The 56,690-nt window shown below is 61.3% G+C and carries 62 protein-coding genes (1 of these 62 running past the window's edge); 22 read left to right on the top strand and 40 right to left on the bottom strand.

Going from position 1 to position 56,690, the window contains the following annotated elements; genetic code table 11:
* The 3 genes from CBB63_RS05115 to rpsD form a co-directional block, all read right to left on the bottom strand.
* Positions 1-344 carry the 5' portion of a prephenate/arogenate dehydrogenase family protein gene (locus tag CBB63_RS05115; protein WP_005849593.1) on the bottom strand. The gene continues 577 nt to the left of window position 1, outside the view, so only the first 344 of its 921 coding nucleotides appear in the window; its start codon is at positions 342-344; its stop codon lies beyond the left edge, outside the window.
* Between the two features lies 1 nt (position 345).
* Positions 346-1,428, bottom strand: coding sequence for a histidinol-phosphate transaminase (hisC, locus tag CBB63_RS05110; protein ID WP_278425512.1), 1,083 nt, complete (start codon positions 1,426-1,428; stop codon positions 346-348).
* A gap of 167 nt (positions 1,429-1,595) precedes the next feature.
* A complete protein-coding gene (gene rpsD, locus CBB63_RS05105) occupies positions 1,596-2,216 on the bottom strand; it encodes a 30S ribosomal protein S4 (RefSeq protein WP_005849596.1) in 621 nt (206 codons plus the stop codon).
* Positions 2,217-2,702: 486 nt separating this feature from the next.
* Here rpsD and CBB63_RS05100 point away from each other — a divergent pair, with 486 nt between their 5' ends.
* Positions 2,703-3,626 (top strand): response regulator, encoded by a 924-nt coding sequence (locus tag CBB63_RS05100; protein ID WP_286698380.1) that lies wholly within the window; start codon positions 2,703-2,705, stop codon positions 3,624-3,626.
* A 15-nt stretch (positions 3,627-3,641) separates the two neighbouring features.
* Here CBB63_RS05100 and CBB63_RS05095 read toward each other — a convergent pair whose 3' ends face one another.
* Positions 3,642-4,229 (bottom strand): DNA-3-methyladenine glycosylase I, encoded by a 588-nt coding sequence (locus CBB63_RS05095; RefSeq protein WP_286698379.1) that lies wholly within the window; start codon positions 4,227-4,229, stop codon positions 3,642-3,644.
* A gap of 126 nt (positions 4,230-4,355) precedes the next feature.
* Here CBB63_RS05095 and CBB63_RS05090 point away from each other — a divergent pair, with 126 nt between their 5' ends.
* The 3 genes from CBB63_RS05090 to phbB all read left to right on the top strand — a co-directional run bounded on the left by CBB63_RS05090 (position 4,356) and on the right by phbB (position 7,401).
* Positions 4,356-5,198 (top strand): EAL domain-containing protein, encoded by an 843-nt coding sequence (locus CBB63_RS05090; protein WP_286698460.1) that lies wholly within the window; start codon positions 4,356-4,358, stop codon positions 5,196-5,198.
* 121 nt (positions 5,199-5,319) lie between these two features.
* The gene (locus CBB63_RS05085; RefSeq protein WP_286698378.1) at positions 5,320-6,495 is read left to right on the top strand and encodes an acetyl-CoA C-acetyltransferase; all 1,176 of its coding nucleotides are present in this window, start codon (positions 5,320-5,322) and stop codon (positions 6,493-6,495) included.
* Between the two features lie 183 nt (positions 6,496-6,678).
* On the top strand, positions 6,679-7,401 hold the full coding sequence (phbB, locus tag CBB63_RS05080; RefSeq protein ID WP_005849603.1) for an acetoacetyl-CoA reductase: 723 nt from the start codon (positions 6,679-6,681) through the stop codon (positions 7,399-7,401).
* Positions 7,402-7,490: 89 nt separating this feature from the next.
* On the opposite strand, the gene CBB63_RS05075 is transcribed toward phbB, so the two are convergent.
* From CBB63_RS05075 to CBB63_RS05065, 3 genes are all read right to left on the bottom strand, one after another.
* Positions 7,491-7,655, bottom strand: coding sequence for a YdcH family protein (locus CBB63_RS05075; RefSeq protein WP_005849604.1), 165 nt, complete (start codon positions 7,653-7,655; stop codon positions 7,491-7,493).
* Positions 7,656-7,767: 112 nt separating this feature from the next.
* Positions 7,768-8,517: a tRNA1(Val) (adenine(37)-N6)-methyltransferase gene (locus tag CBB63_RS05070; protein ID WP_286698377.1), complete on the bottom strand. Its 750-nt coding sequence runs from the start codon at positions 8,515-8,517 to the stop codon at positions 7,768-7,770.
* 5 nt (positions 8,518-8,522) lie between these two features.
* Complete coding sequence (locus tag CBB63_RS05065) at positions 8,523-8,744, bottom strand: putative signal transducing protein (protein ID WP_009825221.1); 222 nt, start codon at positions 8,742-8,744, stop codon at positions 8,523-8,525.
* A gap of 59 nt (positions 8,745-8,803) precedes the next feature.
* On the opposite strand from CBB63_RS05065, the gene CBB63_RS05060 reads away from it, so the two are divergent.
* Positions 8,804-9,802 (top strand): polyprenyl synthetase family protein, encoded by a 999-nt coding sequence (locus tag CBB63_RS05060; protein WP_286698376.1) that lies wholly within the window; start codon positions 8,804-8,806, stop codon positions 9,800-9,802.
* A 27-nt stretch (positions 9,803-9,829) separates the two neighbouring features.
* On the opposite strand, the gene CBB63_RS05055 is transcribed toward CBB63_RS05060, so the two are convergent.
* From CBB63_RS05055 to soxR, 4 genes are all read right to left on the bottom strand, one after another.
* A complete protein-coding gene (locus tag CBB63_RS05055; RefSeq protein ID WP_286698375.1) occupies positions 9,830-10,687 on the bottom strand; it encodes a 4-(cytidine 5'-diphospho)-2-C-methyl-D-erythritol kinase in 858 nt (285 codons plus the stop codon).
* Complete coding sequence (locus CBB63_RS05050) at positions 10,684-12,402, bottom strand: tetratricopeptide repeat protein (RefSeq protein ID WP_286698374.1); 1,719 nt, start codon at positions 12,400-12,402, stop codon at positions 10,684-10,686. Before CBB63_RS05050 ends, CBB63_RS05055 begins: the two co-directional genes overlap by 4 nt.
* A 218-nt stretch (positions 12,403-12,620) precedes the next feature.
* Entirely contained in the window at positions 12,621-14,270 is a 1,650-nt protein-coding gene (locus tag CBB63_RS05045; RefSeq protein ID WP_286698373.1) for an electron transfer flavoprotein-ubiquinone oxidoreductase, read from the bottom strand.
* A 152-nt stretch (positions 14,271-14,422) separates the two neighbouring features.
* Positions 14,423-14,875 carry a redox-sensitive transcriptional activator SoxR gene (gene soxR / locus CBB63_RS05040; RefSeq protein WP_286698372.1) on the bottom strand — a complete coding sequence of 151 codons (453 nt, stop codon included), beginning with the start codon at positions 14,873-14,875 and terminating at the stop codon, positions 14,423-14,425.
* Between the two features lie 93 nt (positions 14,876-14,968).
* Here soxR and CBB63_RS05035 point away from each other — a divergent pair, with 93 nt between their 5' ends.
* The 3 genes from CBB63_RS05035 (at position 14,969) to CBB63_RS05025 (ending at position 17,011) form a co-directional block, all read left to right on the top strand.
* Entirely contained in the window at positions 14,969-15,352 is a 384-nt protein-coding gene (locus CBB63_RS05035; RefSeq protein WP_286698371.1) for a VOC family protein, read from the top strand.
* A 138-nt stretch (positions 15,353-15,490) separates the two neighbouring features.
* Positions 15,491-15,961, top strand: coding sequence for a transcription elongation factor GreA (gene greA / locus CBB63_RS05030; protein ID WP_286698370.1), 471 nt, complete (start codon positions 15,491-15,493; stop codon positions 15,959-15,961).
* 15 nt (positions 15,962-15,976) lie between these two features.
* Complete coding sequence (locus CBB63_RS05025) at positions 15,977-17,011, top strand: hypothetical protein (RefSeq protein WP_286698369.1); 1,035 nt, start codon at positions 15,977-15,979, stop codon at positions 17,009-17,011.
* Positions 17,012-17,014: 3 nt separating this feature from the next.
* On the opposite strand, the gene CBB63_RS05020 is transcribed toward CBB63_RS05025, so the two are convergent.
* From CBB63_RS05020 to CBB63_RS05005, 4 genes are read right to left on the bottom strand one after another with little or no spacing between them, the layout of a single operon-like run.
* Positions 17,015-19,090 carry a molybdopterin-binding protein gene (locus CBB63_RS05020; RefSeq protein WP_286698368.1) on the bottom strand — a complete coding sequence of 692 codons (2,076 nt, stop codon included), beginning with the start codon at positions 19,088-19,090 and terminating at the stop codon, positions 17,015-17,017.
* Positions 19,087-19,578: a molybdopterin-guanine dinucleotide biosynthesis protein B gene (gene mobB / locus CBB63_RS05015; RefSeq protein ID WP_278375149.1), complete on the bottom strand. Its 492-nt coding sequence runs from the start codon at positions 19,576-19,578 to the stop codon at positions 19,087-19,089. The genes CBB63_RS05020 and mobB overlap by 4 nt, the downstream gene beginning before the upstream one ends.
* A complete protein-coding gene (mobA, locus tag CBB63_RS05010; protein WP_286698367.1) occupies positions 19,575-20,177 on the bottom strand; it encodes a molybdenum cofactor guanylyltransferase MobA in 603 nt (200 codons plus the stop codon). Before mobA ends, mobB begins: the two co-directional genes overlap by 4 nt.
* On the bottom strand, positions 20,174-21,061 hold the full coding sequence (locus CBB63_RS05005; RefSeq protein WP_286698366.1) for a formate dehydrogenase accessory sulfurtransferase FdhD: 888 nt from the start codon (positions 21,059-21,061) through the stop codon (positions 20,174-20,176). The genes mobA and CBB63_RS05005 overlap by 4 nt, the downstream gene beginning before the upstream one ends.
* A gap of 48 nt (positions 21,062-21,109) precedes the next feature.
* Here CBB63_RS05005 and CBB63_RS05000 point away from each other — a divergent pair, with 48 nt between their 5' ends.
* Both CBB63_RS05000 and CBB63_RS04995 read left to right on the top strand, forming a co-directional pair.
* A complete protein-coding gene (locus CBB63_RS05000) occupies positions 21,110-21,844 on the top strand; it encodes an AzlC family ABC transporter permease (RefSeq protein WP_005849629.1) in 735 nt (244 codons plus the stop codon).
* Positions 21,844-22,176 (top strand): AzlD domain-containing protein, encoded by a 333-nt coding sequence (locus tag CBB63_RS04995; RefSeq protein ID WP_009825231.1) that lies wholly within the window; start codon positions 21,844-21,846, stop codon positions 22,174-22,176. Before CBB63_RS05000 ends, CBB63_RS04995 begins: the two co-directional genes overlap by 1 nt.
* Here CBB63_RS04995 and CBB63_RS04990 read toward each other — a convergent pair.
* The 5 genes from CBB63_RS04990 to CBB63_RS04970 all read right to left on the bottom strand — a co-directional run bounded on the left by CBB63_RS04990 (position 22,165) and on the right by CBB63_RS04970 (position 26,276).
* Positions 22,165-22,767 (bottom strand): hypothetical protein, encoded by a 603-nt coding sequence (locus CBB63_RS04990; protein ID WP_286698365.1) that lies wholly within the window; start codon positions 22,765-22,767, stop codon positions 22,165-22,167. The genes CBB63_RS04995 and CBB63_RS04990 overlap by 12 nt on opposite strands.
* A gap of 31 nt (positions 22,768-22,798) precedes the next feature.
* Complete coding sequence (locus tag CBB63_RS04985) at positions 22,799-22,933, bottom strand: aa3-type cytochrome c oxidase subunit IV (RefSeq protein WP_009825233.1); 135 nt, start codon at positions 22,931-22,933, stop codon at positions 22,799-22,801.
* Between the two features lie 89 nt (positions 22,934-23,022).
* Complete coding sequence (locus CBB63_RS04980) at positions 23,023-23,508, bottom strand: DUF6173 family protein (RefSeq protein ID WP_009825234.1); 486 nt, start codon at positions 23,506-23,508, stop codon at positions 23,023-23,025.
* Between the two features lie 3 nt (positions 23,509-23,511).
* Complete coding sequence (locus CBB63_RS04975) at positions 23,512-24,561, bottom strand: MBL fold metallo-hydrolase (protein WP_009825235.1); 1,050 nt, start codon at positions 24,559-24,561, stop codon at positions 23,512-23,514.
* On the bottom strand, positions 24,561-26,276 hold the full coding sequence (locus CBB63_RS04970) for an acyl-CoA dehydrogenase (RefSeq protein WP_286698364.1): 1,716 nt from the start codon (positions 26,274-26,276) through the stop codon (positions 24,561-24,563). The genes CBB63_RS04975 and CBB63_RS04970 overlap by 1 nt, the downstream gene beginning before the upstream one ends.
* A 152-nt stretch (positions 26,277-26,428) precedes the next feature.
* Between CBB63_RS04970 and CBB63_RS04965 the strand changes: the two genes are divergently transcribed.
* The gene (locus CBB63_RS04965) at positions 26,429-27,373 is read left to right on the top strand and encodes an L-threonylcarbamoyladenylate synthase (RefSeq protein ID WP_286698363.1); all 945 of its coding nucleotides are present in this window, start codon (positions 26,429-26,431) and stop codon (positions 27,371-27,373) included.
* Positions 27,374-27,400: 27 nt separating this feature from the next.
* Here CBB63_RS04965 and CBB63_RS04960 read toward each other — a convergent pair whose 3' ends face one another.
* Positions 27,401-27,982, bottom strand: coding sequence for a YqgE/AlgH family protein (locus CBB63_RS04960; protein ID WP_502695861.1), 582 nt, complete (start codon positions 27,980-27,982; stop codon positions 27,401-27,403).
* Between the two features lie 90 nt (positions 27,983-28,072).
* Between CBB63_RS04960 and CBB63_RS04955 the strand changes: the two genes are divergently transcribed.
* On the top strand, positions 28,073-28,888 hold the full coding sequence (locus tag CBB63_RS04955) for a protein-disulfide reductase DsbD domain-containing protein (RefSeq protein ID WP_502695860.1): 816 nt from the start codon (positions 28,073-28,075) through the stop codon (positions 28,886-28,888).
* Here CBB63_RS04955 and CBB63_RS04950 read toward each other — a convergent pair whose 3' ends face one another.
* The 5 genes from CBB63_RS04950 to CBB63_RS04930 all read right to left on the bottom strand — a co-directional run bounded on the left by CBB63_RS04950 (position 28,889) and on the right by CBB63_RS04930 (position 35,811).
* Positions 28,889-32,290 carry an efflux RND transporter permease subunit gene (locus tag CBB63_RS04950; RefSeq protein WP_286698360.1) on the bottom strand — a complete coding sequence of 1,134 codons (3,402 nt, stop codon included), beginning with the start codon at positions 32,288-32,290 and terminating at the stop codon, positions 28,889-28,891.
* 4 nt (positions 32,291-32,294) lie between these two features.
* Positions 32,295-33,755 (bottom strand): efflux RND transporter periplasmic adaptor subunit, encoded by a 1,461-nt coding sequence (locus tag CBB63_RS04945; RefSeq protein ID WP_286698359.1) that lies wholly within the window; start codon positions 33,753-33,755, stop codon positions 32,295-32,297.
* A gap of 142 nt (positions 33,756-33,897) precedes the next feature.
* Entirely contained in the window at positions 33,898-34,440 is a 543-nt protein-coding gene (gene moaB, locus CBB63_RS04940) for a molybdenum cofactor biosynthesis protein B (RefSeq protein WP_286698358.1), read from the bottom strand.
* Positions 34,437-35,045 (bottom strand): LysE family translocator, encoded by a 609-nt coding sequence (locus tag CBB63_RS04935; protein WP_286698357.1) that lies wholly within the window; start codon positions 35,043-35,045, stop codon positions 34,437-34,439. Before CBB63_RS04935 ends, moaB begins: the two co-directional genes overlap by 4 nt.
* The gene (locus CBB63_RS04930; RefSeq protein WP_286698356.1) at positions 35,038-35,811 is read right to left on the bottom strand and encodes a uracil-DNA glycosylase; all 774 of its coding nucleotides are present in this window, start codon (positions 35,809-35,811) and stop codon (positions 35,038-35,040) included. Before CBB63_RS04930 ends, CBB63_RS04935 begins: the two co-directional genes overlap by 8 nt.
* Positions 35,812-35,967: 156 nt before the next feature.
* Between CBB63_RS04930 and CBB63_RS04925 the strand changes: the two genes are divergently transcribed.
* The 7 genes from CBB63_RS04925 (at position 35,968) to CBB63_RS04895 (ending at position 40,727) form a co-directional block, all read left to right on the top strand.
* Entirely contained in the window at positions 35,968-36,915 is a 948-nt protein-coding gene (locus CBB63_RS04925) for an aspartate carbamoyltransferase catalytic subunit (RefSeq protein ID WP_286698355.1), read from the top strand.
* Entirely contained in the window at positions 36,912-37,352 is a 441-nt protein-coding gene (locus CBB63_RS04920) for a hypothetical protein (RefSeq protein WP_286698354.1), read from the top strand. The genes CBB63_RS04925 and CBB63_RS04920 overlap by 4 nt, the downstream gene beginning before the upstream one ends.
* Positions 37,349-37,864, top strand: a complete 516-nt coding sequence (locus CBB63_RS04915) for a hypothetical protein (protein ID WP_286698353.1) — start codon at positions 37,349-37,351, stop codon at positions 37,862-37,864. The genes CBB63_RS04920 and CBB63_RS04915 overlap by 4 nt, the downstream gene beginning before the upstream one ends.
* Positions 37,861-38,397 (top strand): hypothetical protein, encoded by a 537-nt coding sequence (locus tag CBB63_RS04910; RefSeq protein ID WP_286698352.1) that lies wholly within the window; start codon positions 37,861-37,863, stop codon positions 38,395-38,397. Before CBB63_RS04915 ends, CBB63_RS04910 begins: the two co-directional genes overlap by 4 nt.
* 155 nt (positions 38,398-38,552) lie before the next feature.
* Entirely contained in the window at positions 38,553-39,833 is a 1,281-nt protein-coding gene (pyrC, locus tag CBB63_RS04905; RefSeq protein WP_009825247.1) for a dihydroorotase, read from the top strand.
* A 2-nt stretch (positions 39,834-39,835) separates the two neighbouring features.
* Positions 39,836-40,447 carry a glycerol-3-phosphate 1-O-acyltransferase PlsY gene (plsY, locus tag CBB63_RS04900; RefSeq protein WP_005849669.1) on the top strand — a complete coding sequence of 204 codons (612 nt, stop codon included), beginning with the start codon at positions 39,836-39,838 and terminating at the stop codon, positions 40,445-40,447.
* Between the two features lie 4 nt (positions 40,448-40,451).
* Complete coding sequence (locus CBB63_RS04895; RefSeq protein WP_037953881.1) at positions 40,452-40,727, top strand: hypothetical protein; 276 nt, start codon at positions 40,452-40,454, stop codon at positions 40,725-40,727.
* Here CBB63_RS04895 and CBB63_RS04890 read toward each other — a convergent pair.
* From CBB63_RS04890 to CBB63_RS04880, 3 genes are all read right to left on the bottom strand, one after another.
* Positions 40,721-42,091: a glutamate--cysteine ligase gene (locus CBB63_RS04890; protein ID WP_286698351.1), complete on the bottom strand. Its 1,371-nt coding sequence runs from the start codon at positions 42,089-42,091 to the stop codon at positions 40,721-40,723. The two genes, CBB63_RS04895 and CBB63_RS04890, sit on opposite strands and share 7 nt — an antisense overlap.
* Before the next feature lie 60 nt (positions 42,092-42,151).
* The gene (locus CBB63_RS04885) at positions 42,152-42,679 is read right to left on the bottom strand and encodes a hypothetical protein (protein WP_286698350.1); all 528 of its coding nucleotides are present in this window, start codon (positions 42,677-42,679) and stop codon (positions 42,152-42,154) included.
* 97 nt (positions 42,680-42,776) lie between these two features.
* The gene (locus CBB63_RS04880; RefSeq protein WP_286698349.1) at positions 42,777-43,499 is read right to left on the bottom strand and encodes a 16S rRNA (uracil(1498)-N(3))-methyltransferase; all 723 of its coding nucleotides are present in this window, start codon (positions 43,497-43,499) and stop codon (positions 42,777-42,779) included.
* Between the two features lie 12 nt (positions 43,500-43,511).
* On the opposite strand from CBB63_RS04880, the gene ubiA reads away from it, so the two are divergent.
* The 3 genes from ubiA to CBB63_RS04865 all read left to right on the top strand — a co-directional run bounded on the left by ubiA (position 43,512) and on the right by CBB63_RS04865 (position 46,776).
* Positions 43,512-44,486: a 4-hydroxybenzoate octaprenyltransferase gene (ubiA, locus tag CBB63_RS04875; protein WP_286698348.1), complete on the top strand. Its 975-nt coding sequence runs from the start codon at positions 43,512-43,514 to the stop codon at positions 44,484-44,486.
* A 63-nt stretch (positions 44,487-44,549) separates the two neighbouring features.
* On the top strand, positions 44,550-46,448 hold the full coding sequence (locus CBB63_RS04870) for an OmpA family protein (RefSeq protein ID WP_286698347.1): 1,899 nt from the start codon (positions 44,550-44,552) through the stop codon (positions 46,446-46,448).
* A 1-nt stretch (position 46,449) separates the two neighbouring features.
* Complete coding sequence (locus tag CBB63_RS04865) at positions 46,450-46,776, top strand: hypothetical protein (protein WP_286698346.1); 327 nt, start codon at positions 46,450-46,452, stop codon at positions 46,774-46,776.
* 16 nt (positions 46,777-46,792) lie between these two features.
* Here CBB63_RS04865 and CBB63_RS04860 read toward each other — a convergent pair whose 3' ends face one another.
* From CBB63_RS04860 to CBB63_RS04810, 11 genes are all read right to left on the bottom strand, one after another.
* Entirely contained in the window at positions 46,793-47,236 is a 444-nt protein-coding gene (locus CBB63_RS04860; RefSeq protein WP_009825254.1) for a molybdenum cofactor biosynthesis protein MoaE, read from the bottom strand.
* Between the two features lies 1 nt (position 47,237).
* Positions 47,238-47,483, bottom strand: a complete 246-nt coding sequence (gene moaD, locus CBB63_RS04855; RefSeq protein ID WP_286698345.1) for a molybdopterin converting factor subunit 1 — start codon at positions 47,481-47,483, stop codon at positions 47,238-47,240.
* Positions 47,483-48,148, bottom strand: a complete 666-nt coding sequence (gene pgsA, locus CBB63_RS04850) for a CDP-diacylglycerol--glycerol-3-phosphate 3-phosphatidyltransferase (protein ID WP_286698344.1) — start codon at positions 48,146-48,148, stop codon at positions 47,483-47,485. Before pgsA ends, moaD begins: the two co-directional genes overlap by 1 nt.
* Positions 48,149-48,270: 122 nt before the next feature.
* On the bottom strand, positions 48,271-50,136 hold the full coding sequence (uvrC, locus tag CBB63_RS04845; protein ID WP_286698343.1) for an excinuclease ABC subunit UvrC: 1,866 nt from the start codon (positions 50,134-50,136) through the stop codon (positions 48,271-48,273).
* 284 nt (positions 50,137-50,420) lie between these two features.
* Positions 50,421-51,200: an SDR family oxidoreductase gene (locus CBB63_RS04840; protein ID WP_286698342.1), complete on the bottom strand. Its 780-nt coding sequence runs from the start codon at positions 51,198-51,200 to the stop codon at positions 50,421-50,423.
* Positions 51,201-51,212: 12 nt separating this feature from the next.
* Positions 51,213-52,166 carry a calcium/sodium antiporter gene (locus CBB63_RS04835; RefSeq protein WP_037953883.1) on the bottom strand — a complete coding sequence of 318 codons (954 nt, stop codon included), beginning with the start codon at positions 52,164-52,166 and terminating at the stop codon, positions 51,213-51,215.
* A 173-nt stretch (positions 52,167-52,339) separates the two neighbouring features.
* On the bottom strand, positions 52,340-53,137 hold the full coding sequence (locus tag CBB63_RS04830) for a S49 family peptidase (RefSeq protein WP_286698341.1): 798 nt from the start codon (positions 53,135-53,137) through the stop codon (positions 52,340-52,342).
* A 52-nt stretch (positions 53,138-53,189) separates the two neighbouring features.
* Complete coding sequence (locus CBB63_RS04825) at positions 53,190-53,951, bottom strand: ABC transporter permease (RefSeq protein ID WP_286698340.1); 762 nt, start codon at positions 53,949-53,951, stop codon at positions 53,190-53,192.
* Positions 53,948-54,877 carry an ABC transporter ATP-binding protein gene (locus CBB63_RS04820; RefSeq protein ID WP_009825261.1) on the bottom strand — a complete coding sequence of 310 codons (930 nt, stop codon included), beginning with the start codon at positions 54,875-54,877 and terminating at the stop codon, positions 53,948-53,950. The genes CBB63_RS04825 and CBB63_RS04820 overlap by 4 nt, the downstream gene beginning before the upstream one ends.
* 65 nt (positions 54,878-54,942) lie before the next feature.
* Entirely contained in the window at positions 54,943-55,467 is a 525-nt protein-coding gene (locus tag CBB63_RS04815; protein ID WP_009825262.1) for an SRPBCC family protein, read from the bottom strand.
* A gap of 139 nt (positions 55,468-55,606) precedes the next feature.
* Positions 55,607-56,569, bottom strand: a complete 963-nt coding sequence (locus CBB63_RS04810) for an NADPH:quinone oxidoreductase family protein (RefSeq protein WP_286698339.1) — start codon at positions 56,567-56,569, stop codon at positions 55,607-55,609.
* Positions 56,570-56,690: the final 121 nt, after the last annotated feature.

Raw genomic sequence — 56,690 nt, 5'->3', positions numbered from 1 at the left:
TCGGGCAGCAGTGGGCCCACTTGCGCGATCACATCCGCCTTGACCGACCCAACATCCGTCACCGTGCAGCCGGGTTTGAGATGCCCGGCCATCTCGGCCGCGACCGACCCCATGACGCCGACGGGTACACAAAGCACCACAAGATCCGCGTCTTTCACCGTCTTGGCAATGGAATCGCAGACCTCGTCGCACAGGCCAATCTCGCGGGCGGTGTCGCGGGTTTCGGCGCTGCGCGCAAAGCCCGACACATGGCCCGCAAGCCCGCCGCGCTTCATCGCCCAGAACATCGAAGAGGCGATCAGCCCCAAGCCGATCAGCGCGACTTTCTCATAAATTACGGGCATATCAGTCGCCTTTAAACTGTCGGATCGCATGCACCACGCGGCGGCATGCGCTTTCATCGCCCACGGTGATCCGCAAGCAGGTCGGCAGCTGGTAGCCCGCCACGCGCCGCACGATCAACCCTTGGGTCTTGAGGTATTCATCACAGGCCTCGGCCTCTTCCTGCGACTTGAACCGCGCGAGGATGAAGTTCGCGCAAGACACATCAGACGGCACGCCGATCTCTGCCAGCGCATCAGCCATCCAACTGCGCCATTTGGCGTTCTCGCTCCGGCAATGGGCGGCGTAGCCGGTATCCTTGATCGCCGCCGTCGCCGCATTCAGCGCGGCTTGCGACAGGTTGAACGGCCCGCGCACACGATTCAGCACATCGATAATATGCGCCGGTGCATAGCCCCAACCGATCCGCAGCCCGCCCAGACCGTACAGCTTCGAGAACGTCCGCGTCATCACGATATTATCGTGGCTATCGACCAAAGCCGCGCCGCCGTCATAGCCTTCGACATATTCGGCATAGGCCCCGTCGAGCACCAGAATTGCCTGTTTGGGGATACCGGCGGCAAGGCGTTCAATCTCGCTCAGCCCGATCATGGTGCCGGTGGGGTTGTTCGGGTTCGCAATGAACACCAGCCGCGTTTTGTCGGTGCACCCCGCGAGCAGCGCATCCACATCCGTGACCCGTTCGTTTTCGGGCACCTCGACCGGGGTCGCCCCGTTGGCCAGCGCGGAGATCCGGTACATGCCAAAACCGTGCACGGTGTGCAGCACCTCTGTCCCCTCGCCCGAGAACGCCTGGCACAAAAAGGCGATGATCTCGTCCGAGCCGGCCCCGCAAATGATGCGGTCAGCGTCCAGCCCGTGCACCTGCGCGATCGCCTGACGCAGCGCGGTATGATCAGAGGACGGATAGCGGTGCAGATCATAGGACGCATCGCGGAACGCTTTGACGGCCGCGTCGGACGGGCCAAGCGGGTTCTCGTTCGAGCTGAGCTTGATCACATTATCAAGTCCCGCCACATGGGACGCCCCGCCTTGATACAGCGCGATGTCCATAATGCCGGGTTGCGGGCGAATAGCGGTTGTCATCTGTCATGTCTCCTGTCGGGCGGACCATAAACGCGCGCCGTCGCCAGCGCCACTACGATCTTGTCCCAGCGTCATATGGCCCCGCGCTAAAGGCGCGTCACCAAACGCAAAAAGGGCCACGCCGGTCTTTCCAGCGTGGCCCCTTCGGCATTGATATGCGAGGAACCTTAGTTCTTCGCGTAGAATTCGACCACGAGGTTCGGTTCCATCATGACAGGGTATGGCACGTCGCCCAAAGCGGGGGTGCGCACGAATGTCGCTGTCATCTTGGAGTGATCCGCCTCGATGTAGTCAGGCACGTCACGCTCTGCCAGTTGTGTCGCTTCGAGCAGGGCAACCATTTGCTTGGAACGGTCACGCACTTCGATCACGTCGCCTTCTTTGACGCGGTAGGAAGGAATGTTAACCTTCTTGCCGTTCACTTTGACGTGGCCGTGGTTCACGAACTGGCGCGCAGCGAAAACGGTCGCGACGAATTTGGCGCGGTATACAACTGCGTCCAGACGACGCTCCAGCAGACCGATCAGGTTTTCACCTGTGTCACCTTTTACACGCTCGGCTTCACCGTAGATGCGGCGGAATTGCTTTTCGGTCAGATCGCCGTAGTAGCCTTTCAGCTTCTGCTTGGCGCGCAGCTGAATGCCGAAGTCGGACATTTTGCCCTTGCGGCGCTGACCGTGCTGGCCGGGGCCGTATTCACGACGGTTCACTGGGGACTTAGGACGGCCCCAGATGTTTTCGCCCATACGGCGGTCAATTTTGTGCTTGGCAGCTGTACGCTTAGTCACGGCTGTTCTCCTTTTTGAGGCCCCCGCAGGATTGCGACGGGCGGTAAAGGGCGTTGTCCTCTGGCCGAAGCCTGACAGGGTTCCCCTTGCGGGGTCCACCAACACCAATCAAGCGGCGCTTATACGGTGCTGCGGGTTGGAGTCAATGCACGAACTTGGGCCAATTAGCCTCAAATCGCAGCTTATTAGGCAGTAGCGGCCGGGAAGTCCGTGAAAATGCGCATTTCGATGAACGCTCCGCCGCCCTACGTCATGTGACCCGCCGAACGTTGCCTTAAAATCGCCAAAATCGTTAACAAAAAGTTAAAGCGGGCACTTTTAAGTTGAAATGTTAACGATTGTCACGCAGCATCAAGGTGTTGAACGGTTTGAGGGGGCTAGTGTGACGCATAACATGGGCTATCGCGGCGGGTACTGTTTGCATCCAATGCACTTCATCGGAACTCATAACGCAGTTGTGGTGCATCGCGTCGAAAGACCACGCGCATGAGTATCTTGGCCGTCGAGGACAATCAAGATCTGCGCAATTTGCTAGAAGAATATCTTCGGACGCAAGATCACGAATATGTCCGCACGGCCGCCTCCGGCAAGGAGGCGCTTGAAGTCATCCATAGCGCGCCGGTTATTTTCGACTGCCTACTGCTCGACATCCAGATGCCGGAAATGTCCGGCGTAGAACTGATCCCCCACATCCGACAAATCGACGGGTACGAATTCGTGCCCATCATCATGCTCACCGGGGTAAAGAACAGCGAAAGCATCGCGAAATCCTTCGTGGCGGGCGCGTGGGACTATATCATCAAACCGTTCGAGTTCTTCGACCTTGAGGCACGTATTCATGGTGCAGAAATGCGCAACGCCGAATTTGTCCGGCACCTGAAACGCCCGCATGAATCCCCCAACCAAGAGAATTTCGACGTTCTGAAAGAGCTCGCGCTCGACCGTCCGATGTCGCCCTCCGAGCTTTCCGAGAGCGGCCTTGTCCCGCAGGACGCCTTTGAAAACTGCATTATGCGCATGCAATCCGAGTTTGGTGGCGGCATGCAGATTGCTGTGATCGTGCTGCAGAACTTTGCGGATGTGCTTTCGCAGGTTCCGCAAGACCAGCGCGTCGAGTTTTCCGTCGGATTGGCACGCAGGTTGACCGATGCGCTCAGCAGCCTGAACCTTATCGTGACATATCGATCAAACGGCACCTTCGCCGCGCTCTCGCCCGCGCTTAAAACGCAATCCACGCTCAACATCGCTGACGTGGTAAAGAACGCGGTCCAGACCTCGCCAGAGGCAGCATGTCATCGCGATATCGTGGTCAACGTCGACTACTGCCGCACCAAGGCATTCTCGACCAGCGGCGACACGATTGTGATGCTTGACCAACTCGCAAAGCGCCTAAGTACCGTTACCGCCTAACACGGTCACAGTGGCCTAGCCAGCGTCCCAGTCATGTTTGGGCATTTGCGCGACAGCCTGATGACGGGGACAGCACGTCAAATGGTCATTCACCATGCCCACAGCCTCCATAAACGCATAGACGATTGTCGGGCCGCAGAACTTAAACCCCTGTTTTTTCAAGTCAGCCGATATCTGCTTTGAAAGCGGCGTCCATGCGGGAACATCCGACTGACGCTCAAACCGGTTTTGCAGTGGCTCGAACCCCACGTATTTCCATAAGTACCGATCAAATCCCTCCTTCTTTTCAATCTCTTGCCAAACGCGTGCATTTGTAATCGCCGCCTCTATCTTTCCGCGGTGGCGGATAATGCCGGGGTTGGCGAGCAAGCGTTCAACCTCGGCTTCGCCCCATGTGGCGATGACATTAGGGTCAAAACCGGCAAAAGCCTCGCGAAAATTCTCTCGCTTTTTAAGTATCGTGATCCAACTCAGCCCTGCCTGAAAGCCATCAAGGATCAGTTTTTCCCAAAGCGCGCGGCTGTCATACTCCGGCACACCCCAGTCAGTGTCATGATAATCCAGATAAATTTGCTCTGGCCCAGCCCAGTCACACCGCTGCATCCGCATCCCCTTCTCCGACGGATCTGGCCGGATGGCTAAAATTTGTACTGCATTGCCGCGTTAACCCGGCGTTACAAGTTTCCGCGCCAAGGTGACATGAGTACAGCGATAAATGGAAGCGCCACTTTGGAAGATATATCACCACACCCGCTCGCCGATCTGCCTGAGGGAACGAAAAACCCGCTCGACTACGCGCTGACCCAACGTGACGGCAGCATATTGGCCATGGTCAGGGCTGCTGTCGCGCATAATCAGACATTGATGGCATACCAGCCTGTCATGCGGGACGCGGACGACCCAAAAATCGCCTTTTACGAAGGTTTCATTCGCATTCTGGATCCCACCGGTCGCGTCATCCCCGCCCGCGAATTCATGCCCGTGGTCGAGAAGACCCAGCTTGGCCGCGAGATTGATGTGCTGTCGCTCAATGCGGGGCTTGCCGCGCTGAGCGAAAACAAAGGGTTGCGCCTTTCGATCAACATGTCCGCGCGCTCTATCGGGTATGCGGGATGGACGACCCTTTTGAATCGGTGGCTGTCGCGCGACGGTACCATTGGCGAACGTCTCATTCTGGAAATTAGCGAAAAATCGGCGATGCAGATGCCAGAACTTGTCGCCAGCTTTATGGACCAGCTCCAGACACGGGGCGTTTGCTTTGCATTGGATAACTTTGGCTCTGACTACATCGCCATCCGCTATTTGAAAGAGATGTTCTTTGACATTCTGAAGATCGACGGGCAGTTCGCCCGTGGCGTAAGCGACCACCCCGACAATCGTGCAATCGTGTCGATCATGGTGTCGATCGCGCGCAACTTCGACATGATAACCGTCGCCGAACAGGTGGAAAATCAAGACGATGCATCCCTGCTTCTCGCGCTTGGGGTCGATTGCCAACAGGGCTTTCTGTATGGCGCACCAACCACCCAACCCTACTGGCAGAGCACGCCGGAAGAGCGCAAAAATGCGTAAGCGAACATGGCGCGATTGCCGCATGTGCAGCAATGGGATATGTCCAAACCATAGAAGACGGGGGAACGGGAAAACGCCGTATTATATTACCCCACGTCAGTAGTTCAGGGGAAGAACACATATGACCAACGTTGTCATCGCATCCGCAGCGCGCACGCCTGTCGGCAGCTTCAGCGGATCCTTTGCAAATACACCCGCGCACGATCTGGGCGCCGCGGTGCTGAAAGAGATCGTCGCCCGCGCAGGCATCGACCCTTCCGAGGTCAATGAAACAATTCTGGGTCAGGTTCTGACCGCCGCTCAGGGGCAAAACCCTGCCCGTCAGGCACATGTGAATGCAGGTCTGCCCATCGAAAGTGCGGCATGGTCGATCAACCAGGTCTGCGGCTCCGGTCTGCGCGCGGTCGCTTTGGCAGCGCAGCACATCCAATTGGGCGACGCCGATATTGTGGCAGCCGGTGGTCAGGAAAACATGTCGATGAGCCCCCACGCACAAAATCTGCGTCCGGGCCAGAAAATGGGCGACATGCAACTTATCGATACGATGATCCGCGACGGTCTGTGGGATGCGTTCCACGGGTACCATATGGGTCAAACAGCTGAAAACGTTGCCGCTAAATGGGATATCAGCCGCGACGCCCAAGACGCATTCGCGGTGGCCTCGCAGAACAAAGCCGAAGCCGCCCAGAAGGCCGGTAAATTCCAGGACGAAATCGTGCCTTTCACTGTCAAAACCCGCAAGGGCGAGATGGTTGTCGATCAAGATGAATACATCCGCCACGGTGCCACGATGGAAGCGATGCAGAAACTGCGCCCCGCCTTCACCAAAGACGGTTCCGTCACCGCAGCCAATGCGTCCGGCCTGAACGACGGGGCCGCTGGCGCATTGCTGATGTCCGCAGACAACGCCGAAAAGCGCGGCATCACACCTTTGGCGCGCATCGCGTCCTATGCGACCGTTGGCCTGGACCCGACGATCATGGGTGCCGGCCCGATCTATGCATCGCGTAAAGCGCTTGAGAAAGCGGGGTGGAAGGCCGAGGATCTAGACCTTGTTGAAGCCAACGAAGCGTTCGCGGCGCAGGCCTGCGCGGTCAACAAGGACATGGGGTGGGATCCATCGATCGTGAACGTGAACGGCGGTGCCATCGCAATCGGCCACCCCATCGGTGCCTCCGGCGCGCGCATCCTGAACACGCTTTTGTTCGAGATGCAGCGACGCGGCGCGAAAAAAGGCCTCGCGACCCTGTGCATCGGCGGCGGCATGGGCGTGGCCATGTGTCTTGAGCGCCCATAACGCTGTATAATCGATCAAGCCTGGCGCGTGTTCGGCAAGAACGCGCGCCACGCGAAAAACATCTGCTTTTTCCCTGTGTAAACTGTTGCAATGAAATCCAAGCCTGACTACAAATTCTCCACGTAATTAAATTACGAAATTAATAAGGCAAACGAAACAACATTGCCTTAAGGGGAGAGATTTATGTCACGTGTTGCACTTGTAACAGGGGGAAGCCGCGGGATCGGGGCGGCTATTTCCACAGCTTTGAAAGACGCAGGATACACCGTCGCGGCAACATATGCCGGGAACGACGAGGCAGCCGCGCAGTTTACAGAAACCACGGGCATCAAAACCTACAAGTGGAACGTCGCCGACTATGACGATTCCAAGGCCGGGATTGCCAAAGTCGAAGAAGATTTAGGCCCGATTGACGTGGTCGTAGCGAACGCAGGCATCACCCGAGACGCACCTTTCCACAAGATGACGCCCGACCAGTGGAACGAGGTGGTTGGCACCAATTTGACGGGTGTTTTCAATACGATCCACCCGGTTTGGCCTGGCATGCGCGAACGAAAATTCGGTCGCATCGTCGTCATCAGCTCTATCAACGGGCAGAAAGGTCAGTTCGCCCAGGTGAACTATGCCGCGACCAAAGCAGGCGATCTGGGCATTGTGAAATCACTCGCTCAGGAAGGCGCGCGTGCCAATATTACCGCGAATGCGATCTGCCCCGGCTATATCGCGACGGATATGGTGATGGCGGTGCCTGAGAAGGTGCGCGACTCTATCGTGGCGCAAATCCCGACCGGCCGCCTAGGCGAACCCGAAGAAATCGCCCGCGCGGTTGTATTCCTAGTCAGTGATGATGCGGGTTTTATCAACGGGTCCACGATCACCGCGAATGGTGCACAGCATCTGGTCTAAACAGCCGACATGAACGCAAAAGGCCAGCGCATTTCGCGCTGGCCTTTTTGTCGGCGGCCCAATGGGCACGCCAACGGAATTGTAATCTATCAGGCGGAAAGCCGGGTAATTTCCTCTTTCAAGCGCAGCTTTTCCTTTTTCATATTCGCAACCTTTAGCCCGTCCATACTCGGCGATCGTTGGGCCTGTTCTACAGCGTCACTCATTGCCAAATGCTTCCGTTTCAGAGCATCCAGATGTGCGTCAAAAGCCATGTAACTCTCCTTAGGTTATGTTGCGTAGAATGATTGAAGCACGAAATATTCCACCTGTCACGCGGCAGCGCAGCAAAACTATCGACAAGTTGAGATATCGGCGAGAGGCTGCTTAGAATGGCAGCGCTGCGCCCTCGCGCAGGACCGCTCGTATTTCGGGCACATAGCTGTCGCCGTCGCTTAAATGTTGTGCACCTTCGTGCATGATAAGGGGCGCGTTCAAGCGAAACGCCCCCCGCCCGCTTTTGCGCGCGCGCAGGATGACCAGTTCAGCCATGCGACCGATGCGCGGTGCGATCGGCAGCACCTCTATGCTGCCCATATCATGGGGTAGCGCGCGGATCAGATCGGGCAGGCGTTCCGCCCGATGGATAAAATGCGCCTGTCCTTTCGGAGCAAGGCGTTTGGCCGCGATCTTGACCCAGGTTTCCAACGGGGTCGCTTCACCCAAAGCGGTTTCACGACCGCTGTTGGTCGCCGCGACAGAGGCGTGGCGATCAAAATACGGCGGGTTGGCAAGAACGTGGTCAAATTGTCGCTGTCGCAGGGCCAGCGGCATGGCATCAATGTCGGCCTCAACCACTTCAAATGCTGGATTATTGCGCCGTGCAAGCGCGGCATAGGCAGGCTGGATCTCGACCCCTGTCAGCTTCAAGCCCGGCACCCGCGCGCCCAGACAAAGCGACGCCGCCCCTACCCCGCAGCCCAGCTCTAGCACGCGCTGACCGGCCTGCGCCGGCACCGTTGCAGCCAATAAAACAGGGTCGACGCCCGCACGGTAGCCTTTACGCGGCTGCCACAAATGCAGCTTGCCGCCCAGAAACGCATCCCGCGTGAGCGCGTCGGGGTCAAAGACGTCCACAGCGGTTATTTGGGCAACCCGGTGGGGATGTCGTTGTCGCGCAACACCCGCGTTGCGGCGGAGTGATCGTCGTCGTGCACCATCAAGCGGCGGGGAAAAATGCCGATCCCGCCTTCAAGCACGCTCATGTTTACGTCCAGCGGAAAGCAGTCTATATCCTCGCCCTGAAGAAGGGCGCTGGCAAAGGCGATTATTGTCGGATCGGTTGTGCGCAAAAGTTCCTTCATAACAGAGATGTAAGGGCAATCGACGTTGATTGTCGAGCCTTCCAATTAAGGTCGTGTAAATGACGAGCGAAAACACCCAGAAACCACATGACCGGATGGCGGCCTATCTCAACGCGGATATGACCGCGGTGAACGATCTGATCCGCGACCGCATGGCGTCAGAACATGCGCCGCGCATCCCCGAGGTCACGGCCCATCTGGTAGAGGCAGGCGGCAAGCGGCTGCGCCCGATGCTAACCCTCGCTGCGGCGCGTCTGTGCGGCTATGACGGCCCCTACCACGTGCACCTTGCCGCCACAGTCGAATTCATTCACACCGCGACCCTGCTGCACGACGACGTGGTCGATGAAAGCGCGCAGCGTCGCGGGCGGCCGACGGCCAACCTGCTGTGGGATAACAAATCTTCGGTGCTGGTGGGCGACTACCTTTTCGCGCGCAGCTTCCAGCTGATGACCGAGACGAATAACATGCGCGTACTGGCGATCCTTGCCAATGCCTCCGCCACGATTGCAGAGGGCGAGGTGCTGCAACTGACCGCCGCGCAGAATCTGGCCACGGATGAAGGCATCTACCTACAGGTCGTGCGCGGGAAGACGGCGGCGTTGTTTTCGGCGGCGACGCAAGTGGGCGGGGTGATTGCCACGGCCCCTGACGCACAGGTTCAGGCCCTGTTTGACTATGGTGATGCCTTGGGGATCGCGTTCCAGATTGTCGACGATCTGCTGGACTACCAAGGCGACCCGAATGCCACCGGCAAGAACATCGGTGATGACTTCCGCGAGCGTAAGCTGACCCTGCCCGTGATCAAGGCGATCGCCAAAGGCGACGCGACCGAACGTGCCTTCTGGACCCGCACCATCGAGAAGGGCAAGCAGGAGGACGGCGATCTTGAACACGCTCTGTCGCTGCTGAATGCACATGGCACTTTGGACGAAACCAAGGCAGAGGCGCTGGCATGGGCGGAACAGGCCAAGACTGCGCTGAACACCCTGCCGGATCACGAGCTGACGCAGATGCTGCGCGATCTGGCCGATTACGTCGTCGCGCGTATTAGCTAACCGTCACGCCACTGGGGCGTGCCGAAGCTACCCCAGCATCGGTGCGGCGGTGACCCACCAGCCGGGCTGTGCCGCGGCAATACGCATGACGGCGCGCTGCGCCAGTGCTTCGGTCTCGTAAAGGCCAAAGCAGGTCGCACCAGAGCCCGACATACGCGCCAGCAGCGCGTCCTGTAGGCTGCCCAGACACTCTGCCACCTCTGGCACCACCTGGATCGCCGGTGCCTCCAGGTCGTTGCGCTGTGTGGCCAGCCAGGCGGCGAACGCAGGCGCGCTGGTGAATGCGGGCAGCTCTTTGGGCATGGGCGCGTTGGCGCGGGACTCGAGCCTTGAGAAGACCTCGGGCGTGGCGGCGGATTTATTCGGGTTGATCAGCACCAGCCAGCAGGGCGGCAGCTTGGGCGCGGACGTCAATCGCTCGCCGATCCCCTCCATCCGCTGGGGGGTGTCATGCAGGCAAACCGGCACATCGGCCCCCAGTCGCGCCACATCCTCGGGCACCGGCAGCCCCCAATGCGCCGAGAGCAAGCGCAGCGCCGTGGCCGCATCCGCCGACCCTCCGCCGATCCCTGCCGCGGCGGGGAGGTTTTTCGTCAGATGCAACCGCGCCCCCCTGCCCGCGCCCGCGTCCAGCAGCCTTGCCGCACGCACCACGAGGTTGCGGTCATCATGGGGGGCGGCACCGCCATAGGGACCATCGATAAACAGCTCAAGCTGGTCAGAGGGAGATACCGCGATCCGGTCGCCCACGCCGGCGCGCACCACAAGACTATCCAGCAGATGGTAGCCATCGCTGCGCTGCCCCGTGACATGCAGGGTCAGGTTCACCTTGGCCCAGGCGAAACCCGCGTTGGCAACCCCGAGGGCAGCGGCTTGGGTCGTCATTTCTCGGCAGTGGCTTTGCTAAGCGGCTCGGCCCCTTCTTCGGCCAATACCGCGTCCAGCCCCACCTCGAGCTTGCGGCGCATGCGGTCGGGATCCGCCTCGCTGTCTTTGTCTTCGGGATCCACAAACGATAGCGCCCGACGCCATTGGAATTCAGCCTCGCGTTGACGGCCAACGGACCAGTAAACGTCGCCCAAATGGTCGTTCACCACCGGATCAACGGCGACCAGCTCAACGGCCCGCTCCATCTGGTCGACGGCCTCTTCGTAGCGGCCCAAACGGTACAAGACCCAGCCCAGTGAATCGACGATATAGCCTGATTCAGGGCTCGCCGCGACGGCGCGTTCGATCATGTTCAACGCTTCGTCCAGATTGCGCCCCTGTTCCACCAGCGAATAGCCGAGGTAGTTCAGCACCTGAGGCTGATCGGGGTTNATCTTGAGAGCGGCGCGAAAATCGCGTTCGGATGCCTCGCCATTGCCAGAGCGTTCTTCGGCAATGCCGCGGGCGTANTACAGCACCCAGCGTTGCGGATTGCTGTCGGGTGTCAGCTCTATCGCGCGGTCATAGGATTTGATTGCGGCCTTGAAGTTGTCCTGCGCNCGCAACGCATCNCCCAAGGNGGAATGGACCGANGGCAATGTGCCGTGGCTGCGGGTCANCTGTTGCAGAACCTCGATCGCCTGTTCCGGNTTGTTCGACCGTCGCAGCGCCGCCGCACGCCCGAGTTCGGCTGCGTGATAGGCGGGGTTGTCGGCGGGTACGTCCTGCAGNTCCTCGATCGCAAGCTCGTACTGGCCGATGTTTTCNAGCAGATCCGCGGTCAGNANCAGNTCGTCGATATGATCGGGGCGCAGGTAACGCGCGATGCGCGAATAAAGCAGCACATAGTAGTCACCGGCACTTTCATTGCGCAGCACGGCGGCGAAGGTAAAGAAGACTTCGGCAATGCCNGCCTTGGCATCGGGGATNTGGGTAAAGGCGNCCTGCCCCTCCCCCTGCAAGGCGGCGACCAANCCGTCAAGTTCGGGNTCNCTGCTGGCCCCGAAACTATCGGTCAGCAGCGCAAGCGCCTGTTCATTTCGCCCGAGCTGGCCAAGGATTTCCGCCCGCGCGATCACACCGCGNCGTGTNTGCCCTGCCGATCCCGCTTGGTTCGAAGCAAAGATCGCCTCNGCNCCTTCGTAGTCGCCGACNGACGCCAGTGCCAAAGCCTTGTGATACAGCACGAACCCCTGCATGCCGGCTTCTTTGCTCAGATNGTCGAACTGNGTGATGGCGGCGGTCATGTCGCCCACGCCCACATGCGCCCAAGCCTTGACCAAACCGTCCACCCAAGGGCCGATCCCGCCCTCGTCNGCGGATTGTTCGATCAGACCCGCATAGTTTTCTTCCTGCGCCATGCCAGCGGTTGTCACCAGATAGGCGATCTGCCCGGGCTGGTCCGACGCGGCCATGATGCGCGCCAAAGGCAGGGCGCGGTCGATATCCCCCAGNGAGAGCANCGCCAGAACCGTGCTTTCAAGGAATTCGNGGTTCTTNGGATCAAGCGCCAGCGCNTCGCCATAATACTTGGCAGATTCCGCAAAATCACTGCGCACCGCAGCATGCCGACCGGCAAGATAGGCCCCCGCCGCCGATTGCGCCTGTACGGGCATTGCAACGGCTCCGGTCAGCGCCAANACGCTTGCGGTCAACAGAAGGTTACGGATCATACTGGCACGCCTCATTTGTATTTGCGCGCAAGGCTAACAGGTTCACGACCAAGCGCAATGCCGCCTATCCAAAGGGACATCCCGCTTATCCTCTATCGGCGGAACCTTGCATGAAAAAAGGCGCGCCGCAGCACGCCTTTGATCGATTTCATCNAGTAAGTGATGCTTACACGTTAGGCCCGCAAGCGANGCTTACATATTAGGCCCGTAAGCGACGCTTACATATTAGGATAGTTCGGGCCATCCCCACCCTGCGGCGTGGTCCAGACGATATTCTGCGTCGGATCCTTGATGTCGCAGGTCTTGCAGTGCACGCAGTTCTGGAAGTTGATGACAAAGCGCGGGTCCTTGCCGTCTTCCTCGACGAATTCATACACGCCGGCAGGGCAATACCGCGCCGAGGGGCCAGCGTATTCCGGCAGGTTGATGTTCACCGGCACCGACGGATCCTTCAGCGTCAAATGCGCGGGCTGGCTTTCGTCGTGGTTGGTGAANGAAAACGCCACGTTGGTCAGACGGTCAAAGCTGAGCTTGCCATCGGGCTTGGGGTAGTCGATCTTCTTGTGCTTGTCGGCCTTTTCGGTCGCTTCAGCATCGGATTTACCATGCCCCAGCGTCCCCAGCAGCGAGAAGCCGAAGGTATTGGTCCACATGTCGAACCCACCCACGGCGAGCGAGGTCACAAGGCCGTACTTGCTCCACAACGGTTTGACGTTGCGCACTTTTTTCAGATCTTTGCCGATCTCGCCGCTGCGGACATCTTCCTCNTAGGCGGTCAGCTCGTCACCGGCGCGGCCCGCCTGGATCGCGTCATAGGCCGCTTCGGCGGCAGCTTTNCCCGANAGCATCGCGTTGTGGTTGCCCTTGATGCGCGGCACGTTGACCATGCCCACCGAACAGCCCAGCAACGCCACACCGGGTGCGACCATCTTGGGCATCGACTGGTAGCCGCCTTCGGTGATGGCGCGNGCGCCNTANGCCACGCGCTTGCCGCCTTTNAGCAGCTCNGCNACCATCGGGTGGTGCTTGAAGCGCTGGAATTCCATGTAGGGGAAGACATGCGGGTTNTTGTAGCCAAGGTGGACAACGAAACCGACGTACACCTGGTTGTTTTCGATGTGATAGATGAACGACCCGCCACCCGCGTTGCTGTTCAAAGGCCAGCCCATCGTGTGGGTCACGGTGCCCTCTTTGTGCTTGGCGGGGTCGATCTCCCAGATTTCTTTCATGCCAAGGCCGTATTTCTGCGGCTCTTTTCCGGCGTCCAGATCGTATTTCGCAATCACCTGCTTGGACAGGCTGCCGCGCACGCCTTCGGACAGGAAGACGTATTTGCCGTGCAGTTCCATGCCGGGCTCATAGCCGTCGCCCTTGGTGCCATCGGCGCTGATGCCGAATTCACCGGCCACAACGCCTTTGATCTCACCATTTTCGCCATAAACAAGTTCGGAACACGCCATGCCGGGGAAAATCTCGACCCCCAGCTCTTCGGCCTGTTCTGCCATCCAGCGGCAGACATTGGCCATGGAAACGATGTAGTTCCCGTGGTTGTTCATCAGCGGCGGCATGGGGAAGTTCGGCACCCNGATTTTACCCGCCTCGCCCAGCATGTAAAAGTTGTCTTCCTCGACCTTGGTCTTGATCGGCGCGCCTTTTTCTTTCCAGTCGGGCATCAGGGCGTCCAGACCGATCGGGTCCAAAACCGCCCCCGACAGGATATGCGCCCCCACCTCAGAGCCCTTTTCCAGCACGACCACATTGCAGTCGGCGTCGAGTTGTTTCAGACGGATCGCGGCGGACAGACCGGCAGGGCCCGCACCGACGATAACGACGTCATATTCCATTGCTTCGCGTTCAACTTCGGCCATTTGGGGCTCCTCTTCGGGCAGAAAACGGTTTGGATTTCGCTAAACCAGCACGGTCGCTATTGCAATCGCAACACAGCGTAAATTAGCGCACCCACGACAGTTTGCATCTTAAATGTTGCAGGTGCAGCAATATTGTTTCGCATCGCAAAATGCTAGCTGCGCGGATCTCCCATCAGATAGCGCGGCCCCTGCCCTTTCTCCCCCGCGCGGTCTTGGGGGTTATAAAGCGCACAGGCCTGNAGGCTCAGGCANCCGCATCCGATACANCCATCTAGGTCNTCACGCAGGCGGGTCAACGTCGCGATCCGGTCGTCCAGCGTTGTACGAAACGCCTGGCTGATACGCGCCCAGTCCTCTTTGGTGGGGGTGCGCCCATCTGGCAGGCGATCCAGCTCTTGCTTGATCTGCGGCAAGGTAAAGCCGAATTGCTGCGCGATCATCACAAAGCTCAGCCGCCGCAGATCGGCACGCTCGAACCGCCGCTGCCCGCCGTTGTTGCGCCACGGTTTGATCAACCCTTGCGCCTCGTAATAGCGGATGGCGGACNCCGCCAAGCCTGTGCGCCGCGCCAAAGCNCCAATCGACAACCCGTCATTCACCGCCATAGACANTCCCCGAAATAATCCTTGACCTAAAGTTAGNTTNAGAAANTACACACCATAGGGTCAACGTCANAAACACGNAAGGAAGACCCGACAATGCCAGCACAATTGGAACATGCNAACATCACCGTAACCGACCCGCAAGCCACNGCCGCCTGGATGGCGCAGATCTTTGGCTGGCGTATCCGCTGGCAAGGCGATGCGATAGCGGGCGGANATNCTATNCACATCGGAACNGACNGCTCATACGTGGCGCTTTACACACCGNAAAAGACGCCGGCCACGGGCACCAGCAGCTATGACACCACCGGCGCGCTGAACCATATCGGGGTGACCGTCGATGATCTGGACGCCGCCGAAACCTTGGTCAAAGCGCAGGGNTTCACGCCGGTGAACCACGCCGATTACGAACCCGGGCGGCGCTTCTATTTTCGNGATCACGACGGTGTCGAATANGAGCTGGTCCAATACGATGACTAAGCGCGGATTGCCGCGGACGGGCTGACTCTGCTCTTGCAATCGCGGNGCAGTTTGGGTCAGGTAAGGATCAATTCAAATCGGTTGCACCCTCGGACGACAGTTCGGGGGCTGTGACCCTCATTGCGTGGACGCCCCCTGATGGAAAAAATCCCCATGACCCGCGCCGGTCACACGGCTTTGGAAACCGAACTCAAGCATNTGAAGTCGGTTGAACGCCCTGCCATCATCAAAGCCATCGCCGAAGCCCGCGAACACGGTGACCTGTCCGAGAACGCCGAATACCATTCCGCCAAGGAAAAGCAGTCNTTCATCGAAGGCCGCATCAAAGAACTTGAAGGCGTGATCTCCCTTGCGGATGTGATTGACCCGGCCAAGATGTCCGGCGCGATCAAGTTCGGCGCGACCGTGACCCTCGTGGACGAGGACACCGACGAAGAGAAGACCTACCAGATTGTTGGTGAATACGAGGCCAACATCGAAAAAGGCCTGCTGAACATCAAATCCCCTATCGCCCGCGCCCTGATCGGCAAGGAAGAAGGCGACAGCGTCGAGGTGCGGACACCCGGGGGGGACAAATCCTATGAGGTTCTCAAAATCGTCTACGCATAAGCCGGGGACAAAGAGATGACCGACAAACCGCAGCTGACACCGAACGCGCCGCGCCAATCCGCGCGGTCGACCCCCTTTGGCGTCTATTCGCGCCCGAACGACGGCGGGATCTCGAACATNGAACTCATCGCCGCAGCGCTAAGCGCTGTNTGGTTGCTGGGGTCCGCGATCTTTTTCTTGATGCTGCCGTCGGATCAGCAACCCGATACGGGCGGCGCCGGCTTGCGGTTCCTGATGACGATGCTGGCGATCTTCATGCCCGTTGGCATGATCTGGGTCGCCGCCACAGCGGCCCGCGCCAGCCGTGTCATGCGCGAGGAAAGCAAACGCTTGCAGGCCGCGATCGACGCGATCCGGCAGGCGTATATCGCGCAACAGCAAGGGCAGAACCTTGGCGCAGACGCGACCGTCGCGCGTAAGCTGGATGAAATTGCCGCCGCCGCCCGCAAGACCGAAAGCACGCTGGCCACCTTCCAAAGCCGCCGCGACGCCAGCACCCGCCTTGCGCCTCTCAAGCCTGCGGTGGTCGATGACCAGCCCGCGCTGGCGCTTGGCACCTCGGCCGCGGATATGACCCCACCGCTGTCACATGAAGATTTCATTCGCGCGCTGAATTTCCCCGAAACCGCCGAGGATACCGAAGGCTTTTCGGCGCTGCGCAAGGCGTTGAAAGACCGCAATGCGTCCCAGCTGGTGCAGGCGTCGCAGGACGTGCTGACACTGCTCAGTCAGGACGGTATCTATATGGATGACCTGCGCCCCGACCGTGCACGCCCCGAAATCTGGCGCCAATTCGCCCAAGGGGCCCGAGGCCGTCCGATCGCTGCCTTGGGCGGCATCCGCGACCGGTCCTCGCTGGCGCTGACCAGTGCCCGCATGAAGCAAGACCCGATCTTCCGCGATGCCGCGCATCACTTCCTGCGCCGTTTCGACCGTGCCTTTGCCGCCTTTGAAGCCGAGGCCTCTGACGCCGACATCTCGGCACTGACCGACACGCGCACCGTGCGGGCCTTCATGTTGCTGGGCCGCGTGGCGGGGACGTTCGACTAGCGGTCAGGTGACCCCGAAAGACCCATAGGGAATATAGCGCACCAGATCGCCCGGCTGGATGTCGGCCGCGGCGTCCGGGAGTTCCACCAATCCTTCGGCCCAAGCCAGCCCGCTGATCCGCCCCGACCCTTCAGAGGCAAAGACCTGCACCCGCCCCTCGCGCATCCGCGCGCGCAGATACTCGCGCCGCCCAGGTTTCTTGCGCTTGCTGAAATCTGCGGGCACGTCGAACCCCTGCGGTTCGGGCCAGTCCTGCCCCGCCAGCCGCGCCAACGCAGGGCGCGCGAAAATCAGGGTGCAGACCATAGCCGCCACGGGGTTGCCCGGCAGACCAAAGACCGGCGCGCCTTGCCACATGCCAAGCGCTAAGGGCCGCCCCGGTTTGACCGCAATACGCCACAGGTCAAGCGCCCCTGCCTCGGACAAAAGGGCCGACACGTGGTCTTCATCCCCCGCCGACGCGCCACCGCTGGTCAGGATCGCGTCAACACGGCCCCGCGTCTCATCCAGCCGCCTGCGCAAAGCTGCGCGGTCGTCACCCACATGCCCCAGATCCACGCCCTGATGGCCGAACTGCGATACTAACCCCAGCAACATCGGGCGGTTCGCATCGAAGATCTGCCCGTCGACCGCGGTCCGACCGGCCTCGACGATCTCGTCCCCTGTCGATAGCACGCCAACGCGCAACGGCCGATGGGTCGACACAGACGCCGTTCCCGTGGCCGCGAGCAAGGCGATATCCGCCGCTGTAATCCGTCGTCCTGCGCGCAGTGTCACGGCACCCGCTGTCACATCCTCCCCCGCTTTGCGGGTATTGGCACCCTGTTTCACCGGACCGTTAAACCGCAGTGTGCGCCCGTCGATGGTCACGTCTTCCTGCAACACCACGGTATCGACGCCTTCAGGCAGCGCGGCCCCTGTCAGCACGCGGATCGCCTGCCCTTCGGCAAGCGCCCCCGGCGCGTCCCCCGCCGCCGCGCGTCCCTCGGCCAGCGGCATCGCATGGGCACCGGCCTCGCGCCCGCCGGCAAAGCCATAGCCATCAACAGCCGTATTTGGCAGCGGCGGATTGGCGCGGCGTGCCAGCGCGTCCGCAGCGGCGATGCGCCCCAAGGTGGCAGCCAAAGGCACGTCTTCGACAGGGGTCACCGGATGCAGCCGTGCCCGCAACTGCGCCAGCGCCTCGCCCACCGGCGTCCAATGCACGCCCGGCGGCAGGGCAAAACAGTCGTTGCGCAGCGGTGGCGGGGCCTTGAGCAGATGTTCGAACCCCAGACCGAAAATCCACCCCTCTTCCGCTGCCTCAACATCCAGCATCTGCGCCAGATCGGCGGCGGGGACGGCGGCCAGCTGCCGTGCAAGCTCCTGCACCTGCCACGCATCCTTGATCATGTTGTCAGGGGCTGGCCCCACGGTGAGCGACGGCCAGATCTCGGCAAAGACCACCTGCGCATCCGGCCTTTCAAACGGCCAGACCGCGACATGATCGGCAAAACGAGCACGCAGGCGTGACAGCACAGGCAGCCCCATGACCACCTGCGATCCGACAGCCCCTGCCCCGGCCATTTGCCAGCAGGTGAAACTGCCCTTGGCACGCTGTTCCCCCGCGCGCTTGTCGGGAAACGGGTTGGCGTAGCCCGCCTTGGTGCGCGGAAGCCCTGCGATATCGCGGTTGGGCAGCCCGTTGGCCCAGAAAGGGCCGCTGCCATCGCCCAGACCCAGATTGATCTCTGCCACCAGATCGAAACGGTTGTTACGGTCTGGCGCGTCTTCGACCCGCGCCTCGAACCACTCCCACAGGGCGAAGGGATCGTCGCTACCCGTCAGGGCCTCGGCAAAACCGCTAGGGTAGGCAAAGGGGAAATCGAAGCCGATGAACAGGCGACGATCCTGCGCCAGCTCTGCTTCGATCAGCGCGGCGATCCACGCCTCTGCCTCGGACCGGTTGCGCAGATAGACAGGCGGGTCCGAGACGCCCCCCCGCGACACCCCCGCCCAAATCGCATCTTTGCGCGGGGTTGGTCCGGTGTCATTACCGCCGGACCAATCGACCACAACAAACGTGTCGAAATGGCTCACAAGCCCACCTCGGCCAGAATGAAATCGGCGATGGTGCTGGTGTCATTCAGATCGAATACGGGGCGATCCAGAGTCATGGGAGTGTCGCTGGCAATCGCCTTGATCGTCGGATCCTCCGGCGCGATCAGCGCATTACCGGTTTCGGCCCGATGCGCTTCGACCTTGGCGTGACCGTCGCGCTTGTAGCCTTCGACCAGCACCAGATCGACAGGTGCAAGCTTGGCCAGCAGCGCGTCGAGCGTCGGTTCATCCTCGCCGTGCAGCTCATGCATCAGGGCAAAGCGGTTGCGCGAGGCCAACAGCACCTCGCGCGCGCCAGCGACGCGGTGGCGGTGGCTGTCCTTGCCCGGATGATCCACGTCAAAACTGTGGTGCGCATGTTTCACGGTAGACACTGAAAACCCGCGGCCCGTGATTTCGGTCACGAGGCGTTCCATCAGCCCCGTTTTGCCTGCATTTTTCCAGCCGACAACGCCGTAAACTCTCATATCATCTCCTGTGCGCGGGCCAAATCTTGGGGGGTGTTGATGTTAAAGAACGCGTCCTCATGGGGGAACAGCGCTTCGCGCCCCTCATGCGTTTGGGTCCACATCACGACCTTGCGCAGCCCCCCTTCCAAGGCGGCGCGCAGATCGTCACGCAGCGCCACGGGCCAGAGGCCAAAGGTCGGATGCCGCGCGGTGCCGCGTTTGGCATCCGGCGTGGCGGCCAGCACCAGCGGATGGGTCATCCCCTCGCTTGCCAGCAACAGCTGCGGCACCAGATCACCGGGGAAGAACGGCGTGTCTGCTGCCGCCGTGACGATGGTATCCGCGCCCTGTTCAGCCGCCCAATCCAGCCCGGCCAGCACGCCCGCAAGGGGACCGGCGAACCCGTCGATACTATCGGGCAACACCGGCAGTTTCAGCCCCGCAAACCGCGCGGGATCACCATTGGCATTCAACGCGACGCGATCCACCTGCGGGGTCAGCCGTTCAATCACATGACCCAGCACGCTTTGACCGCCAAGCTGCAACAGCCCCTTGTCGCCGCCACCCATCCGCGTCGCCTGCCCACCGGCAAGGATCACCCCAAGTGGCTGCTTCATGTGCTGCCCTTTCGCCCAGATCGTTTCGGTTCATCCGCGATTCCGTCGGGGTCCGCGTCACGGATCAACCGGTCTTCGCCCGCCAGACACATAAAGCGTTTGCCCTTCATCCGGCCGATCAGCGTCAGCCCGACCTGCTGCGCGATCTCTACCCCCCAGGCGGTAAAGCCGGAGCGCGAGACCAGCGCGGGGATGCCCATCATCGCGGTCTTGATCACCATCTCGGACGTTAGCCGCCCCGTGGTATAGAGGATCTTATCCTCGGCCGAGACTTTTTCAGAGAGCATCCAGCCCGCGATCTTGTCGACCGCGTTGTGGCGACCCACGTCCTCCATATAGACCAGCGGGCGATTGCCCTGACATAGCACCGTGCCGTGAATCGCTCCGGCCTCTAGGTACAGGCTCGGCGTGCGGTTGATCTGCGCGCTAAGGTCATACAGCCACGAGGTCCGCAGCGGGGTCGTGGGCAGAGACACATCCTCTAGCCCCTCCATCATATCGCCGAAAACCGTACCGACCGCACAGCCGGAGGTACGGGTCTTCTTGCGCATCTTGTCTTCGTAATCGGTTTTGCGGGCGGTGCGGACCACGACGACCTCAAGCTCTTCGTCATAGTCGACGCTGGTGATATCCTCACCGTCGCGCAGCATGCCCTGATTGCGCAAGAACCCAAGCGCGAGGTATTCGGGGTAATCGCCGATCGTCATCGCGGTGACGATTTCCTGCGCATTCAGATATATCGTCAGCGGGCGTTCTTCGACCACATTGATGGTTGTTTGCGCGCCTGTGTGATCCCGCCCGGTCACGGCACGGGTCAGCCGCGCCAAACCCGGTTGCGGTGCGATCAAATAAGCATCGGTGTCTGTCTTGACGGACAATTGCATCCCCCCAAAGCGGCAGTTAAGCATGTCCCGGCAATCTAGGGGGAACGCATGGCCATCACCACCACGAAATCGGCCTTTCGAAAAGGTCTTGCCGACGCCGCACCCTTTGTTCTGGTGATCATCCCCTTTGCGTCGCTGTTTGGCATCCTCGCCACCGAGGCGGGATTGAACGTATTCGAAACGCTCGCCTTTTCGGTTGTGGTCATTGCGGGGGCAGCACAGTTCACGGCGTTGCAACTGATGCAGGAACATGCCCCGACGGCGATCGTGCTGGCCTCTGCGCTGGCGGTGAACCTGCGGATGGCGATGTATTCCGCGTCGCTGACCCCTTACATCGGCTCCGCCCCGCTGTGGCAGCGCGCGCTGGCGGCCTATCTGACGGTCGATCAATCCTATGTCTGCGCGATGGCGCAGTACGAGAAGCAGCCCGATATGACGATCCCGCAGCGGATGGCGTATTTCTTTGGCTGTGTGACCCCGATTGTGCCGCTGTGGTATTTGTTCACGCTGGTGGGGGCGATGGTCGGCGCGCAGATCCCCGAAAGCTGGGCGCTGGATTTTGCGCTGCCGATCACCTTTCTGGCCATGATCGCGCCGATGTTCCGCACGCCGGCCCATGTGGTCGCGGCGCTGGTCGCCTCTGTCGCGGGGCTGCTGACGGCGGGTGTGCCCTATTCGCTGGGGCTGATCATCGCGGGGCTTGCGGGGATGATGGCCGGTGCGCAGACAGAGCTTTGGCTGGAACGGCGCCAGCCCCAACACCCTGAACAGGATGCGGTATAATGGATCATATCAACACCGGCACACTTTGGTTCGTGATCATCGCCCTTGGCATCGGCAGTTTCGGGCTGCGCTTTGTCTTTACCGGATTGGTTGGCGACCGCGAGATGCCCGCATGGCTGCTGCGGCACCTGCGCTATACGGCGGTGGCGATCCTGCCCGCGCTGGTGGCTCCGCAGGTGATCTGGCCCGCAGCCACGGACGGGCAGCTTGACCTGCCGCGCATGGCGGCAGCGGCTGCGGCCCTGACAATCGGGGTGATCACCAAAAACGTGCTGCTCGCCATCATCAGCGGTGCAGCAACGCTTTACAGTCTGCTTTGGTTACTGGGCTAGAAGCGACGCCTGCACCGCGTCGATCACATCGCCTTCGTCATTCTCGTAGTATTTTGTCGTCGTGACACCGGGCAAGCTGGCGAACTGTTCGCTGAGCTTGGCCGGATAGAAGGTCTTGGAGATGCTTTCGAACCCCTGCACCTGCGACAGAATGCCCGAGGTCGCATTGGCGCAGAACGCCCCTGCTACCGTGCCGTTCGACATCACAAGCTGCAAGATCTGTTCCGCCTGCGCGTCCGTCACCTGAAGTTCCTGACTGACAACATGGTAGGTGCTGCGTGCGTGCGAGGATTTGTAGCCTTGAATCCACTTGGGCGTCATACCGTAAAGCACGTCGCCGCGTTCGACCACGCGCGGATCGCGGAAGGAACCGGCGGGGTCAAAGATCACCTGCTGCGAGCCATTGACCACCAGCGCCGTATGGCCGCCGCTGCCGGTGCGGTTGTTGATCATCGTCATCAACGTGATGGATCGCGGCCCCGGTGCGACATAGGCGGCCGCCGCGACTTCTGCCGGTGTGTTATCAATCCCGGTATCATTCGCACAGGCCGCAAGCAGCCCGACGAAGGCCAAAGCCATCCAAACACGCATAGAAATATCCCGTAGGTTAGGTTTGCCCGCCTTAGCGCGCGAAGATCGCCATAAAGACCAGAATGGCAATAATCACGATGCTCGACCATTTGACGAAGTTCATGAAGCTGTCAAAAGTCTTCTCGTGCGTGCTGGTGTCCATCGAGCCGTGTTCATGTTTGGCCATTTGCGCGATCCTTGTCTTAACGTGCGTATGATTTGAACTGGGGAATACTGTATTCATCTGCCTATGTCACGGCATCAAAATGCGCGGGATCAGGTGTTTTCGCCTGTCTGTGCCAGCTCTTGCGTCTCGAGGTCTTCTGCAAGGCGGAAACCGATACGATTCGCGGGGGCTTCCTGCACCGCTTTGGGCAGCGCACGCAGGGCGACATTCAACTGGGTGACATGCTGCACCAGCTGCATCCGTGCCCCGGCGTTGTCCTTGCCATAAAAGGTCACGATGTCCGGATCGAAATAGCCCATACCCTCGATCCGCAGCACACCGGCGTCACCGCCTGCGAACCCCATCGCGACCTCGTGATCGCCATCCAGCTGCTCTTCGAAATTTCTAAGGTAAAGCACGACCCGCTCGTAGGCCCATTGCGCCGGTGATTTCTGCGCGGCGGGCTTTTGGGTCATCCCCTTGGGCACCGGCTGGTCAGAGGCATTGCGTCTGTCGGGGTCCGAATGCACCTCGTAGAGGCGCGGCAGCGCGTCGGCCTCGATCGCTTCGGCCGCTGTCTTGATCTCGTTATCCATCGGTCAGCCCTTTGATTGATACACCCAAGCCCCGTCCAGCGCCCGCAAGCTGCGTGTGGCACGGCCCGTTTGGTAAAGATGGCTGAGATGGGCGACCGCTTCAACCAGCGCCAGACCGTATTCGCCTTCGCCGATGTTGCGCTTGAACAGGGTCGAGAAACATTCAGACGCCGATTTCGGCTCTGCAATCGCCTTTTCCAGACGGCGCAGGGCGCTGTGGTGATTCTCTATCAACTGGCGCATGCGGGTGGGCAGACCGGTGAAGGGCAGCTTGTGCCCGCCAAGCACCAGATGATCCTCNCGNGCCAGCAANGACAGACGGTCACAGGCCTCGATCCATTCGCCAATGGGGTCGGCCATGGGTTCGGTGGCATAGACCCCGACGTTAGGGCTGATGGACGACAGGATCTGATCGCCTGCAATCACCAGATTGTCATCACGGCTCCAGAAGGTGGCGTGTTCGGGGGCGTGCCCATTGCCCATATGCACGTCAAACACGCGNCCCCCGATGGTGATCTCGTCGCCCTGTTTGATCCGCGTAAAGCCAAGCGGCAGAGGCGAGACGATGTCGGCAAAGTTGAATGGCCGCTCGGAGGCGCGTTTGTCGTACAGCGCGGCATCCATCCCCGACAGTTTGTAGAAAGCCAAAGTCTCGGCTGGCGGTGCCTCTTGCGGGTCGAGGGTCAGCATTCGCGCGGTCAACCACGCGGTGCGCGTCGTCACCAGCTCTGCCCCGTGTTCGGTCTGGAACCAGCCCGCCAACCCGATGTGATCGGGGTGGTGGTGGGTCACGATCACCCGCGACACCGGCTTGCCGCCCAAGGGCCCCGCGATCAGGTCCGTCCACAGCGCCTTGGACTTTTTCGACGCGAACCCCGTGTCGATGATCGTCCAGCTGTCGCCTTCGTCAAAGGCATAGACGTTGACGTGATCCAGCTTCATCGGCAGCGGCAGACGCAGCCAAAGCACGCCGGGGGCGACCTCTATCGCCGCATCATGGGCGGGCGGCGTCTCCCAGGGGAAACGCAAACCGGTGGGTGCGGTATCAGGCATCAGGCGGCCAGTTCGTCAGCGGAAAGCGCGAAAAGATCAGCCTCGCCCGCTTGGGCATGGGCCANCAGGCCNACGTGTTCCGGCAACAGACGCAGGATGTAGAACCGCGCCAGCTTTTCGCGTGGCCCNCCCNTNTCGGCCAGCGCCGCCTTGAGGTGCATATGCGCGCCAAGCACCCGTGCAAAGGCCCGCAGGTANGGCACCGCTCCGGCAAANCGCGTGTCCATGTTCGATTGCTCGGTCANCCAGTCGGTCGCCTCGCGCAGGGTTTCCGANGCTTGCCANAGGGCNTCCGTCATATTCGGAAAAACGTCGCGGGCGGCTTCGGCGTCTGCCTCGATCTCGTCCAGCAAACGGTTCGCGGCCTCGCCCCCGTCCATCATCTTGCGCGCGACCAGATCCATCGCCTGAATGCCATTGGTGCCTTCGTAAATGGCGGTCACNCGNACGTCGCGGCTGTACTGCGCGGCACCGGTTTCNTCGATAAAGCCCATNCCACCGTGGACCTGAACGCCCATNTCAGCNACGGCCATGCCGGTGTCGGTGCCAAAAGCCTTGGCGATCGGGGTNAGGAAGGCCGCGCGGGCTTTCCANTCGGCCTGACCGGTGGCGTTTGTCATGTCGATGGCCTTGGCACAGCACAGCGCGATGGCGCGGGCGGCAAAGGTTTCGGCCTTCATCGTCATCAGCATGCGGCGCACATCGGCGTGGTCCACGATGGTGCCGGTGCCGTCAGGGCGCGATGTCTTGCCCTGTTTACGGTCNAGCGCATAGGCCAGCGCGTGCTGATAGGCCGCTTCGGCGATGCCGATGCCCTGCCCGCCNACGCCAAGCCGCGCGTTGTTCATCATNGTGAACNTCGCCGCCATGCCGCCTTGCTCGGGCCCGACCAGCCAGCCGGTCGCCTTGTCATATTGCATCACGCATGTCGGAGACCCGTGAATCCCCAGCTTGTGCTCAAGGCTCACCACCTTGAGGCTATTGGCATTGCCNAGGCTGCCGTCGTCATTGGGCAGGTATTTCGGCACNAGGAANAGGCTGATGCCTTTGGTGCCNGCAGGCGCACCGGGCAGACGCGCCAGNACAAGGTGGCAGATGTTGCCGCCAAAGTCNTTGTCGCCCCANGTGATATAGACCTTCTGACCCGAGATCGCATAGGTGCCGTCGCCATTGTCNTCGGCTTTGGTCGCCAGTGCCCCCACGTCCGACCCCGCTTGCGGTTCGGTCAGGTTCATCGTGCCGGTCCATTCGCCGCTGATCAGCTTGGGCAGGTACAACTCCTTGATCGCGTCGCTGGCGTGATGCTCAAGCGCTTCGATCTGGCCCTGGCTCATCAAGGGGGCAAGTTGCAGGGACAGGCAGGCGCCGCTCATCATTTCGTTGACGGCGGTCGTCAGGGTCATGGGCAGGCCCATGCCNCCGAATTCGGGGTCGGCNGACATGCCGATCCAGCCNCCTTCGGCCACGGCCTTGAACCCGTCCGCGAAACCGGGCGAGGTNCGNACGACGCCGTTNTCAAGCTTGGCNGGGGTCNGGTCGCCGGCGCGTTGCAGCGGGGCCAGAACGTCATTGGTCATCTTNCCCGCCTCTTCGAGGATCGCGCGGGTGACGTCTTCGCTGGCGTCCTCGAAGCGNTCGGTCTGACGCACAGCGTCCAGCCCTACGACATGATCAAACAGAAAGGCAAAATCTTCGACAGGGGCGCGATAGGGCATAGTTTTCCTCCATTAACGCGTTCGTCTGCTTGGCAAACCGAACAGCGACCTGATAAGCCCAAGGCGATACTCCGGGCTGTTGCGGCGAGAATGTCGCTCAAGCCTGCNCACCGCAACCCAAAACGCGGCGTCATCCCCCGTGAGAGAAGCCAATGACCGAGATTCTTCCNGCCGACCCTTCCGGTATTTCCCGCGCCGCCACCCTGCTGCAGCAAGGCGCATTGGTCGCGCTACCGACTGAAACGGTNTATGGTCTGGGGGCGGATGCGCGCAACGGGACGGCGGTGGCGGGCATCTACGAGGCCAAGGGGCGGCCCAGCTTCAACCCGCTGATCATCCATGTCGCCGATGTGGACCAAGCACGGCGNTACGGGCGCTGGTCCGACACCGCCGAGATTTTGGCAAGCGCCTTCTGGCCCGGTCCGATGACACTCGTGCTGCCTCTGGCCGACGGGCACGGGCTNTCNTCNCTGGTGACGGCNGGGCTGGACAGCGTCGGCATCCGCGTGCCCGCGCANCCCACGGCCCGCGCCATTCTNCGTGCGCTTGGCGGTCCGGTGGCGGCCCCCTCGGCCAACCCCTCGGGCAAGATCAGCGCCACGACGGCGCAACATGTTCTGTCGGGGCTNGNNGGGCGGATCGCCGCTGTGGTTGATGACGGCCCCTGCACCGTGGGNCTGGAAAGCACCATCATCGGTCTGAACCAGCCCCGCCCCACGTTGTTGCGCGCAGGCGGGCTGCCGTCCGAGGCGATAGAGGCAGCCCTTGGCGCACCGTTGGATGTGGCCGACGGGGCAGAGATTATCGCCCCCGGTCAGCTCGCCTCTCACTACGCGCCCCATGCCAGCGTGCGTCTGAACGCCCAAGCCGCGACGGATGAGGAGGTTTACCTTGGCTTTGGCGCGGCAAGCGGGAGCGGGCCGGATGACCTGACCCTATCAGCCAGTGGCGATCTGGTGGAAGCGGCAGCGCATCTGTTTGACCGGCTGCACGCGCTTGACCGGCTGCGAAAGCCGATTGCGGTGGCCCCGATCCCTGAAACCGGTCTGGGCCGTGCCATCAATGACCGATTGCGCCGTGCGGCGGCACCNCGNTAGGGCTTTTGNCCCGCAGATCNTCGCANNTCAGGCGCGCCCTGCTGTCGCGCTGAGCCCCAAAGGGTCCACNCCGATAGAGGTCAGCGCCGCTTCCCATTTGCGCGCATCGGGCAGNTCGAANAGGATNGCNCTATCGCCTTGGCAGGTCAGCCAGCCGTTCTGGGCAATCTCTGCCTCTAGCTGGCCCGCGGCCCAACCGGCATAGCCCAGCATCAACATCGCCCGACGCGGNCCCTTGCCGCGGGCNATGTCTTCGAGGATGTCCAGCGTCGCNGTCATCGCCACCCCGTCCGCGATATCCGTCGTCTGCATTACGGACCGGTATTCGGCGCTGTGCAGGACAAAGCCGCGCTCTGTCTCGACGGGGCCNCCCACATGCACCCCCAGNCCGGAAACATCGTCCATGTCCACATCGCNGAGGCGGTCAAGCACATCGCCAAGCTTCAGATCAGCGGCGAGCTTATTGACGATCAACCCCATCGCGCCTTCGTCATCATGCGAGCAGATAAANATCACCGAATGATCAAACCGAGGATCCCCCATGCCGGGCATCGCNACCAAAAGCTGGCCGGTCAGATCCATTTTCATGCTGTCGTCCTTATGCGTCATCGCAATAGCATGGCCTGCGCCCCTGCGGCTTTCAACCCCCGCGACTGCAACACATCATAATGCAAACGTGACTTGGCAAACGGGGGGCAGATGGCCCATGAAAGCGCCATGACCAGAAAAATTCTTGGCCTGATGGCCGCTGCCCTTATCGCCCCGCTGCCCGCTTCTGCAATGGAAGTGATCCACGGGGAAATCCTGCAAGGCTGGGTGCTGCCCGATGGCAACCGCATGGCCGCGATCCGCATGACGGTGGAGCCGGGCTGGAAGACCTACTGGCGCGCGCCCGGTGACATGGGTATCCCGCCCAGCTTCGACTGGTCCGGCTCGCGCAACCTGTCGGCGGTGGCCGTGGAATGGCCNGCGCCCACGGTGTTCCGCGAACCCAANCTGACCACNATCGGGTATAAGGATCAGGTCGTGNTGCCGCTGCGGATCAGCGTGCCCGACAAAGGGGCCCCCGTCACGGTCCAGACCACCATTGATCTGGGCGTGTGCAGTGACATCTGCGTGCCCGCCTCGCTTGAGCTGAGCGGCGTGATCGACACCACCACAACCCGCGCCGATCCAGCGATTGCCGCCTCATTGGCGCAGCGCCCGTTTTCGGCGAAAGAGGCCCGTGTGAAAGACGTGACCTGCACCATCGGTATGGCAGGCGCGGACCTGACACTGGACGCCGCGATCACCCTGCCGCCCGCGGGCGGGCAAGAGCTGGTGGTGATCGAAACCGGCAACCCNGATCTNTGGGTCAGCGAGGCNGATACCACCCGCAAGGGCAACGTNCTGCATGCGCGGGTGGACGTGGGTCACGTCAGCGGCGGCCCCGTGGCACTGAACCGGTCGCACATCCGCATGACGGTATTGGGCAGCAAGCAGGCCGTCGATATTGTGGGATGCAACGCGGGCTGATCACATGGCCCGTTTGCGNCGCGACAGCAGCAACGCCACCGCGCCGACGATATAGCCCACNAGCGCGATCAAAGCCGCCCCGNCCANGAACAGCAGCAGCGCCGCGCTGCGCGGGGCCATCGCCCCGAGCTCAGGCAGCNGCTCGACCAGTGCGGGATGCAAGCNGNCCNNCACCGCNACCCACCCCAGCGTGGCCCCGCCCCACAGCACCACCAGCGTCCAAAGCGCCAGAATGCCGAGGCGCAGCCCCCCTGCCCGTGCCCGCATGGCCCGACGCATCGCCCGNATCTGGCGACCGATATCATGCTGCGCCGCGACCAGCGCAGGCACGACCAGCAACACCAGAAACATGCCAAAACCCAAACCATAGACCAGCGTGATCACCGTAGGTTTCAGGAACTGCGCCTGCTGGCTTTGCTCATAAAGCAGCGGAGCCATGCCAAGGACCGTTGTCAGCGTGGTCAGCATCACCGGCCGCAACCGGTCCGCCGCGCCATCGATGATCGACGGGATCACCCCACGGGTGGCTCCGTATTCGTCAATCGTGCCGACCAGAACGATGGAATCGTTGATGATGATCCCTGTCATCCCCAACAGGCCCACAACCGTGAACATGCTCAGCGGCACCTCCCACAGGGCGTGCCCGTAGATTGTGCCNACCAGACCAAAGGGGATCACCGCCATCACCACCATGGGCCGCGTCCAACTGCCAAAAACCCAGGCGAGAACAAGGTAGATGCCCGTCAGCACAAGAATNAGGCCGGTCANCGCATCCGATAGAAACGTACCTTCCTGCTCGCTCAGCCCGCCGATGCGGAAATCCACCTGCCGTTCAGAGGCGATGCGCGGCAGGATATCCTCGCGCAGGGCCGTCGTGATCTCGCTCGCGCGGGCGGGGTCATCCTCTGATATGTCGCCCGTGACNGANATNAGNCGGATGCCATTCTCGCGNCGCACCGTGCTGAAGCCGGTGCGCCGGTCCACGCTGACGATANCGGCCAGCGGCACATATTGCCCGTCCGGCGTGCGCATCTGNGTCCGTTCAAGGAAATCCGCNGTCAGCTCTCCCTCGGGCAGTTCAACCCGGATTGTCGCCGATCGNGGGCCGTCGGGATAGGTNGCCGCCTCGATCCCGCCCAGACGGTGGCGCAGCACCCGCCCCAAGGTATCAATCGTGAACCCAAGCGCCTGTCCTTGCGGCGTCAGATCAAGGATCAACTCTTCCTTGTCGTAGGCCAGATTATCCTGCACCGCGCTGACTTCGGGATATTGCCGCAGGGCATCNTGCAGGTCCTGNGATGCGGNTTTCAACACCTGCGTGTCGGCCCCGTANAACTGCACATCCANCGCGTCCCCCCCGGGACCCGACCGCCAGCCGCGAAAGCTGACGGTTTCGGCAAGGGGATGATTGACCACCGCGTCTTGCAGTTCAGCGACAAAGGCGAAGCTGGAATANGGGCGCAGGTCGGCGTCGATCAGCTCGATCGAGATGCCGCCCAGCAGATCGCCATCCTTGCTGTCGGCCCCGTCCAGACCGCGCCCCGCATTGCCCCCGATCTGCGCGATCACATAGTCGATGGGGTTGGTGCCGTATTCCTCGGCGTATTGCGCGCCCAGCGCTTCTGTCGCGCGTTGCATTTCGCGCATCATCGCCAGCGTATCGGCGCGGGTGGCCCCTTCGGCCATGGCAAAATTACCCGTCACCGACCCGCGTTCCGGCGCATTGAAGAACCGCCATTGCACGTCACCCCGGATGAACAGCGCCACCTGCGAGGCAAGCACAGCGACCACACCGGCAAGCACCACATAGCGCGCGCGGATCACCCCCGCCATGAAGGGGCGGAACAGCCGCTCGCGCACCCAGAGAAACCCGCGATTGACCACTCGGCTGGGCAGGTCATACCACCGTTGCTTGGCCCCCGCTGCCATCGCATGGGCCATATGGTTCGGCAGAATCAGAAAACATTCAACCAGTGACGCGGCCAGCACGGCAATCACTGTGAGGGGGATATCCGCGATCAGACTACCAAAGCGCCCGCCGACGGCAAGCAGACCGAAAAAAGCAATGATCGTCGTCATCGTTGCGGCAAAGACCGGCATCGCCATCCGCCGCGCCGCATTCTCTGCCGCTTGCATGGGGGGCTCGCCCAGCTCTTTGTGGCGATAATCCGCGTGTTCGCCCACAACGATCGCATCATCAACCACAATGCCAAGCGTGATGATCAACCCGAACAAAGATATCATATTGATCGTGATCCCCCCCGCATACATCAGCGCAATCGCCGCGGCCATCGACGCAGGTATGCCCGCGGCCACCCAAAAGGCCGTGCGTGCGTTAAGAAAGAGGAACAGCAAACCCACCACCAGTGCGAGCCCCATCAGCCCGTTATCAATCAGCAGGTCCAACCGCCCGGTGATCGCCTCGGCCCGCGTGCGGATCAGCTCTATCGTCACGCCCTTGGGCAGCATCACAGCCATATCCGCCGCGACGCTTTCGACGCTATGCTGGATACCGATGGCATCCCCCCCGTCAGAGCGGTCAATACGCACGGAGATCGCGGGATCATCCCCCACGAAATACCCTATCTCTCGGTCGGAGCCCTGCTCGATCACCCGTGCCACATCTCCGACCAGCAATGACGACCCGTCCGCATTGCTGCGCAACACGACGCGAGACAGGGCATCCGCGCTACGCTTCGCGGTGCCGGTGCGCACGCGCGCATTGGCGCCTGTCACATCACCGGCGGGGTTGGCATCCACCACTGCCGCGATCACGGCGGCGATTTCGGCCATGGTGATGTCGTGACGGATCAGTCTGGTCGACGGCACCTCGATCAGGGTTTGCGGCGCTGCGACGCCCTGAATGGTGCTGCGCGTCACACCCGCCGCGAACAGCCGCGTGACGAATTCATCCGCGAAACGCCCCAGCTGTTCCGCGCTGATCGGGCCAGTGATCACCACATCGGTCACACGGTCGCGCCAGATACCACGCCGGACCACCGGATCTTCGGCATCTTCTGGCAGAGTGGTAACCGAATCCACCGCCGTTTGCACATCCGTCGCGGCGCGGGCCATGTCCCAATTGGGCTCGAACTCAAGCGAGACGGTCCCGCTGCCCTCACGCGAGGCNGCGGTGGAGCTTTCGACCCCTTCGACCGCCAGCAAGACCGGTTCAAGCACCTGAACGATGGCGCTGTCCACATCGTCGCCCCCCGCCCCCTCCCAAACGGTAGTGACCGACACGCTGTCGATGATCACATCGGGAAAGAACTGCGCCCGCATATTNGGCGCAGCGGCCGCCCCGCAGACCAGCAGCACCACAAGCAGCAGGTTGGCTGCCGTCCGGTGACGGGTGAAATACGACAGGATCCCCCCTGCACGACCGGACATGCTGCGCGCCATCTCCCTAGCCTCCCATCCGGCTTTCAAGGCGTTCGATCATGCGCGCCGGCACCTGCGGCTCGGCCAGCTGNGCCAGCACGCGCGCCTTCGCCTCTTGGGGCATGCGGCTATTCCCCTCGATAAAGGCCACAAGCTTTGCNCGACGCTCNTCTGTCAGGGCGATCATGCTGGGGACATCTNCCTGCGCGGTCTCATCCGCCCCCGGACGCAACGGCTTTACCGCGATACCGGCCCCCAGCAGGGGCGACCGCGCCTCGACCACGTCGCGACCTTCGACCGGACCACGGACCAACACGTCGTCGCCCACGCGGCGCAGAACAGAGACCTGAATGCTTTCCAATCGGTTCTCCGCATCCANCACCAANACCGCTCCCGTGGCATCAAGNGCNGAGCTTGGCAGGCGGATCACATCGTCCAGCGCAGGTTCACGCACATGTACCGTCGCGAAATCCCCCGGTTTGAANCCCGGNGCCTGCGTCAACGAGGCAAAGATCAGGCGCCCGCTGGCCCCCTCGCCCGCAGCGGCCCCCGCGCGGGTGATCTGGCCGCGAGCCTCAAGATCCACGCCCGCGACATCAAGGCGCGCGGTGATCTCTGCCTTGATCAACCGGCCCTGCGCATCCAGCAGGCGNGCGTATTGCGCGGTCGAGATGCGNAAGGAAATCTCAAGATCATCNGGCGCGATCAGCTCTGCCAGCCTCTCGTTCGCGGANACCAAGCGCCCCTCGACGACCGAGGTTTCGCTCAGCGCCCCATCGAACGGCGCGGTGATCGTGGTTTCCTTTNNCGCGCGCTGCGCATCCTCCAACGCGATTTGAGCGTTGGACAACAAGCGCACCGCGTTATCCACGCGCGCTTCTGTCTGGGTCACCACCTGTCGACGNGCAAGAACGGCCTGTCGCGCGCTTGAGGCAGCAAGCTCNGCCGTTTCNGTCGCCGTCGCGGTGCCGACACCGCGTTCGCCCAGATCACGCTGGCGGTCAAACGCGCGGGTGCGCAGCGCGGCCTGCTCTTTGGCGGCGGCAAGCTCGTCCAGTCCCAACGCCAGCGCGCGGTCCGCATCGCGCCCCTCAGCCTCTGCATCGCGTACGGCACTTTGCGCCCGCGCGACCTCGGCCAAAGCATCCGACCGGTCAAGACGCACCAGAACCTGACCCGCTGTGACCTGCCCGCCCTCTTCGAAGTCCGGTGCCAGCTCGACCACGCGCCCGCCNACGGCCGCACGCAGCTCTAGCGTGCGGCGGCTTTGCACCGCGCCAAAACTTTGCAGNANCGGCACTTCGGTCCCAGACTGCGCACGCACCACATTGACCGAGAAGACCCGCTCGCGCGGGGGGCGCTCGGGCGGCGTGTCGGTCAGACGCTGCTGGACCGCCCCGCCAATGAGGTCCGCCGCAAGCACCAGAAACCCCAATGTCGCCGCTGCCAGAAACAACCCGATCATGCTTTGCCGTAGAAAACGCATCTTGCCCCGATCCTATTTCGTCCGTGCCAGCTTACCCCGCNGGCCTGCAGAACAAAATCACAGTTGTGACAGCCNCGCACGGCTTATCANGCGCATCGCAAAGCAGNGCGGNGGANTTGGGNTAAATTCATCGCCCCAGCNGCTATTTCCGGCGCTGGTGTTCATCCAGACGCGGCATGATCTCAACGAAGTTGCAGGGCTTGTGCCGNTANTCGAGCTGCTTGATCANAATCTCGTCCCACGCATCCTTGCACGCCCCCGGAGACCCGGGCAGCGCGAANAGATACGTCCCCTGGGCGACGCCNGCNGTGGCCCGGCTTTGCACCGCCGAGGTGCCGATCTTNTGCATGGATACGATCGTGAACACGGTGCCGAATGCATNGATCTCTTTCTCGTAGACATCGCGATGTGCCTCGACNGTNACATCGCGCCCCGTCAGCCCTGTGCCCCCCGTGCTGATCACCACGTCAATCTCAGGGTCGGCACACCAGTCGCGCAACTGGTCGGCAATCTCGCCCCGCTCATCGCGGATGATGCTGCGTGCCGCGAGGAAATGCCCCGCTTCGGCGATGCGCGCGACCAAGACATCGCCTGACCTGTCTTCGGCCAAACCCCGGGTATCGGATACTGTCAGCACCGCGATGCGCACGGGNATAAAGTCAATCGTNTCGTCAATCCGGCTCATGTCCGCTCCAATACTGCAAGGCGTGCGGCGAGGGCCACGAAAATACCGCTGCTGATCCAGCGCAGCGCCTGCCCGNCCCCNACCATCCGGCGGCCNAGGCCACTGGCAAACACACCGACCAAGGCGTTGATGATCAACCCGCCAANCGACANNACCGACCCCAGCATCANAAACTGCAGCAGAACNGGCCCCGCTTCTGGCACGACGAACTGCGGGACAAAGGCCAGCACGAAAAGGATCACCTTGGGGTTTGTCAGGTTCACGATCAAACCGCTGCGAAACGCGGATTTCGGGGCGGGTACGGGTGTTGCGGCCGCGCCGCTGCTACGCCANGTCTGNACGGCCAGCCACAAAAGATAGCCAACCCCGATCCAGCGGATCACATCAAACGCCCACGGCAGGGCCGCCACCACCGCACCAAGGCCAAGCCCCGCCAAGGTCACATGCACCATACCGCCAAGGGCGACCCCCGCACTGGCCGCAACCGAGGCGCGCGGACCAAAGCGCATGCCCTGCCCCAGACAAAACATCATATCCGCNCCCGGTGTCAGGTTCAGCGCCAGGGCGGCGGGCACAAAGGCCAGCAATGTGAGGGGATCAACCATGCGTCAATTTCGCTTTCAGTGAGAGTAAATCGGCCCAGGCCTCGCGTTTGAACTCGGGGCTGCGCAGCAGATAGGCGGGGTGGAACATGGGCAACGCGGGCAACCCCTCGGNTTGCGTCCACTGACCGCGCAAGCGGGTGATGCCNCGTTTGCCCAGCAATGCCTGCGCGGACCAATTGCCAACGATGACCAANACNTCGGGCTTGGCCAAAGCGATATGCCGCGCCAGAAACGGCTTCATCATCGCGATTTCATCCGGCTTCGGATCGCGGTTCTGCGGCGGCCGCCAGGGCAAGACATTGGTNATATAGACAGGCGACGTCTGATGATGNCGCCCCATGTCGATGGCCGCGAGCATCTTGTCCAGCAACACGCCGGCACGCCCGACAAAGGGCCGGCCCTCGCGGTCTTCGTCCCGCCCNGGTGCCTCGCCCACGATCATCACCCGTGCCCCCGGCGTCCCGTCCGAGAAAACCATTTTGCGCGCGCCGCGTTTCAGCTCGCAATGCTCGAAGGCGGCCATGGCGGCACGCAATTCATCCAGCGTCGCAGCCCNTGCCGCGGCCTGTGTCGCCTCTGCCACCACGTCCGGCCCTTNGGCGGCCAAAGGCACCGGTCCGNTCTTGCCCTTTTGCGCCTTCGGCTTCTCGACCGCGGCGGGCACCTCGTAGCGGTTCACCGGCGCATCGCAAATCGCCTCGGTCGCGCCAAGTTCGATCTGCCAATGCAAAAGCGCAAGCGCCTGATGATAATCCACTGATTCCATGCGCCCAACTTACGCGCTGGTGTCGGCAATAAAAATGCCAACTTCCAAATGGTCTTAAATCCAACGCGGCCCCCACGGCCGGATGCCCCCGCCCGACGACTTGCCCCGCCCTGCGCCGCCGCCTATAACGCCAAAAATAACGTGGGGTCCCCCGTCATGAGTTTCGCACACCGCCATCTTCTGGGCATTGAACACCTGTCCCAGGACGACATCACCACCCTGCTTGATCTGGCCGACAGCTATGCCGATCTGAACCGCCAGCCCCATAAACACAGCGACGGACTAAGCGGGCTGACACAGATCAATATGTTCTTCGAAAACTCCACCCGGACGCAGGCGAGCTTCGAGATCGCGGGCAAGCGGTTGGGGGCGGATGTGATGAATATGGCGATGCAGGCGTCCTCGATCAAAAAAGGCGAAACCCTGATTGATACGGCGATGACGCTGAACGCCATGCACCCCGATCTGCTGGTGGTCCGCCATCCACAATCCGGTGCCGTCGATCTTCTGGCACAGAAGGTGAACTGCGCGGTGCTCAATGCGGGCGACGGGCGGCATGAACACCCTACGCAAGCACTGCTGGACGCGCTTACGATCCGCCGCGCCAAGGGCCGCTTGCATCGCCTGTCCATCGCCATCTGCGGCGACATTGCCCATAGTCGCGTGGCACGGTCCAACATCATGCTGCTTGGCAAGATGGAGAACCGCATCCGCCTTATCGCGCCGCCGACGCTGATGCCAGCGCAAATCGGTGAATTCGGCGTCGAAGTCTTCGATGATATGGAAGAAGGGTTGAAAGACGTTGATGTTGTGATGATGCTCCGCTTGCAAAAAGAACGCATGGATGGCGGCTTTATCCCCAGCGAACGCGAGTATTATCACAGATATGGGCTGGACGCCGAAAAACTGGCCCATGCCAAGCCCGATGCCATCGTGATGCACCCCGGTCCGATGAACCGCGGGGTAGAGATCGACGGAACGCTCGCCGATGACATCAACCGCAGCGTCATTCAGGATCAGGTAGAGATGGGCGTCGCCGTGCGCATGGCCGCGATGGACCTGCTGGCGCGCAACCTTGTCGACAGCCGCAAGGCCACCGCATGACCGCAACCCCGCCCGAAGAACAGGACCTGCTACACTGGCGTATCTCGCCGCGGGCGTTCTTTTGGCGGTGCGTGGCGCTGGCGGTGCTGACCATGTTGTTCACGCTGCCCTTGCTCATCTGGCTGGACCCAATCACCTGGCTGCTGGCCTCGGTCCTGATTGCGGTCTTTTACATGTGGGTGTTTGAGGAATTCCAGATCTGGTACAGCAACCGCAATACCGTCTGGCGGCTGACCAACCGTGCGCTCTACATCAACTCCCCCGATACGGCAGAGCCGCTGGTCCCGCCGTTGACCGACATCCGGTCGATCGGGAAACTGTCCTTGTGGTCGATCAGCCTTGGCCTGCCCGACGGCCAGCGGATCACCTTGCCGCTGGTGCCGAACCGGGCAGAGACCAAGGCCCGCCTTGCCCAAGCGATAGAGGCGGCATCATGAGCGATCGTTTTTGGCAAGACCTGCTTGAACCCGAGGAAGAGCTGCTCTGGACAGGGCGCCCCCGCCCCAAGCTGTCGCTGCGCAATTTTCAGCTGTTCGGCCCCTTTGTCGGGGCCATTGGCACCGTGGTCGCGGGGGCATTTGTGCTGCGGGGCAACACCCTGCCCGTGTCGCAATCGGTCGTGGTGGCGGTGATCGTCGCGCTGGTGGCGCTGTCGTTGCTGCGCGGGATGAAACGCCTGACCGACCTGCGCCGCACCCGCTATGCGCTGACCAACCACCGCGCCCTGTTTTTCAAACTGACCCGCGACGGCACCCGCGCCAAAGCTTTCCCCCGCGGCGCCGAGACGAAACCCGATCTGCGCCCGACCAGCCCGCCGTCGGTTTTCTTTATCCGGCATGAACAGCCGGGCAATCCGGCACGCGCCGCGCATCTAGGATTTGAATATGTCGAAGACAGCGACAGATTAAGTGCATTGATGGTAACCCCGTACAAAGGTGCAACACGATGACACAACTCGAAATCCCCAAGGGCGAGATCGGCCAGATCCGCCTGTTTGCCGTGAACCGCCCGATTGACGAATTGGCCCGCGACCTGCGCAACGACAGCAAAGAGGCGCTGATTGCTGATCTGCTGGGCCGCCCTATGCCCGAAGGCGCGGCCGAACTGTTCCCCGTGTCCGATCTGACCGGCGTAGGTCTCGCCTCCTATCTGGGGGATGGCTATGCGGTGCCTCGTGAACAGATCAGCCGCGACCGCGCGCGACTGGATGCGCTGGACGGCTATGTATTGCTGCTGTTCTCCTCGGCCTTTGACGGGCAGGAAGCGACGCTGGACCTTGGCCCCGAACTGACGATTATCGGCACCTATGGCGAGGCGCAGCCCGATATGTCCGTTACCCCGCTTGAGGCTGAATCCGCGCAGCCCTACACCGGTGCCGCGGATATGACCCCGAAATCCCCGCCCAAGGGCGGCGCCAACGGTATGATCGTGCTTTTGGCGGTGATCGTGCTGATCGGTCTTATTCTATGGTGGCTGCTGTGAAAGAACCCAAACCCGATCCCAAGATGTCCGGCCGTATCGCCATGATTGCCCTGCTTGTCGCCTTTGGCGTGGCGGGCATGATGGTGTGGATCGGGTCCTGACCTTTCTGACCGCCCCCGCGGCACCCCTGTTTTCCTAACGACGAAGGCCCCTCCATGACCCTGCATTTTATCAACGCGCAGCTGATCGACCCCGAAGCAGGCACCGTCACCCGCGGCACGCTTCGGGTCGAGGATGGCAAGATCGCGGCGGTACTGGACGATACCGCACCGATCCCCGGAGATGCGCAGGTCGTGGATTGTCGTGGGAAATACCTGGCCCCCGGTATCGTCGATCTCGGCGTCAAGGTCTGTGAACCCGGGGAGCGGCACAAGGAAAGCTTCCGCTCTGCCGGGCTGGCAGCGGCTGCGGGTGGGGTCACGACAATGGTCACCCGCCCCGACACCGACCCCACCATCGACAGCCCCGAAGTGCTTGAATTCGTCACCCGCCGTGCGAACGAGGCCGCGCCGGTCAACGTCGTGCCCATGGCTGCGCTGACCAAGGGCCGCGAAGGCCGCGAGATGACAGAGATCGGGTTTCTCATGGATGCCGGTGCCGTGGGCTTTACCGATTGTGATCGCGTGGTGACGGATACCAAAGTGTTCTCCCGCGCGCTGACCTATGCCCGTAGCCTTGGCGCGCTTGTCATCGCTCACCCGCAGGAACCCATCCTGAGCAAGGGGGCGGCGGTGACCTCTGGTAAATTCGCGTCGCTGCGCGGGCTGCCTGCCGTCTCGCCCATGGCGGAACGCATGGGGCTGGACCGCGACATCGCCCTGATCGAAATGACGGGTGCCCGCTATCACGCCGACCAGATCACCACCGCCCGCGCCCTGCCCGCGCTGGAGCGTGCAAAGAAGAACGGTCTGGATATCACCGCCGGGGTCGGCATCCACCACCTGACGCTGAACGCGCTGGATGTGGCCGACTATCGCACCTTCTTCAAGCTCAAGCCCCCCCTGCGCGACGAAGAGGATCGCATCGCCGTGGTAGAGGCCGTGGCCTCTGGTCTGATCGATATCATCTGTTCCATGCACACCCCGCAGGACGAGGAATCCAAACGGCTCCCGTTCGAGGAAGCCGCATCGGGGGCCGTCGCATTGGAAACCCTGCTGCCCGCAGCCTTGCGACTGGTCCACGCCGAGATGATCGATATTGCCACATTGTGGCGTGCGCTGTCGTTCAACCCTGCGAAACGTCTGGGGCTGCCCGGGGGGCGGATGTCCGTCGGTGCCCCCGCCGATCTGGTGCTGTTTGATGATGGCGCGCCTTTCGTGATGAACCGCGAGGTTTTGCGGTCGAAATCGCGCAACACCCCCTTTGACGGGATGCGCATGCAAGGTAAGGTCTTGGAAACTTACGTTTCCGGCACCTGCATCTATAAGGCCTCCTGAATATGCCCCTGATCGACTCTTCCCTATTCGTGCTCCTGTTCTGGGCCGTTGCGGCCTATCTGATCGGGTCGGTCCCCTTTGGCATGGTGCTGACCCGCGCGATGAATCTGGGCGATCTGCGCAGCATCGGGTCGGGCAATATCGGTGCCACCAATGTGCTGCGCACTGGTTCCAAAAAAGCGGCGGCGCTGACGCTGATCCTGGATGGGGGCAAAGGGGCCGTTGCAGTGCTGCTGGCACGGCTCTTCGCGGGCGAGGACGCCGCCCAAATTGCCGCATTGGCCGCGATGCTGGGCCATTGCTATCCGGTCTGGCTGGGGTTCAAGGGCGGCAAGGGCGTCGCGACATTCCTTGGTGTGTTGCTGGCACTTGCATGGCCCGTCGGCCTCGCCTGCTGTCTGGCGTGGCTGATCGCCATGGCCGTCACCCGCACCTCGTCCATCGGGGGGCTGGCATCCGCCGCAGCATCGACCTTCTTTATGATCTTCCTGGGCTACGGCAGCGCCCTGTTTCTGGGCATTCTGCTGACCCTGCTGGTGTTCTGGCGCCACCGCGAGAACATCAAACGCATCCGCGCGGGCACCGAACCCAAGATCGGCGCCAAGAAAGACTGACCCTGTGACGGCTACGGTAGGCGCGCGCTTTTTGGACGCGTTCCACGCGCTGCCCGACGGCACCCACACCGGCAGATATCAAACCCGCCGCTATGTTTGGTCAAAAAGCACCTTCAACACAGGTAAAAGCTGGAAACTGGTTGCCGAGGAATTAGGCGGTCCGGACTATATCAGCCTGAACCTCTATGCGCTTGCCAGCGGCGCACGCCTTTATCCCTGCGAAATGCCCGCGGCCAAGGTCATTGCCTTTGTCCGCGGGCTGATCATCGAGGATCAGTAAGAATAATCGGCGTAGATCCGGCTGAGGTCACCCTGCCACTTGCCGTTGTAATCCTCCAGCAGCTCGTCGGCAGGGACCTTGCCGGTCTCGATGCTTTCCTTCAGCGCGTTCAGGAAATGCGTCTCGTCCGGGACCATCCCTCCGGCACCGCTGCGCGCCCGTGCTTTCAGCCCTTGTTCGGACAGGGCCACGGCTTCGCGCGCGATGTCATGCATGCGCACGCCGCCCACCTTGGCCTGCAACCCGTCGACAGAGGCCGCGACCCGCAGCGCCTCGCGCGTTTCCGCGTCCCAGCCTTTGACCAGATCCCAAGCACCATCCAGCGCCTGTTGGTCATAGGTCAACCCGACCCAGAACGCGGGCAAGGCACACAGACGACGCCAGGGTCCACCGTCGGCACCGCGCATTTCGATGAATTTCTTGATCCGCGCCTCGGGGAAGGCGGTGGTCAGGTGGTCCGCCCAATCGCTCAGCGTCGGCATTTCCCCGGGCAGCGCGGGCAGCTTGCCTTTCAGGAAGTCGCGGAAGGACTGCCCCAGGGCATCGATATATTTCCCATCGCGGTAGACAAAATACATCGGCACATCGAGCGCATATTCCACCCAACGTTCAAAGCCCATGCCGTCTTCAAACACCCAGGGCAACATGCCCGTACGCGCCGCATCCAGATCACGCCACACGCGGCTGCGCCATGATTTATGGCCGTTGGGCTTGCCTTCGAAAAACGGCGAATTCGCAAACAGCGCCGTCGCGACAGGTTGCAAGGCCAGTGCCACGCGCAGCTTTTGCACCATGTCCGCTTCGGACCCGAAATCAAGGTTCACCTGCACCGTGCAGGTCCGGCGCATCATGACCCGGCCCATCGTGCCGACCTTGGTCATATATTCGTTCATCAGCTTGTACCGGCCCTTGGGCATCAGATCCATCTGGTCGTGGGACCATTCCGGTGCCGCGCCCAAGCCAATGAACCCCGCGCCGATCCGGTCCGCCACATCGCGCACTTCGCGCAGGTGGGTGTTCACCTCGTCGCAGGTCTCGTGGATGGTTTCGACGGGCGCGCCCGACAGCTCCAACTGACCGCCCGGCTCGAGCGAGATATTAGCCCCGTCCTTGACCAACCCGATCAGCTTGCCGCCCTCTTCCACAGGATCCCAGCCGTGGCCGTCGCGCAGCCCTTCCAACATGGCGCGGATCGAACAATCGCCTTCATAGGGCAAGGGCAGCAGCGTCTCTTTGTTGTAGCCGAATTTCTCGTGTTCGGTACCGATGCGCCAATCTTCCTTAGGCTTGCACCCGTCCGCGAGGTAGTTGACCAGCTGGTCGTAACTTTCGATCGGGCCGCCGCCGGATTGAGGGATAGACATGTGGGGTGGCTCCGAGTTCAATTTCTGTGGTCTAAGGGATGGTGCGATTTGGACGGGGTGTCAATGCAACAGGGTCGAGGCCGGCCGCATCGAACGCCGCTCCCAAATCACGACGGACAGGGTCTTGTCATCGGCCAATTCGGCCAACATTCTTTCGGTACGCAGCCCCGGAAGTGCGGCAAAAGCGTCAAAAAGCGCGTCCGCCCCCGCGGCATCCACGGGGATCATCACGGGATTTTGTCCAGGCTGTTCCAGTTTCCAATGCGCCGGATANGCCCCGCGCTCAAGGCNCAGACGCTCCATCTCGCGTAGGGCGATGACGCCGCCGGTCAGNGGNCCGAAATAGGCGATCTGCCCCTCATCCACCTGCACCGCTCCGGCCCCGAGTCCGGTCTTGCGAAACCGCACACGCTGCCCGCCGATCCAGACAAAGATCACCCCCGCNAGGATCAGCGCATAGCCCGGTATCGCCAACAGCAACCCCGGCCCCGCCACCAGCCAAAGCCCGATCAAAGCGACCGCGATTCCACCCAGAACCTCGCGCCAACGCCACAGTTCAGCCTTCGCCTCAGGTCGCAGAAAACTCATCGTGCTCTCCTACTGTAGGCTTCATTTTGCCAGATAAACTCCNCGGGGGCGTGGGGGTGTGAAACCCCCACTCCGACGCGCGTGCCGGAAACCGCACTCACGCCCAATCTCCCAATGTCTTTTGCCACAGGGTCATGGCCGCCACTGCTGCCGTATCCGCCCGCAAGATGCGCGGCCCCAAGGCGACGGGGCGCGACCAGTCCAACCCGCGCAAACGCGCGCGTTCACTGTCCGAAAACCCGCCCTCAGGCCCAATCAGGATGGCCCAAGGACCGGGCCGCGCGGATGCGAGCCCCTCTTCCTCGCCCGCCAGCGCCTCGTCGCAGAACATCAAGGACCGCTCGGGCTCCCAACGATCGATCAGACGGTCCAGCCGGACCATATCGGCCACCTCCGGAACGAAAGTCCCGCCGCATTGCTCCGCTGCCTCGACCGCGTGGGCTTGCAGACGATCGCGCTGCACGCGGCCGGCGTTGGTAAATTCACTTTGCACCGGCACAATGCGCCGCGCNCCCATTTCGGCAGCTTTCTCGACAATGAAATCCGTGCGCGCCTTTTTGATCGGCGCGAAGATCAGCCACAGGTCGGGCGGCATNTGCAGCGNTTTCGTCTGCTCGGCNCAGNCCAGCACACCGCCGCGTTTNCCCGCCTCGGCGACCTCGGCGCGCCATTCGCCATCAATGCCATTAAACAAAAGAACCGACGCGCCCACCGATTGGCGCATCACGCCAAAGAGATAATGCGCCTGCGCCTTATCCAAAGGAACGGATTGCCCCTGCCCCAACGGATGATCTACATAAAGTCTGATTTTCGCGTTCATGGGCACAGATATATGTACGACACCTCGCCGACACCAGATGGCAATGATGCGACACGCGTGGTCGATGCCCCTGCGGACAATTGGGTCGACCGTTTTGCGCCGCGTTTCACCCGCCCCTACCTGCGGCTCAGCCGCGCCGACCGCCCTATTGGCACCTGGCTTTTGCTGCTGCCCTGCTGGTGGGGGCTGACACTGGCGATGCTGTTTGACCAGCAACCGCGCTGGTTCGACCTGTGGATCTTCATCGGCTGCGGTGCCGGTGCCTGGCTGATGCGCGGCGCGGGGTGCACGTGGAACGACATCACCGACCGGCATATCGATGGCAAGGTCGCCCGNACGCGGTCACGNCCCATCCCCTCGGGTCAGGTCAGCGTCAAAGNNGCGCTGGCATGGATGATCGCACAGATGCTGATCGCGCTTGGCATTTTNCTGACCTTCAACGGGGCNGCCATCGCCCTTGGTGTGCTGGCCCTGCTNCCNGTCGCCGTTTACCCTTTTGCCAAACGTTTCACGTGGTGGCCGCAGGTTTTCCTTGGCATCGCNTTTAACTGGGGCGCGCTGCTGGCCTGGACCGCCCATACCGGCAGCCTCGGCGCGCCTGCGGTGGTGCTCTATGCNGCNGGCATCGCGTGGACGCTGTTCTATGACACGATCTATGCCCATCAGGACAAGGAAGATGACGCCCTGATCGGGGTCAAATCCACAGCCCGCCTGTTCGGAGACAATACCGGCCATTGGCTGCGGCGCTTCCTGATCGCCACCGTGGGCCTGATGGGGCTGGCGGTAATCTTTGCCCTGCGCGATTCCGCATCCTTTCTGGCGATGGTCATCGCCCTTGGCGGCCCCTGGGCAATGGGGTGGCATATGGCGTGGCAGNTGCGTGGNATNGACATCAACGACAACGACAAGCTTNTGCGCCTGTTTCGTGTGAACCGCGATACCGGCATGATCCCGCTGGTGTTTTTTGCCGCAGCCCTGCTGGNGTGATTGCACCCCTGTCNCCTCGGGCGTATCAAAGGCTCCAACGTTAACGGTTTCAGAAACGAGCTTATGCGCCTATCTGCACTCCTGATCATCGCGATGACCTTTACCGCCGCTGCGACCGTNTCATTGGTGGCTGCGAANTTTTCGGTAACCCTGATCGAGGAAAACTCCGAGATCGGCGTGCGTGATGCGCTTGATGCAAAAGAGATGACATGGGCCGAAGTGCAGGCAGACGGGTTGCAGGTCACCCTGTCGGGCACCGCGCCGGACGAAGTCGCGAGGTTCAATGCGCTAAGNACCGCAGGCACCATCGTCGATGCTGCCCGCGTGATTGACCAGATGGATGTGACCGCGCAGGCCGCAATCGCCGCGCCGAANTTCTCGGTCGAGATTTTGCGCAATGATTCCGGCGTNTCGATNATCGGGCTGATTCCCACGACCACCGACCGCGATGCGGCCATCGACCGTTTCCAATCNATCGCCGGTCAAGATCATGTCGCNGACCTACTNGAATCAGCGAATTACCCTGCCCCCGACGGATGGGAAGACGCCTTTGGTTTCGCCATTTCCGCGATGGAGAAACTGCCCCGTGCCAAAGTCTCTGCCGAAGCGGGGCGTGTGGCGATCACGGCCATTTCCGACAGCGCAGAAGCCAANGCACGGCTGGAAAACCAGCTNAAACGTGCGGCCCCTCCCGGGCTGNNGGTGACACTGGAGATCGCCGCGCCGCGCCCGGTGATCACNCCCTTNACCCTGCGCTTCCAGATCGAGGAAGACAGCACCGGCTTTGACGCCTGCAGCGCGGATACCGAACAGGCCAGCGCCCGGATCCTCAAGGCGGCCGTTGCGGCTGGCGCACCGGGGTCGGCACGCTGCACGGTGGGTCTTGGCGTGCCAAGCCCGCGNTGGTCGGAAGCCGTGGANAAAGCCATCGGCGCGCTGTCCAAGATCGGTGGCGGCTCCGTCAGCTTTGCCGATGCCGATATCAGCCTGATCGCCGCCGAAGGCACCGAACGCGCCGTCTTTGACCGCGTCGTCGGNGAGCTGGAAAACGCCCTGCCTGACGTCTTTGCNNTGAATGCCCGCCTGCCCCAAACCGTCGACCCCGACGCCGGCCCGCCCGAATTNGTCGCCACGCTCTCGCCCGAAGGTCAGGTNCANCTGCGNGGCCGTCTGACAGACGACGCGCTGCGCGAATTGGCCGACAGCTACGCCAAGGCGAGCTTTGGCTCGGACAAGGTCTATACCGCCGCGCGGATTGTCGATGATCTGCCCGCCGATTGGCCGACGCGCGTGTTGTCGGCGCTCGACGCGCTGTCCAAGCTCGCCAACGGCACGGTCATCGTGACCCCCGATAGCGTCAGCGTCGCGGGCAACACCGGTAACCCCGATGCCAGCACGCAGATCGCAACCTTGTTGGCAGGCAAACTGGGCGAAGGCAAAGACTATGAGGTCAAAGTCGCCTATCAAGAAAAGCTCGACCCCGTTCTGGGCCTGCCCACCCCGCAGGAATGCGAAGCCGAGATCGGCAAAGTTGTGGCCAAGGGCAAGATCAACTTNGAACCCGGCAGCGCCACCATTGACGCCTCGNCGCTTGGTACGATGGATCAAATTGCCGAAATCCTGCAAGACTGCCGCGACATAGCACTTGAGGTACAGGGATATACCGACAGCCAGGGCCGCGAGGAAATGAACCTCGCGCTGAGCCAGTCGCGGGCCCAATCGGTGCTGAACGAACTGCGCGCCCGCCGCGTAATCACNGGCTCCTTCGTGGCCAAGGGCTATGGCGAAGAATCGCCCGTTGCCTCCAACGACACCGAAGAAGGCCGCGANGCGAACCGCCGGATCGAATTTAAGCTGATCAATGAAGGCNCGTCGGAAGATTCTGACGAAACAGCGCTGGAAAATGGCGCGGATACAGGCGATACAGACACACCATCCGACCAGACCCAAGAAGGCAACTAACATGAGCAGAACCGAATTTGTCATCGCGACAGCGATTATCCTATTCGTCGCCTTCTGCCTTGGATGGTTTGCCAACTGGCTGCTGCACCGCTTTACCCGCGTGGCGGCCGACGATGTCGCCCAGCTTGACCGAATGAGCCAGGAATTGCACGAAGCGGAAGAANCCCGCGATCAGGCGATCACCTATCTGCAACAGCGCGAGGCAGAGCTGACGAACCAGCTCAACCAGACCGAGGCAGAGCTGCGCGCGGCGATGGACGGGTTGCGCGATGCACGCCACGAAGCGGAAGAAATGCGCGCCTATATCGATCGTCAACAGGCCAGCTGAAAGACCGAGGTGCCGCTTACCACCGGGCCAGCGCGTCTTCGTCTTCTGCCTTTGATGCAACCCAATCCGCCCCTTTGGCAGTGATCTCACGCTTCCAAAAGGGTGCGCGCGACTTCAGGTAATCCATCAGGAATTCAGCCGCTTCAAACGCATCCTTGCGGTGGCGCGCAGCGGTGGCGACCATCATGATCATCTCGCCCGGCAGCAGTCGGCCGAAGCGGTGAATGACCAGCGCATCCCCCAGCGAAAACCGCGCCATCGCGGTTTCGGCCATCTCGGTCAGGGCAGACTCGGTCATGCCGGGGTAGTGTTCAATCTCCATCGCCTGCAACGGATCATCGGGCAGATCGCGCACGATGCCGGTGAAGGTCACGATGGCGCCCATATCCCGATGACCGGCAGCGAAATCCTGGCTTTCCTGCCCCAGATCAAAACCCGCTTCCTGAACCGAGATCTTCATCTCAGCCCCCTGTCATCGGCGGGAAAAACGCCACTTCGCGCACCCCGTCTAACGAGGCATCGAAATCGGCAAGTTCCTGATCCACGGCCACACGCAGGCCGGACAGATCGGAAAAGGCGACCGCATAGCGCTCTTCGCGCGCGCGCAGTTCCTCTACAAGGTCCAGAACAGTGCGGGCCGACGTATCAACCTTCTCACGAGGAAGCCCGATACGTTCGCGAACCCATGCAAAATACAAGATATTCATCAGCGTGGCTCCACCAGATGGGGCATGGATTTGCGCAGATAATCATAGCCGGTGATCGCCGTCAGCGCCGCCGCAACCCAAAGCAGCGCCAACCCGACCCGGCCGGCCCAGATCATCCCGTGGAACTTCCAGGTGAGCCCTAGAACGTCCTCTTCCTTGCCAGAGAGTATGGCGCTGACCAAGGCATTATCCATGCCGAAAATCGACATGCCAAAGTAATGTTCGAACAGCCCCTGCCCGAACAACACGGCGATCGCGACCATCTGCGCGGTTGTCTTCCACTTGGCCAGCGCCGTGACCTTCAAGGTGCCGGACACATCCCCCAGAAACTCCCGCAGGCCCGAAACAAAGACTTCGCGAAACAGGATCACGGTGGCAGGGAGCACCAGCCATGGCGACCAGCTTGAAACCGCGACGATCACCATCAGCGCAATCACCACCATCGCCTTGTCGGCAATCGGGTCCAGCATGGTCCCCAGCTTGGTTTCCTGCCCCCACGCGCGCGCAAGATAGCCGTCAAACCAATCGGTGACCGCTGCGGCGATGAATAGGAACATCGCCAAAGCGTCCGCATAGGGACGCGAAAAATACAAGAACATCACAGCCACACCCGGGGCCGCGACAAGACGCAAGAGCGTCAGGATATTGGGGATATTCCACTTCATAGCGTCACCCTACAGTGGCAAGACGACAGGGGAAAGTGCCAAGATATCGCCTTCATTTTGCAAAATAAACTCCCCGCGGAGCGTCCTGCCCCCACCACGTGCCCGAAGGCTGAAATTTCGGGCTATCCACGTTCGTGGAAAAACGCATAAATCCGTTCGGCCAACGCAACCGACACCCCGTCGACGGCCTTCAAGTCGCTCAAGTTCGCGCGACCAACGGCCTTGGCTGACCCGAAATGGGCCAGCAGCGCGCGTTTGCGGGCGGCACCGACGCCGGGCACGTCATCAAGGGGCGTCGCCCCCACGGCCTTGGCACGTTTGGCGCGGTGGGTGCCGATGGCGAAACGGTGGGCTTCGTCGCGCAAACGCTGGATGAAATACAAAACCGGATCATTATGCCGCAAGGCCATCGGGCGCTCGCCGACGCGGTAAAATTCCTCTTTGCCCGCATCACGATCCACACCTTTGGCCACGCCGACCATCGGAATATCCTCGACCCCGTATTCGCGCATGATGGACGCCACAGCACTCACCTGCCCTGCACCACCGTCGATCAACAACAGGTCAGGCCACATGCCAAGCTTGCGGTCCGGGTCTTCCTTGAGCAACCGTTTGAAACGGCGGGTCAGCACCTCTTTCATCATGCCAAAGTCATCCCCCGGCGTCAGCTCATCACCGCGAATGTTGAACTTGCGGTACTGGTTTTTCATCATCCCGTCGGGGCCGGCGACAATCATACCGCCAACCGCGTTCGTCCCCTGGATGTGGGAGTTATCGTAGACCTCGATCCGTTGCGGCGGTGCAGGCAGATCAAAGGCGTCAGCGATACCTTTAAGAAGGTTCGTCTGGGTCGCTGTCTCTGCCAGTTTACGCGCCAGAGATTCGCGCGCGTTGCGCAGCGCCCCATCGACCAGCTCTGCTTTTTCGCCACGTTTGGGGACCACGATGTCAACTTTACGCCCCAGCTTCCCCGACAGCGCCTCGACCATCAGATCGGGACTTTCGATGTCGTTCGACAGGATCAACTGGCGCGGTGGTTCGCGGGTGTCATAGAACTGACCGATAAAGGCTTCCAGCACCTCGGCGGCATCCACATCGGGGCCCACACGGGGATAGTAGTCGCGGTTCCCCCAGTTCTGATTGGCGCGGATAAAGAAGACCTGCACGCAAGCCTGCCCCTGATCCAGGTGCAGCGCGATAATATCCGCTTCCGCAACGCCTTGCGGGTTGATCCCCTGTGCCGTTTGCACCTGCGTCAGCGCCTTGATCCGGTCGCGCAGGGCGGCGGCGCGTTCAAACTCCATCGCCTCTGACGCCTCGGCCATCTCGGTCGCCAGCCTGCCCTGAATATCGGTGGACTTACCGTTGAGAAATTTCTCCGCGTCCTGCACCGTCTTGCGATATTCCTCGGGCGAGATCTTACCCACACAGGGGGCAGAGCAGCGCTTGATCTGATGCTGCAAACAGGGTCGCGAGCGGCTTTCGAACATTGCGTCAGAGCAATCGCGCAGCAGGAACACCCGTTGCAGCTGGTTCAGCGTGCGGTTCACCGCACCGGCGCTGGCGAAGGGCCCGTAGTAATTGCCCTTTTCCTTTTTGGCCCCACGGTGCTTTTTGATCTGCGGATAATCATGCGTGGCCGTGACCAGAATATTGGGAAAGCTCTTGTCATCGCGCAGCAGCACGTTGAATTTCGGCTTGAGCTGTTTGATCAGGTTCTGTTCAAGCAGCAACGCCTCGGTCTCTGTCTTCGTGGTCAGAAACATCATCGACGCGGTGTTTGATATCATCCGCGCGATCCGGCCTGAATGACTCGACGGCCGCGCGTAGTTGCTCACCCGCGCCCGCAAATTCCGCGCCTTGCCCACGTAAAGGACACGGCTTTCCGAATCGAGCATCCGGTACACACCAGGAGAGCCATCAATCGTTTTCAGGTACGATTGAATCACCTCATGGCCGGTTTTCGGTTTTTCGTTAGCGTCTGACATTGATTCGAGCGTTCGGACCTTTTGGCTGCAACAGTGTTAGCGGTAGGACAAGATTAAACATACCCACGACTCTTGTGGATAACCTTGCAGATAACTTTCAAACAGCGCGGATTTTCCCATGTATTAATGGGGCTTCCGGCGTTTGCCTAATTTTTAGGCATATATGCAAGTCATTGATTTTAGACGGTATTTTTATTAACACTTTCCAACCCACTGAAAACACGCCCCTTTTTGTAACGGTTTTGTTACCGATGTGACCGCGGTGCACAACTTGCGTGGAAAGCCTATTCTAGGCCTTGCGCGTCGGGGGTTTTCCAGCCTAGGTGCTGCCCCCCGTCAGTGCAGATCAACTGCCCCGTGACCGACGGCGCATCAAGGAAATAGCCCAATGCAGCGGTAATATCGCGGGGATTCGCCCCCCGTTCGAGAATCACCTTGGACCGCTGTCGCGCAAAGTGTTCGTCGGTCTGCTTGGCCCCCTTCAGGGTCGGCCCCGGACCGATTGCATTGACCCGTATCGCCGGTGCCAGTGCTTGGGAAGATGTCTGGGTCAGCGCCCACAACCCCATTTTTCCGATGGTATATGTCATGAACTCCGGCGTGAGCTTGCGCACACGCTGGTCCAGCATATTGATGATCAGCCCCACGGCAACGGGCTCGTCCTGTGAGTCAGTCTCCGGAGCCAGGCCTTGCGCGGCCATGGCCTGCGTCAGAATGAAAGGTGCCCGCAGGTTGCTACCGATATGGCGGTTCCAGCTTTCCTCTGTCGCGGTAGAAATGTTGTCGTACTCAAAAATCGACGCGTTGTTCACAAGGCAGGTGATCGGCCCGCCAAGTGCCCCTGCCGCGCGCGGCAGCAGATCATGCGTCGCGGTCTCGTCCAGCAAATCGGCTTGCAGGGCGACAGCCTGCCGCCCCTTTGCCTTCAACTCCGAGACAACCTCGTCTGCACCGTCGGACGAGCTGTTGTAATGCACCGCAACGTCATACCCGCGATCCCCGAGATATAGCGCCATCGCACGCCCCAAGCGGGCTCCGGCGCCGGTTACCAACGCGTGTTTCATACCGCACCTCTTTTAGATCAGAACAGCCGCCATATAGCCCGCATAGACGGCACATAGAACGATGCCCCAGATGCGGTTGATGTCACGCCCCAGATACACAAAGGGGATCAACAGCAGCGACGCCCCCAGCATGACCCACAGATCGAACCGCAGGAATTCCGGATCAACATGGATCGGCCCTACAAGGCTCGCGATACCGATAATGCCCAGCAGGTTGAACAGGTTGGACCCGATCACGTTACCCAAGGCGACATCAGCCTGACGACGCAGCGCAGCCATGACAGTCGTGGCGAGTTCGGGCATCGAGGTTCCGATCGCCACCAGCGTCAGCCCGATGACCGTATCGCTCACACCGTAGGCGCGCGCGATTATGGACGCATTATCCACCAGCAGCCCCGCCCCGAGGGGCAAACCCACCAACCCGAGCACAAGGAATACCGCGATGCGCCAGCCCGGCATATCGGGATCGGCCCCTTCGGGCTCTTCCAGGTCCGCGGCGGCAGCGTTTTTACATTCGCGGCGATGCTCTTTGCTGTCGCGGTACATATCGTACAGCACATAGGCCAAGGCCCCCAGCAACACGAAACCCGCCCAGAAATCGAAAACGCCACGATACGCCAGCCCGATGAACAACACCGAAGCGGCAATCATCATGTTGAACGTCTTGCGCGTGCTACACTCTGACGTGTGCATCGTCGCCAGCAAGGCGGGCACCCCGAGCACCAGCAGGATGTTCGCGGTGTTCGACCCCACGACATTGCCCAATGCGATCCCCGGTGAATCGTCCAACACCGCCTTGATCGACACCAGCAATTCAGGCGCAGACGTCCCGAACGCCACAATCGTCAGGCTGACGATCAAAGCGGGCACGCCGAGGCGCAGGGACAGGTTAACCGCCCCCTTAACCAACGCATCCCCGGCCAGCAACAAAATCACCAGCCCCAAAACACTTAGAACCCAAGGCATAATCATCCGCGTTTACCCCCGCATCCGCAGGGAGATTTCCCAATGCGATAGCGTCCACAATTATTACATTTCTTCTGGCTCAGGCGCTTACCGCCCAGCCAGTGCATCTTTCCAAACCATGCGAGCGTGCCCATGGCGACCAGAAACAATAAGACAATCTTAAAGACCATGCGTCAGAGCCCGAACCGCGCATAGGCCGCGCGCTCTTCAATACTGTCGACCGCGTCGCCGATGATCTGCGCACCAAAGCGGGACAGCAGCCCTTTTTTGGTGCCGTAGCGGTTGAACTTCACCTTGTCGCCAAAGCGTTGCTTGATCATCGGGCGCAGGTGGCCAATCCCGTCGATCAGCCCCAGCTCGGTGGCGCGTTTCGCCAGCCAGACCTCTCCGGTGAACAGGTCAGTGTCAGGCGCAAGCTTGCTCCCGCGGCGTGCTGTGACGTGATCGATGAAGTTTCCGTGGATATCCTCCAGCAGTTGCTTCAACCGCGCGACATCTTCGGGCTTTTCAGGGCGGAACGGGTCGAGCATGGATTTGGACTGGCCTGCGGTATAAACCCGCCGCTCTACCCCGTGGCGTTGGATAAATTCATCCGCACCAAAAGACGCCGAGATCACACCGATGGACCCCAGAACGGAACTGGGATCGGCACAGATTTCATCCGCAGCCGCGGCCAGCCAATATCCGCCAGAGGCCGCGACATCTTCGACAAAGGCGATGACAGGGATGTTCTTTTCCTCAGCCAGACGCCGGATGCGTGCACCGATCAACGACGATTGCACCGGGCTACCGCCGGGACTGCTGATTTCCAAAACCACAGCCGCAGGTTTGCCGCGGTTGAATGCTTTGTCGATGGCGGGGCCAATGCCGCTGTCGTTCAGGCCACCACGGGTGCGGCCCCCGATCACGCCGGACAGTCGCACCACGGAAACCGTCGGACGGGAGGCCAAGAAGGGAAGGTATTTTCTCATACCTTCCCATGTAGAGTGCACCATACCTGCAAACAAGGAGGGCACCCGATACTTACTGCCTAATCCGCCAGCCGGTACGGAAAATCCAACCGATCACCGCAAGACACAGGGCCGTAAAACCCGCGATGGCCAAAAGGCTTGTCACAATCGGCACATCCGCCGATCCGAAGAAGGCCCAGCGGAAGCCCGAGATCAGATACCCCCCCGGGTTAAAGTGAGAGATCACCTGCCACACCGGCGGCAGCATAGAGATCGAATAGAACGATCCCCCAAGGAAGACCAAAGGCGTCACAATCAACAGCGGCACAAGCTGCAACTGTTCAAAGTTGCCCGCCCAGATACCGATGATGAAGCCCATCAGCGAAAAGCTGATGCAGGTCAGCACCAGAAAGGCCACCATCCAGATCGGATGCTGAATGGTGATGTCCACAAAGAAGAACGCCGTGAGCAGGATGATCACCCCGATAAACAGTGCCTTGGTCGCCGCAGCCCCGACATAGCCGCAGACAATTTCGATAAAGTTAACCGGCGCGGATAAAAGTTCGAACACGGTGCCGATGAACTTGGGGAAATAGATGCCAAAGGACGCGTTCGAGATCGATTGCGTGATCACGCTAAGCATGATCAGCCCCGGTACGATAAACGCGCCATAGCTTATGCCTTCGACCTCTTGGATGCGGCTGCCGATCGCCGCGCCGAACACGACGAAATACAGCGATGTCGACAACACCGGAGAGATCAGACTCTGCGTGATGGTGCGAAAGAAGCGCGCCATTTCAAATGTGTAGATGGATTTGACAGCGATCCAGTTCATGCCGCGTCCTCCTTGACCAGATCGACAAAAATATCCTCAAGACTGCTTTGCGACGTCTCAAGATCAGACAGCACAAGCCCCGCAGCCGCCACATCGGACAACAGCTTGGTGATGCCCGTCCGCTCTGCGCGCGTGTCATAGGAATAGATCAACGCGTGCCCGTCGTCGGACAGGGTCAGCGCGTCAGAGACAAGACTGTCGGGGATCGCGTCAATCGGTTGGGTCAGCTGCACCACCAACTGCTTTTTCCCCATGCGTGACATCAACGTGTCTTTATCCTCGACCAGCAGCAGCTCGCCATGGGCGATCACACCGATCCGGTCGGCAATCGCCTCGGCTTCCTCAATATAGTGGGTGGTGAGGATGATGGTCACGCCGCTGGCCTTCAGGTCCGCGACGATGTTCCACATATCGCGGCGCAGCTCTACGTCGACGCCGGCGGTGGGTTCGTCCAAGAACAGGACGCGGGGCTCATGCGCCAATGCCTTGGCGATCAAGACACGACGTTTCATCCCGCCCGACAGGGCGCGGATCTGGCTGTCTTTCTTGTCCCAAAGCGATAGCTGCCGCAGGATCTTTTCAACTGCTGCATCATCCTTGGGTTTCCCAAACAACCCGCGCGAGAAACGCACAGTGCTGATGACTTTTTCAAAGGGTTCAAGGTTGATCTCTTGCGGTACCAGCCCGATCATCGACCGCGCACCACGGTAGTCGTTTACCGTGTCGAAACCGCCCACAGTGACGCTGCCGCCTGTGCCGGTCGTGATCCCGCAAATGGTTGAAATAAGTGTCGTTTTCCCTGCGCCATTAGGCCCAAGCAGGGCAAGGATTTCGCCCTCTCGGATGTTCAGCGACACGCCTTTCAGCGCCTCGAACCCATCTGCATAGGCCTTGCGCAGGTCGGTGATCTTTACGATGTCAGGCATGGGCGTCTCCGGTGTTGTTGGCCGGAAACTAGACTGATTATCCCAAAGTGAACAGGCCCTACCCGTCAGCTTTTGCTGCGGCCGAACCAGCCCTTTTTCTCGGCTGGTGCATCCGCTGCCTCTGCCGCTTCCGCCGGCGCATCCTCGGCTGGGCCCTCAAGCGTTTCTTGCAGGTTGTTAAAGAACTGGTCCGCCATCTTTTTGGCAAACCCGTCGATGATCCGGCTGCCAAGCTGCGCAAGCTTGCCGCCGACCTTGGCCTCGACGTCATAGGAAAGCTCGGTCCCGCCATCGACAGCAGCCAGCGTCACGTCCGCCTCACCCTTGGCAAAGCCCGCAGCACCGCCTTTGCCTTCGCCGCTGATCTTGATCGACTGGTCGGGCACCATATCGGTCATGGTGACCTGCCCCTTGAACGTGGCTTTGACGGGGCCGACCTTCTGCACCACTGTCGCCTCGAACCCTTCTTGCGGCGAACCGGTCACCTCGGTTGCGCCGGGGACGCATTTGATCAGCATGTCAGGGTCCAGCAGCGCGGCATATACCTCTGCCGGGCTGGCTGCGATCTGGCGGGTCTCTGACATTTTCATGGGGGCTCTCCGTTGATGGCTTTGCGACAACCTAGCGCACATCAATTGGCAACGCCAAGGTCAAACGCGCGGGCCCAGCTTTTGCGATAGGGCCGCTAAAGACCTCAACAGTCGCCAAATCGCCGATAATGCGCAGACCCTAGCTGACCCGTACGATGACCTTGCCCGTCGCCTTGCGCGTGCGCAGCAGGTCCAGCGCGTCGTTCGCTTGATCCAGCGGCAGCACGTGGCTCACATGGGGTTTCAGCTTGCCGGCGCTATACCAGTCGATCAGCACCTTGAAGCTGTCTGTCAGCACCTGCGGTTTGAAGTTCTTGTACCCGCCCCAGAAAAAACCCAGCACGTCGATGTTCTTGACCAGCAGGATATTGGCAGGGATCTGCGGCACCTCGCCCGAGGCAAACCCAAGCGGCAGGATGCGGGCCTCGGGGTTGCAGGCCCGCAGCGCCGCCTTAAACTGGTCGCCGCCGATCGGGTCATAGACCACATCTGCCCCGCCCAAGGATTTCACCACCTCGCGGATGTCATCGGTTTCCGAATCGATCAGATGGTCGGCCCCGGCAGCGCGGCAAATCTCCAGCTTGGCCGCACCACGGGCGCAGGCGATGACCTCTGCCCCCATGAGCTTGCCCAGCTCTACTGCTGTCAGCCCGACCCCGCCTGATGCCCCCAGCACCAGCAGACGTTCCCCCGGTTGCAGCCGCGCCTTATAGTCCAACGCCACATGGCTGGTGCCATAGGCCACAAGAAACGCCGCAGCATCCTCGGCCGGCATATCGTCGGGGATCGGCACGCAGACATTGGCGGGAATGGCGGCATATTCGGCCAGCCCCAGCAGGCCGCTATAAGCCGAGATACGTTGACCAACGGCCAGTTCGGTCACGCCCTCCCCCACGGCGGCGACGCTGCCCGAAAGCTCCATCCCCAGCGTGAAGGGCAGATCCGGCTTTTGCTGATAGGTCCCCTTGATCATCAGCAGGTCACCAAAGTTCAACCCGCAGGCATCGACCTTGATCAACACTTCGCCAGCGGCGGGGACGGGCATTTCCAGCTCTTGCTCGGACAGGGGCTGGTCATAGGCGGTGACTTGCATGGCGCGCATCGGGGGATCCTTTTGCTATTTCACGCAAAAGGGCCAGAGCATTGGCGGCTTTGCAACCCCCTTGCCCCGGCCCTTGTGAAATTACCCAGCGGCAGATGCCCGACCCCGCCATCCCCCCCCC

This window comes from Sulfitobacter sp. TMED3 (assembly GCF_002167505.1).
Classification (GTDB): domain Bacteria; phylum Pseudomonadota; class Alphaproteobacteria; order Rhodobacterales; family Rhodobacteraceae; genus Sulfitobacter; species Sulfitobacter pontiacus.
Note: the sequence above shows the minus strand (reverse complement) of the source record. Positions and strands in the feature narration are given on the sequence as shown.

Coding starts and splice junctions, on each gene's coding strand:
- CBB63_RS04890 (WP_286698351.1), bottom strand. CDS start 42,091: ATGTCTATCCCTCAATCCGGCGGCGGCCCGATCGAAAGTTACGACCAG.
- CBB63_RS05060 (WP_286698376.1), top strand. CDS start 8,804: ATGACGAGCGAAAACACCCAGAAACCACATGACCGGATGGCGGCCTAT.
- CBB63_RS05055 (WP_286698375.1), bottom strand. CDS start 10,687: ATGACGACCCAAGCCGCTGCCCTCGGGGTTGCCAACGCGGGTTTCGCC.
- CBB63_RS04810 (WP_286698339.1), bottom strand. CDS start 56,569: ATGCGCGCCATGCAAGTCACCGCCTATGACCAGCCCCTGTCCGAGCAA.
- CBB63_RS05075 (WP_005849604.1), bottom strand. CDS start 7,655: ATGGCTTTTGACGCACATCTGGATGCTCTGAAACGGAAGCATTTGGCA.
- CBB63_RS05065 (WP_009825221.1), bottom strand. CDS start 8,744: ATGAAGGAACTTTTGCGCACAACCGATCCGACAATAATCGCCTTTGCC.
- hisC (WP_278425512.1), bottom strand. CDS start 1,428: ATGACAACCGCTATTCGCCCGCAACCCGGCATTATGGACATCGCGCTG.
- CBB63_RS05005 (WP_286698366.1), bottom strand. CDS start 21,061: ATGCAATTGTCCGTCAAGACAGACACCGATGCTTATTTGATCGCACCG.
- CBB63_RS04815 (WP_009825262.1), bottom strand. CDS start 55,467: ATGAAAATGTCAGAGACCCGCCAGATCGCAGCCAGCCCGGCAGAGGTA.
- CBB63_RS05000 (WP_005849629.1), top strand. CDS start 21,110: ATGGCCATCACCACCACGAAATCGGCCTTTCGAAAAGGTCTTGCCGAC.
- CBB63_RS04925 (WP_286698355.1), top strand. CDS start 35,968: ATGAGTTTCGCACACCGCCATCTTCTGGGCATTGAACACCTGTCCCAG.
- pyrC (WP_009825247.1), top strand. CDS start 38,553: ATGACCCTGCATTTTATCAACGCGCAGCTGATCGACCCCGAAGCAGGC.
- CBB63_RS05095 (WP_286698379.1), bottom strand. CDS start 4,229: ATGCAGCGGTGTGACTGGGCTGGGCCAGAGCAAATTTATCTGGATTAT.
- CBB63_RS04840 (WP_286698342.1), bottom strand. CDS start 51,200: ATGAAACACGCGTTGGTAACCGGCGCCGGAGCCCGCTTGGGGCGTGCG.
- CBB63_RS04825 (WP_286698340.1), bottom strand. CDS start 53,951: ATGAACTGGATCGCTGTCAAATCCATCTACACATTTGAAATGGCGCGC.
- phbB (WP_005849603.1), top strand. CDS start 6,679: ATGTCACGTGTTGCACTTGTAACAGGGGGAAGCCGCGGGATCGGGGCG.
- CBB63_RS04985 (WP_009825233.1), bottom strand. CDS start 22,933: ATGGCCAAACATGAACACGGCTCGATGGACACCAGCACGCACGAGAAG.
- moaD (WP_286698345.1), bottom strand. CDS start 47,483: ATGAATATCTTGTATTTTGCATGGGTTCGCGAACGTATCGGGCTTCCT.
- CBB63_RS04990 (WP_286698365.1), bottom strand. CDS start 22,767: ATGCGTGTTTGGATGGCTTTGGCCTTCGTCGGGCTGCTTGCGGCCTGT.
- pgsA (WP_286698344.1), bottom strand. CDS start 48,148: ATGAAGTGGAATATCCCCAATATCCTGACGCTCTTGCGTCTTGTCGCG.
- uvrC (WP_286698343.1), bottom strand. CDS start 50,136: ATGTCAGACGCTAACGAAAAACCGAAAACCGGCCATGAGGTGATTCAA.
- mobB (WP_278375149.1), bottom strand. CDS start 19,578: ATGAGAGTTTACGGCGTTGTCGGCTGGAAAAATGCAGGCAAAACGGGG.
- CBB63_RS04830 (WP_286698341.1), bottom strand. CDS start 53,137: ATGAGAAAATACCTTCCCTTCTTGGCCTCCCGTCCGACGGTTTCCGTG.
- CBB63_RS04915 (WP_286698353.1), top strand. CDS start 37,349: ATGAGCGATCGTTTTTGGCAAGACCTGCTTGAACCCGAGGAAGAGCTG.
- CBB63_RS04995 (WP_009825231.1), top strand. CDS start 21,844: ATGGATCATATCAACACCGGCACACTTTGGTTCGTGATCATCGCCCTT.
- CBB63_RS04920 (WP_286698354.1), top strand. CDS start 36,912: ATGACCGCAACCCCGCCCGAAGAACAGGACCTGCTACACTGGCGTATC.
- CBB63_RS05085 (WP_286698378.1), top strand. CDS start 5,320: ATGACCAACGTTGTCATCGCATCCGCAGCGCGCACGCCTGTCGGCAGC.
- CBB63_RS05100 (WP_286698380.1), top strand. CDS start 2,703: ATGAGTATCTTGGCCGTCGAGGACAATCAAGATCTGCGCAATTTGCTA.
- mobA (WP_286698367.1), bottom strand. CDS start 20,177: ATGAAGCAGCCACTTGGGGTGATCCTTGCCGGTGGGCAGGCGACGCGG.
- CBB63_RS04860 (WP_009825254.1), bottom strand. CDS start 47,236: ATGAAGATCTCGGTTCAGGAAGCGGGTTTTGATCTGGGGCAGGAAAGC.
- CBB63_RS04980 (WP_009825234.1), bottom strand. CDS start 23,508: ATGGATAACGAGATCAAGACAGCGGCCGAAGCGATCGAGGCCGACGCG.
- CBB63_RS04820 (WP_009825261.1), bottom strand. CDS start 54,877: ATGCCTGACATCGTAAAGATCACCGACCTGCGCAAGGCCTATGCAGAT.
- plsY (WP_005849669.1), top strand. CDS start 39,836: ATGCCCCTGATCGACTCTTCCCTATTCGTGCTCCTGTTCTGGGCCGTT.
- CBB63_RS04910 (WP_286698352.1), top strand. CDS start 37,861: ATGACACAACTCGAAATCCCCAAGGGCGAGATCGGCCAGATCCGCCTG.
- CBB63_RS04835 (WP_037953883.1), bottom strand. CDS start 52,166: ATGCCTTGGGTTCTAAGTGTTTTGGGGCTGGTGATTTTGTTGCTGGCC.